The organism is Maribacter sp. R86514 (assembly GCF_044597005.1).
GTDB lineage: Bacteria > Bacteroidota > Bacteroidia > Flavobacteriales > Flavobacteriaceae > Maribacter.
Genome location: NZ_CP138999.1, coordinates 2,833,399 through 2,891,069, shown reverse-complemented (window position 1 = coordinate 2,891,069; position 57,671 = coordinate 2,833,399). Strand labels below are relative to the sequence as shown.

The window sequence follows — 57,671 nt, the reverse complement described above, 5'->3', positions numbered from 1 at the left end:
TGGGCATAAGCAGTGTCAATACTAAAATATGGTTTAAGTGTAACCGCAGTAGTTGCAACAATACATTGTGCCTCGCCATTCCAATCTGTTACCACAATATAGTCTCCTATTTTAGGTAACGGTTCATTTCGGTTTTGCAAACCTAACAAAGAATGTGAGATTGCTTTTTTATGGCCACTTTGTATTAGCCTAACGCTTTCATTAGCATCGTGTTCATTATTGCCAAAAAACATTGTTTTTGGTGTCTCATGAAAGACATCTTCGAGATGATTTTTCAAATAATTACCCCACATATTTCGGGCCGAAGCATTTTCCATAAGCTGATATTTTCGTTAATCTATAGGATGTAATAAACGTAATACTTTGTAATTAATTTTAATATTAAGAAAATTTACCTGCTTTTAGTTGTTCAGCTGCATGATTTGCTGCCCGTGCGGTAAATGCCATATAGGTCAATGATGGGTTTACACAGCTAGAAGATGACATAAAAGCACCATCGGTTACATACACGTTGGGTACTAAATGTACTTGGTTGTTCTTGTTAATTATAGAAGTCTTTGCGCTGTGGCCCATTCTGGCACCACCCATTTCATGAATACCCAAACCAGGTCCGTTGGGCTCTTCGTAAGATGCCACATCTTTAAAGCCTGCAGCTTCAAACATGTTCACAATTTCTTTTTTAATGTCTTCACGCATTTTGTATTCGTTCTCTTTGAATTCTACATCAAAGGCTAGTTGGGGCAGTCCCCATTTATCTTTTTCAGTTGGGCTAAGCGTAACCCTGTTGTCATCATATGGTAAAAACTCTCCAAATCCGGTTACACCAATAGTCCATCTACCTGGTTTTAATACAGATTCCTTTAAATCTTTTCCATATCCTAATTCACCTATTTCTGCAGACCAATCCCCTCTACTTGCTGTACCTTGATAACCAAACCCACGCAAATACCCTTCGCGTTTCGTTTCTTCATTTAAGTTTACAAAACGAGGTATGTAAAAACCGTTTGCACGTCTTCCTTTATAGTATTTATCTAAATATCCATCTACCTTTGCCGTTGCACCTAATTTATAATGGTGGTCCATTATACCTCTTCCTAAAGCATCAGAATCATTTCCTAATCCGTTAGGGAAACGTTCAGATTTAGATTGCAACAAAATACCCACCGATGCCATTGCAGACGCGCACAGAAAAATCACCTTTGCTTTAAATACTATTTTTTCATTGGTCTCTGCATCTATTACTTTTACTCCCGTTGCTTTTTTAGTAGTATCGTCATATATAATTTCATGTACTATAGAATTGGGTCTTAAAGTCATATTACCGGTACGCTCAGCAGCTGGTAATGTAGAAGAGTTGCTACTAAAATATCCGCCAAATGGGCATCCGCGCCAGCAACGGTCTCTATTTTGGCATGTGCCACGACCTTCAAAAGTGGCATTGGGATCTGTAATATGTGCCGTTCTACCTATGGTAACTAAACGACCGTCATCAAACTTGTCTGCCGTAGTTTTCTTAAAATCTTCTTCAACACAGTTTAATTTCATGGCGGGCTGAAATTTTCCATCTGGTAAAACCTTTAATCCTAAGGCTTCACCACTAACTCCAATATATTCCTCAACCTTATCGTACCAAGGTGCAATATCTTTATATCTTACAGGCCAGTCTACACCAATGCCATCTTTTTTATTCGCTTCAAAATCAATATCGCTCCATCGGTAGCTTTGTCTTCCCCAGGTCAATGATCTACCGCCTACTTGATAACCACGAATCCAGTCAAAACGTTTTGTTTCTACATAAGGGTGGTCCAAATCGTTAACGAAAAAGTGTTTAGAATCTTCGGTCGGTGCCCATATCACTCTTTTTTGTACATGATATTTTTCTTGGTCCTCTTTTGATAATTTACCCTTTAACGGATAATCCCAAGGATCATCGTTCATAGTAGGATAATCTTCAATATGCTTCACCATTGGACCGCGTTCCAACACAAGTGTTTTTAAGCCGTTCTCTGTTAATTCCTTAGCAGCCCAACCGCCACTTATTCCTGTTCCAACAACGATTGCGTCGAATATTTCATTCTGATTCATGCTTGAAATTTTATCTTTTTCTGATGGTATTCCCTATATTTATAGCAAATCTCCAATGTATCGAGAAGAACTTGATACAATTCTTAAATATAAGATTTTTTGAGAGATTTTATATCTCAAAATCAACAACAGATTCAAACAACAACAGATAGTATATTTTTATGAAAACAATTAAAGGACCAGCCGTTTTTTTGGCGCAATTTGTAGATAGTAAAGCTCCATTTAATTCTTTAGACGGAATGTGTAAATGGGCAGCTGACCTTGGTTATAAAGGAATTCAAATTCCTACTTGGGAAAGTTTTTTAATCGATTTGGATAAAGCAGCTGAAAGTCAGACGTATTGCGATGAGCTTAAAGCGAAAGTAAACTCTTACGGATTAGAAATTACAGAACTTTCAACTCACTTACAAGGGCAATTGGTTGCTGTTAACCCTGCATATGACTTAATGTTCGATTCTTTTGCACCTAGTAATGTTCATGGCAATCCAAAAGCTAGAACAGAATGGGCAATTGAAACCGTAAAGAAAGCGGCAACGGCAAGTAGAAGATTAGGGTTAAATGCTCATGCTACTTTTTCTGGTTCTTTATTATGGCATACTATGCACCCATGGCCGCAAAGACCAGCGGGTTTAGTGGAAATGGGTTTTGAGGAATTGGCAAAGAGATGGACTCCTATTTTAAATCATTTCGATAAAGAGGGTGTTGATGTTTGTTATGAAATTCACCCAGGTGAAGATTTACACGATGGCGATACTTTTGAGCGTTTTTTAGAAGCTACGGGTAACCATAAAAGAGTAAATATTCTTTATGATCCAAGCCATTTTGTATTGCAACAATTAGATTACATTACCTATATTGACCACTACCATGAGTTTATAAAGTCTTTTCATGTAAAGGATTCTGAATTTAACCCAACAGGTAAAAAAGGTGCTTTTGGCGGTTATAATGACTGGGGAGATAGAGCTGGAAGATACCGTTCATTAGGTGACGGACAAATAGATTTCAAAACCATATTTTCTAAATTAACACAATACGGTTGCGATGTTTGGGCGGTAATGGAATGGGAATGTTGTATTAAAAGTCCTGAGCAAGGTGCTCGTGAAGGTGCCAAATTCATCTCTGATCACATTATTGAAGCTACAGAGAAAACCTTCGATGATTTTGCAGGTGCAGAGATAGATAAGGAAATGCTGAAGAAAATGTTAGGTCTTTAAAATAGATGATGATAAAATACATGGCAAGTGTTGCTTTTTTTATTAGTTTTCATGGCTTGTAAACAAGAGAAAAAGAACACAGCTAAAACGGCAATAGTTAAAGAAGTTGCCGTAGTTGAAAATGATTGGGAAGTTTTATTTGATGGTACGTCTTTAGATAAGTGGAAAGAGTTTAAAACCGACGGAGTTAGTGATGCCTGGAAAATTGAAGGTAATGCTTTGGTATATACCCCACCGGCTGAAGGAGAAGAGAATGAAAACCATGATTTAGTTACTAGAGAAGAGTATACCAATTTTGTATTGACATTAGATTGGAAAATTTCTGAAGCAGGTAATAGCGGTGTATTTTGGGGCGTTAGTGAGGACGAAAAATTTGGAACTGGTTATCAAACCGGACCAGAAATTCAAATATTGGATAACGATAAGCACCCAGATGCTAAAGCAGGTACAACACACCAAGCGGGTGCTTTGTATGACATGGTTTCTCCAGCAAAAGACGTTACTAAGCCAATTGGGGAATGGAATACTATGGTAATTACCGTTAATCATGAAATGCATTTAGGTAGTGTTACCTTAAATGGTACGGAAATGGTAACATTTCCTGTAGCGAATGAAGAATGGGATGCTATGGTAGCAAAATCTAAATTTGCGGATTGGGACGGATTCGGAAAATACACCACCGGAAAAATCGGACTACAAGATCACCAAAATGTGGTGGCATTCAGAAATATAAAAATCAAACGACTTTAACAGCATTTACGTATGAAAAATAAATACTCATTATTATTAGTTGCTTCTTTAGGAGTAATATCTTGTCAAGAAAAAGTAACGGTAGCTACTGATGGAGGGCTAGAGGCTGTTAAGGATAGTGTAATCGTTTATGAAGAATACATGGGTGAAGAACCAACTACACCCGAAGAAACAGAATTTTACGAGCCTAAGGTTGCCGTGGTTAAACCTGCAACTACTAGTGACGCACCAAGTGATGCCATTGTTCTTTTTAATGGTGCCAACTTAGATAATTGGATCAGTACAAATGATAGTACTGCCGCTAAATGGCATTTGAACAAAGATGGTAGTATGACGGTAAATGATAAAACCGGTAATATACAGACCAGGCAGAACTTTGGCGATGTACAATTGCATATAGAGTGGAAATCCCCTTTGCCTGTGCAAAGAGAAGCTCAAAACAGGGCGAATAGTGGTGTATTTTTAAACGGTATATATGAAGTGCAGATACTAGATCAAAATGATAATGCCACCTATGTAAATGGGCAAGTGGGTTCTATTTATAAGCAACATGTACCATTGGCAATGGCTTCCGTGCCAACGGGGGAGTGGAACACCTATGATATCATTTATCACGCACCAGAATTTAATGTTGATGGTGGCAAGATAAAATCTGGAGATATTACCGTAATCCATAACGGAATTTTAGTTCAAGACCATGTAGAGCTTAAAGGAACTACGCCTTATATTGGTTGGCCTAAAAATCCAGCTCATGGTAAAGGACCTTTAATGTTACAAGACCATGGGGACGATAGTCGTGTTAGTTTTAGAAATATTTGGGTTAGAGAACTTTAATATTTTACCAGTTATAATTTAAGGAGCAAACAAGAATATCTTTTGTTTGCTCCTTAACTGTTTAAGTAGGGAGGGAAGATTCATAATAAATTTTTCATTTACCTTACCTTTGTTTTAATCTTAAAATGTATTTATGATTCAATCGATGACCGGCTTTGGAAAGCATGTAGTTCAACTACCTAACAAAAAAATTACTGTTGAAATAAAATCACTTAATAGTAAGAGTATAGATTTAAATGCACGTATGCCCACAAGTTATCGTGAAAAAGAATTGGAGCTAAGAAAGTTGGTTGCTAATTCTTTGTTACGCGGTAAGGTAGATTTTAATCTTTACGTTGAGCTAACTGGTAACGAAACTTCTACTCAGGTCAATGAAATAGCGGTAAAACAATACATGGGTCAGTTGAAAAGTATTGCAGACGGTGATGATCTTAGATTGTTAGAAATGGCATTGCGTTTTCCTGATGCTATGAAGACGGATAAAGTAGATATCGACGAATCAGAATATGAGGCTATAAAAGAAGCGTTAAAAGGGGCTTTGGTAAAAATCAATGAGTTCAGGTCAGAAGAGGGTAGTGTTTTGGAAAAAGATTTTCTGGATAGAATAGCTTCTTTAAAGAAATTGTTGGAAGAGGTTATAAGTATTGATCCAGATAGGCAGGCTACTATTCGTGAGCGTTTAGAAAAAGCAGTTCAAGATATAAAAGCAGATGTAGATGCAAATAGATTTGAACAAGAACTTATTTACTATTTAGAGAAGTATGATATTACCGAAGAAAAAGTTCGTTTGGCAAATCATTTAGACTACTTCAGCAAAACATTACAGTCAGACGATAGTAATGGTAAAAAATTAGGATTCATTTCTCAAGAAATCGGTCGTGAGATCAATACGATCGGTTCTAAAGCAAATTTTGCCCCTATGCAACAATTAGTGGTGCAAATGAAAGATGAACTAGAGAAGATAAAAGAACAAATGTTAAACGTACTATAGATGAAAGGTGGAAAACTAATCATTTTTTCTGCGCCATCAGGTAGTGGAAAAACAACCATTGTACGCCATCTATTGGCACAGCCAGAATTGAATTTGGCTTTTTCGGTATCTGCAACTTCACGCCCTAGAAGGGGTAAAGAAAAGAATAAGGAACATTATTATTTTATGTCGGTTTCCGAATTTAAAAATCACATAAAGAATGATGATTTTTTGGAATGGGAAGAAGTATACCGAGATAATTTTTACGGTACGTTAAAAAGTGAGGTAGAACGACTTTGGGCAGAAGGCAAGAACGTAATATTTGATATTGATGTTGTTGGTGGCTTAAGAATAAAAAAGAAGTTTCCTGATCAGACTTTAGCTGTTTTTGTGAAGCCGCCAAGTGTAGACGAGCTTAAGATCAGACTTAAAAAGAGAAGTACTGAAAGCGAAGACAAAATAAATATGCGTATCGCAAAGGCATCGGTAGAACTGGCAACCGCACCACAATTTGATAAGGTTATAAAGAATTATGATCTTGATGTAGCCTTGAAGGAAGCAGTGGATTTAGTGGCATCTTTCGTTTCGGACGATAAAGAATAAGTGAGTATGAAACAGGTAGGACTATACTTTGGCACCTTTAACCCTATTCATATTGGTCATTTGGTTATAGCGAACCATATGGTCGAGTTTTCAGACTTAGATGAGATTTGGTTCGTAGTAACACCTCAAAGTCCGTTTAAGGTCAAGAAAACGCTTTTGGATAACCATCAAAGGTTTGAAATGGTCTATGAAGCAACGAAGGAGTATGATAAGCTAAAACCTAGTAATATAGAATTTAACCTGCCGCAGCCAAACTACACGATAAATACCCTGGTTCATTTGGAGGAAAAATATCCTGAAGGATATGATTTTTCGTTGATTATGGGTGAAGACAATCTAAAAGGACTTCACAAATGGAAGAACTATGAAGCTATTTTAGATCTCCATCACTTGTATGTCTACCCAAGAATATCTGAAGGGGTAATTGAGCATCAATTTAAAGAGCACGATAAGATTCATAGGGTAAACGCTCCAATTATGGAAATCTCCTCTACATTTATACGTAAAGAGCATAAAAATGGTAAAAACATCAAACCGTTATTACCTCCAGAAGTTTGGAAGTATATAGATGAAATGAATTTTTATCGCTAGTTTATAATGACTTTAATAAGATTAACTCGCAGGTATTAAATTGGAGGGAATAACGTTTTTGGTTTTGGCGAAAGCGAGAGATAATTGACCGTCTTGAATATCGTCTAAAAGCCAGTTACCATTGGTGTATTCCATAATCCAAATTTTCTCCTCATCATCAAATTTATTACTGCCTTTTACAATTTTGTGGTTATCGTTGTTTTTAAGATAGTCCATAATATTTGCAGTTATTAAAAAAGCGATTCTAGAACCCTCAAGATTTTCATGTTCAGAAATTTCAAGGTATAATGGTTTAACCGATTTTATACCATCTACCTTACAAACATTTCTCAGGTTTTCTTTTTTCCATTCATCTAAGTGAACCAATTGTTGATTTTGCCAGTACCAATGACTAATATAGCTTGATGCTTCTTTTAAATCTTGATTATTCCAAGCGGTGTATACTCGAGTAAATATATTACGTACATTCTTATCTAAAGTCAACCAAGAAAAATCTTTGTTTGTTTTTCCTAACTGCAACAACTCTTTTCTACATTTTCTTATGGCAAAGTATTCTCTGAGATATACATAAATGGTAAGTGGAAATAGAACAATGGCTATGATACTCATTAGAACTTTTCCCCACCATGTTTTAAAAATAGCTTTTACCACAGTTCCCCCTGGACCTGCATACATAGGGTCAATGTCAAAGACAATTAGGGCAAATACCAGTACTAATAGTATAAAATGATTCTTTTTCATAACTAGATAGAGTCAAGGTTCATTAAATAACTGGAAAAGAAGTGTTTTTATTATATTAATACTAATCTATACTACTAGCTTTACGAAGATCATCAGTTGCAAGAAACACATCACCTTTGTTATAATACCACTTACGTACTTTTGGTATTTTGATTCCGTTTACGGTAATTAGCTCTGAAAGCATAATGTACTCCCCATCGTTTTTACTTTCATCATGAAAGAATTGATAGACTTCCATAGCAAATGTCTTTGGGTCGAAGTAAAAGTACCAAGTATCGTTACCTACTTCTTCATCATATGTAGCTTTTAAGACTAGGTACTCTTTTCCTTTAAAGGTTTTCTTGATGACCTTGTTATCTATAATGGTGCCTGGATCCTTTAATTTCATTGGCAATCCGTATAGATAAGTGTAGTAGTTTTTCATCATTTTAGCGCGATCACAGCTAATATTCAAACTATCCTTTATTTTAGGAAAAATAGAGGTGCTACCATTTAATTTTAACGTACAGTCGTTATTATTCAGTTCAGATTCAATAACATAATTGTCTTTTGTTACTGTGGTCTTAAAATAATTGTTAGGTAATTTCATTTCTACCACAGTACTGCGCATACTGCTTTTTGGATTCTCCATCTCAATAAGCATTTTACCTTTAAAAGTGGACCAGTTGTTCTCTGGGTCATGAAATGCTATAGCGCGTTCTAATAATTCTTTGCCAGTCATTTCTTGAGCATGGTTTAAAACTCCAGAAAGCATAAAAATGATTAGCAAAAAATATTTCATAAGTGCGGTTTAAGTGTAAAATAGTTTCTTAATCTAAAGTAGCTGGCGTAACATCGGCATCATGCTCCTTGTAATACAGTTCTAAAAGATTCATGGTCGCAGTCATTAAATCTTTTGTCTCAAGCAAAATTGTGAAATACAAAGTTGTGTTTTTAGGACTAGATTCTTCTGATCTAGTACGCTCTACTTGAAGGCTTATTTTTTGAGATACCAAATCATATAATTCTTGCTTGTTGTTCAAAATATTACCAATTTTTTCAAATGATCTTTCTTCAAAAGCATGGTAAGTATTGTCTAAGATCTCCGCTAGTTTTATATCAATTTGTTTAAGCTCTTTTATTTGATTGTATTTTAATTTCTTGTGGTTATTGTTAACATGCTTGTGGCTTACTTTACCAATGTATTCCAATGATTGAGAAATATCGGTTAAATGCCCCATGGCATTAATGTAGAAATTACTTGCACCAATATGAGCTTCTTCTAAATTCTTGATAAAATAGAAGGTATGATTTCTAAGATCTTCAATTTCATTCGCCAGTTTAGCGCCTTGTTTTTTGTTTTTATGTAGCGAGTTGAGGTCTTGTTTTGCTAACCCGTTAATAGAATTAGAGTATATCTTATTCGCTCTTTTTACAACATTTGCAATGTTCTTGGCACTTTCTTCGATAACCCCTTGAATAGAACTGCTCTCTGCACGTTCTAAAATTTCTTCTTCTTTAGTCTCTTTCAATTTCTTGGTATGAGAAAGGTAATTCTTGCCAATTAGTACAGTTGCAAAAATTAATAATGCGCCAATTGCATAAATGCCGCCTAGGTGAATAATGTAGGCAATAGTGGCTGCAGCTACGAATGCTACTATTGCGGTAAAGAACCATCCGCCAATAACATTTAATACACCTGCAACTCTATATACGGCACTTTCAGAACCCCAGGCTCTATCTGCCAAAGATGTACCCATAGCCACCATAAAAGTTACGTATGTAGTGGATAATGGAAGTTTTAATGATGTTGCCAATGAAATTAGTACACTTGCTACCATCAAGTTTACAGAAGCTCTAATCAGGTCAAATGCAGGTTGGTCTTTTGCCTTTGCTTTTTGAGCGTATGAAGTTGGTTTTATGAACTGGGTGTCAATTCTCTTTTGTAATGATACCGGTACAATACTATTTAAATTTTCAGATGCCTTGATTGAAAATTTTACTATTTGTCTGGATAAGTAATTTGGCTCAAAACGTTCTTCACCTTCATCTTGTCTAGATAGGTCTACACTAGTTTTTACAACATTTTTAGCTTTTGAAGAAAACCATAAGGTTACTACCATAATTGCACCAGAACCTAATAATAGGTATGTTGGTGTCTGTACCGCAACCGCCAAACCTTTCATGTTGTAATCGGTAGCTAATTGTCCTGAATTTGACCAGCTCAAAAACGATTCATACGCAGCTAAAGGCACTCCAATAAAGTTTACCAAATCATTACCTGCAAAAGCCATTGCCAAGGCGAACGTACCTAGAATAATGATAATGGTATAAATGTTCCATTTCATGAAAGTCGTTACTAGCCAAGATAATGCAAACCATATAATGAAATTCGCCAATGAAAATAATTCAGGATTATCGGAAATAACCATAGATGCTTCAGGACTAATGATAGAAGTACCTTTAAGACCCTTAATAAGTATAAAGTATATAATTGCCGTAATAGCCATACCACCAAAAATAGCACCTACCCATTTCGGTTTCTCATTAAATTTGAACGATATTAATACTCTAGTAATAAATTGAACAATGGCGCCAATAGTGAAAGCGACGACGACAGATAGTAAAATACCTAATATGATTTCGGTCGCCTTATCTGTATTAATGTAGTTTGAAAGTTGTGTAAAATTACCATCTCCTGAATAAATTTTTACTAAGGATATGGCAACAGCGGCACCTAATAATTCAAAAACGATTGAAACCGTAGTAGATGTAGGCATTCCCAAAGTATTGAAAAAATCTAGCAAGAGAATGTCAGTAATCATAACGGCCATAAAGACAATCATGATTTCTGCGAAGACAAACTCCGACGGATTAAAGATTCCTTTTCTCGCTACTTCCATCATTCCGCTAGATGATACCGCACCAAAGGCTATGCCGACACTGGCAACTAGCATAATAGTTTTAAAGGAAATTGCTTTTGAACCTATTGCTGAATTCAAAAAATTGACGGCGTCATTACTAACACCAACAATTAAATCTGTTATGGCTAAAACAGCCAACGCAATAATCATGAATAAATATATGTTCTCGCCCATCAAAAAATTAAATAAGGAACAAAAATGATACTATAAATTATCATTAAGGTTAAAATAAGGTTATGAAGTTAATTTCGTATACTTCGCAATACTTGTTATACCAGGTCAAAACAAAATTTAGTTGATGAAAATACTAAATTCTTTTGGAAAAAGAATGTTTGTTTTAATATCTATATCACTTGACTAAAACCGAAGAGTGGGGTGGGTTTTATTCTAAGAGGTTGAAAATATTATTTGGTTTTGTTAGCTGCTAATTTTAAGGTACTTACGGTAGATGCTGTTGAAGAACCAACCTTTGCTGTTGTAGGTAGTGTTATGCGTTTTGCATAAAGTGTCTCTAAAATTTCAGCTTGTTCTCCTTCTCTCACCTTAATTTCTAGGTTTATAGGCTCATAGCCCACGAATTGGACCAAGATATTATGTGTGCCGGCAGCTATATCGTTAAATTCAAAATTGCCTCTAAAATTTGTTTGGGTAGAAAGAGTGGCGTTGTCCAAACTTATAGAAGCCATCAATAATGGTTCATTGTAAAACTCGCCATCTAAAATTTTACCTTTAATAGAACTATTTTCTTGTGCATAAGACAAAGAGCAACATACTAAAACGAATAAAATGTAAATTTTTTTCATAGGTAAATTAACTTTTGCAAATAAAACAACCCAAGGTTAAGTTAAGGTTAAGTTAGAATTACCAATATATGTTTTAAAGGTTAAGTTTCTAATTCCTAATGTTTTATTGTAATTGGCACTTGCTGCATCAAAATAAGCAAATGGCGTATCTTGCGAACTTTAAAATAATGTACATGAATTGGGAGCAATTACTTTCTTTAAGAAGGCAAGGAGATAAGAATAAAAGGTTACGAAATGAGCAAGATGAAACTCGCTTAGGATTCGATGTTGATTATGACCGCGTAATATTTTCTTCTGCATTTAGAAGTCTTCAAGATAAGACCCAAGTTATACCGCTTTCAAAAACCGATTTTGTACATACAAGATTAACACATAGCCTTGAAGTTTCTGTGGTTGGTAGAAGTTTAGGTAGGCTGGCAGGGAAAAAAATAATTGAAAAACACCCATATTTAAAAGAGGTTCACGGATATCAATTCAATGATTTTGGCGGTATTGTGGCTGCCGCAGCTTTAGCGCATGATATAGGAAATCCGCCTTTTGGTCATAGTGGTGAAAAAGCTATTGGAGAATATTTTAAAACCGGAAACGGATTAAAATTCAAAGCATTACTTTCTGATGTGGAATACCAAGATATTATCGATTTTGAGGGTAATGCCAACGGATTTCGATTATTGACCCAAGATAGGGCAGGAGTTTCTGGCGGTCTACGTTTAAGCTATGCTACTCTGGGCGCTTTTATGAAATACCCAAAGGAGTCATTGCCTAAAAAACCAACGAATCATATCTGCGATAAAAAATTTGGATTTTTTCAAAGTGAAAAGCACATTTTTGAAAGTGTTGCCGAAGATTTAGGTCTGCAAAGCCGAAGCACTGATGGTACCATTTCTTACAGTAGACACCCTTTGACTTTTTTGGTGGAAGCTGCTGATGATATCTGTTATACCATTATCGATTTTGAAGATGGTATTAATTTAGGTCTAATTTCTGAAGATTATGCCCTAGAATACTTAATAAAACTGGTTAAGGACACTATAAATACCAAGAAGTATAATTCTTTGGAATATATGGAAGATAGGCTAAGCTACTTACGTGCCTTGGCCATAAACACACTCATTCAAGATGCTGTTTCTATATTTATCGAGAACGAGGAAAGTATTTTAAATGGTTCTTTTGAAGTCTCTTTACTGGATAAAAGTAAATTTAAAGCCCAAATTGAAGATATTATAAGTTTAAGTGTTCAAAAAATATATCAATCTCAAGAAGTGGTAGAAAAAGAGATAGCTGGTTATACCATTATTTCCGATATTCTAGATGTATATATCGACGCTCTGATCGGTAAGAAAAATAATAAAGCTTCTAATTACCATAAACTTATTTTAAGAACGCTGCCCGGGTTTTATCAAGATACGAATGTATCATTGTATCAAATTGTTTTGAATACCTGTTGTTATGTTGCAAGTCTATCTGATAGTGCTGCAGTACATATGCACAACAAGATTAAAGGAAAAACTCTTTAGAAGGCGTATAAAACACCCACGCCTAGTACTTGTTTGAACTGAATTTTTGGTACACCAGGATTTACAATAGTGCCATTATCGTTTTTGACAACGTCAAACAGAATATCGTCATCATAAATTATTTGTGTACCTAAACTGGTGCTAATGAATTTATTGACCTTCATGTTAAAGGTAAGTTCCCAATCTACATCAACGTTTCCAAAACTTTTAATATAATCCGAATATAAGTTCAGTCTACTTTTCATTTCAATATTATCTGCAATAGAATAATTAAAGTTGTTGGTAATTAAGATACCAAGTTCCAATAAATGATTTTCACCTGGTGTAATGACATTACCATCTGCATCTAAAACAGCTTTTTGAACACCAAAAGCCCCATTGTCTGCCAAATCTTGATCTAATACAAAGGTTGATTTTTGAGTTAATGGCGAAAGGTAAAGATTAAATTTCTCGTCTTTCGTAATATATGATGTACCCGCACCAAACAGTAGATAGCCGGGCGCCATAAACCTTGATATAGGTGTATCTCTATCAGGGTATTTATAACCGTTAGAGAATTGTGTGTTGAAGTTTAATTGGACCGAATAAAACCACCGACTATCATTGTCTTTTTTGAAACCCAGGTTGGAACTTAAACGAATTACATCTTCGGTTTTTCTAAGTTTTCGTCCTTCTTGAGCATTTAAACCATAACGTAGTTCTAAATTGTTGTCCCATTGAAAGTTGTTGAATTTATACTTTCTCGCAAATTTTAAAAATCCAAGACCACTGATCGCATTGTCACCACCAGCATTCCAGTTTACAAAGGCTACTTCACTTATGTTGATACCAAAGCTATTTTCCGTTTCCCAGAAAGAAGGTACCCTAAAACGTTTAAAACCTTTTTGTAAGGTCTTGGTTTTTTTAAAATCTATATTGGGTATTTGAAGGTTTACGTCTTTTTTAGGAGTATAGATTTTATCGACCGTTCTTCTTATAACAATAGTGTCTATGGCTATACTGTCTACGATAACACTATCTACAAGAATTGGAGCCGGTATGGTGTCTTGACCAAATGAAAACGTGGTTACCAACAGGAATAACGGAATTAAGATTTTAAGCGATTTTGAAGCCATTATATTTTATAGAAACTGTTGTACATATTGTTTTACGGACATCTGATCTATTCCTGCTATTTTATACAGATTTTCGGTCGCACCGTGGGTAATGAAATAATCAGGAATGCCAAATATCTTAATTATTTTGTGGATTCCAATATTATTTGCAAATTCTAATACAGCGCTACCAAATCCACCAACAGCTGAACCATCTTCTAGCGTAACAATATAATCGTATTTCTGTAAGATTTCTTTTAACAAAATAGTGTCCAGTGGTTTAATGAATGGAAAATCATAATGTGCAATTGCTGTATGTTGATTCAATTCTGACAGCAAATTTGATGCCATATTTCCTATTGGGCCTGTACTTAAAATGGCAATTTTGGTTCCTTCTTTTAAAACTTTTGCTTTTCCAATTGTAAGTTTTTCCATTGGTGCTTGCCAATCTATTAAATTACCTCTACCACGAGGATACCTGATGGCAATAGGATGGTCTAAACCTAATTGTGCGGTATACATTATATTGCGTAGCTCAATTTCATTTAGTGGTGAAAATATAATTAGATTTGGTATGCATCTTAAATAAGAAATATCAAAAACACCGTGATGCGTTGGTCCGTCTTCACCCACCAATCCTGCACGATCCAAGCAGAAAATCACTGGTAAATTTTGTATAGCTACATCATGTATAACCTGATCATAGGCACGTTGTAAAAATGTAGAGTAGATATTACAGAATACGACCAAACCGTCAGTAGCCATACCTGCAGCCAACGTTACTGCGTGCTGTTCTGCAATACCAACGTCAAAAGCCCTGTTGGGTATAGCTTCCATCATAAATTTTAGAGAGCTACCTGTGGGCATAGCGGGAGTTATACCTACTATTTTTTCATTCTTTTGGGCAAGTTCAACTAATGTCTTACCAAATACATCTTGAAACTTGGGTGGTTGGGTAACGTTTGTTTTCTTTTGTAGTTCACCCGTTTGCTTATTAAACTTACCGGGCGCATGATAGGTAACCTGATTCTCCTCTGCCTTTTTTAACCCTTTTCCTTTCGTGGTGATTACGTGTAGCAATTTAGGACCTTCAATATGCTTTAAACGTTCTAGTTCTTTTGCCAGACCATGCAAGTCATGACCGTCTATAGGACCCGTATAATTAAAATTAAGGCACTCAAAAATATTCTCTTCTTTTGCAGTGCCAGTTTTTACGTTGGTCAAGTATTTTTTTAATGCACCAACACTTGGGTCTATCCCCATGGCATTGTCATTGAGAACCACTAGAATATTCGCTTTGGTAACTCCGGCATGGTTTAATCCTTCAAAAGCCATACCGCTTGCTATAGAAGCATCTCCAATAACGGCAATATGTTGTCTCTGTAATTTACCTTGTAATTGGGCTGCTAAAGCCATGCCTAACAGAGCGGAAATAGAAGTGGAGCTATGCCCTGTGCCAAAGGCATCATATCCGCTTTCTTCCATTTTTGGAAAGCCACTTATGCCGCCTAATTGTCTATTGGTATTAAAAATATTTTTTCTACCGGTCAGTATTTTATGACCGTAGGCTTGGTGTCCAACATCCCAAATCAGCTTGTCTGTAGGCGTATTAAAAACATAGTGTAATGCTATTGTCAATTCGACAACACCTAAACTAGCACCTAAATGACCTTCTTTAACCGAAACAATGTCGATTATAAATTCACGTAACTCAACAGCCAATTGTTCTAAATCTTTTTCTTTTAAAGATTTAAGGTCGTTGGGTGAATTGATATGTTCTAGTATCGATTTCAAACTGTGGGTATAATGAAGACAAAAATACTTTTTTAAAAATGAAACTGTCGTATTTTTGAACCTATGGTTTTACCTTACGATGATACTTATTTTATGAAAAAGGCGCTACAAGAGGCAGAGTACGCCCTTGAAGCTGGCGAAGTACCTGTAGGTGCTGTAATTGTTGTGCAAGATAGAATCATTGCTAGGGCACATAATCTTACTGAAAAATTAAACGATGTTACGGCTCATGCAGAAATGCAGGCAATTACTTCGGCCGCAAATTTTTTAAGTGGAAAATATTTAAAGGAATGTACGCTTTATGTAACCTTAGAGCCATGCCAAATGTGTGCTGGTGCTTTGTATTGGAGCCAGATCGGTAAAATCGTTTATGGTGCTACAGATGAACAACGTGGGTGCGGAGTTATGGGAACTACATTACATCCTAAAACTAAAATATCTGGTGGTGTTTTAGAAGATGAAGCTGCAAGTTTATTGCTTCAGTTTTTTGCTAAGAAAAGAAAATAGGATTTAGTATAAACGAAAAACCACGCAATAGCGCGGTTATCTAGTTTTTCATGAAAGGAATTTATAGTACTTGTACTTGCCCTGCAACTGTACCTTTTCTTCCTTCTTCCTCTTCGTAGCTCACTTTATCACCTTCTCTAATTTCCGTGCCGTGTAAAGCGGTAGCATGAACAAAAATATCTTTTCCAGTTTCTTCATTGGTTATAAATCCATAACCTTTAGATTCATTGTAAAATTTGACGGTACCAATCATTGTATTGAAATTTTAATATTAACATTCTAATTTAATATTTTTTCCTGTTGATTGGTAGGAAATTGAGGGTTTATTTTATCGGAGTATCTTGATTATCAGTGTTTCTAGGCTTTTTTCCTTGCATTTTCCTCACATTTTCATCTGTTAGCATATAATCGTTGAATTTTTTACCCTTGCTTTCTTTTATCAAGAAAAGTGGCATTGCCAATAAAAACAGTCCTAAAGTGCCTGAACCAATGAATCTATGCGATAATGCTTCTTGACCAGCATCTAGGCTAAATCCATAAATGATTAGTCCTATGGAGATTAAAACTATAATGGTGATAATGTATTTCATGTTGTTTCTTTTTCTAAAAGATTTGAGAAATTTACTTTTTATTTTGTGAAACGTATCAATTCTCTTCTGTAAGCGGTCAATAATTTTGATTTAGATACAAAACCCATGTATTTTCCCTTTTTAACAACGGGTAAATTCCACGCGCCACTATCTTGAAATTTTTGCATTACGATCTGCATACTATCCAACCCGTAATAAATATGATCTGGGGCTTTATGAGTAAAGGTTTCTACTTTTGTCGTGTTATACAGTTTAGTATCGAACATAAATTCTCTAATATCATCTAAAAGAATAATGCCCAAAAAACGTTGATTTTCATCAACTACGGGAAAAATGTTCCTGGTAGATTTTGCAACGGAATCATGTAACATTTCACCCAAAGTCATCTCTGGATGCACAATTTTAAAATTAGTTTCAATTACAGATTCTAAGTCCATTAGAGTAAGAACAGCCTGGTCTTTATCATGGGTCAATAAATCGCCACTTTCAGCTAACTCTCTGGTGTAAATAGTATAATCTACCGTGTTTTTAGTGATAAGGTATGATATAGATGCCGTAATCATCAAAGGGACAAATAGAGCATAACCACCAGTGATTTCCGCAATTAAGAAAATAGCGGTTAATGGGGCATGTTGTACTCCGGCAATAAGACCGGCCATACCAATTAACGTAAAATTACTCTCGGATACTGAAAACCCTAGTCCAGAATTATTGATAATCTTGGCAACTACATTACCTAAGGCACTACCCATTACCATGGTTGGGATAAAAATACCACCGGCACCACCCGCAGCAAGTGTAGTGGTCATGGCAACAGCCTTAAAAATGGTAATACCTATTAATAGAGCAATTACAATCCAGATGTTGTTTGTGTAGGTATCAAAAGGAGTTTTGCCTAAAGCAGTAATGTGATCACCTATTAGCAAGTAGTTTATAAAGGAAAACCCTTCACCATATAAAGGCGGGATCATATATAGCATAATGCCTATAGCTAAACCACCAACTAAAAGGCGGTATTTAGGACTTTTAAATGGTTTAAAGAGGTTTACTATTCTAAAGTACATTTTTGTAAAATAGATAGATGCTACCGCAGTACCAACCCCTAATAGAATATAGAACAAGGTGTCTTTAATTTCAAAAGGTTCTGTATTGGAAAAGTTTAATAAAACCTCATTTCCCATAAAAAAGTAGGAAGTAAGCACACCGCTTATAGATGCTAGTAATAAGGGTAACATGGATATCATGGTAAGATCCATACTAAATACTTCTACGGCGAAAATTATGGCCGCAATGGGCGATTGAAATATGGAGGATATAGCACCTGCCGATGCGCAAGCAATTAACAGGGAACGAGTTTTTGAATTGATATGAAACAGGCGTCCTAGGTTTGAACTTATAGCTGCGCCCGTTGCAACAGCAGGTCCTAACAACCCTACAGATCCACCAAAACCTACGGTTAACGGAGCAATAATAAGTTGGGTGTATACTTGCTTTACATCTATATGTCCTTTGTTTTTAGATAAAGAAAACAGAATAGAAGATACGGCATGATTAAGTTTCTCTTTATGAATGTATTTTACATAAAGATATACCAAAGTAAGACCGATAATAGGGAGGATGAAATACAGTTGATTGCTAGAGAAAATAATTCCTTTTTCAAGGGATGCTTCAATGAAGTAGGTTATGTTTTTAAGGGTAACCGATGCCAAGCCAGCTAAAAGCCCCACAACAACACTTAAAATATATATAAAGGTCTTTTGAGAGATGTTCTTGTATCTCCACTTATAAATACGCTTTAAAAGGTTGTTCGCTTGAATGGGCATGGTTTGGCCATAACATTAGTAAGGGTCAAAGGTATTTAATTACTGGCTATGATTTTTGATTTAAGCTCTTCTAAATCTTCGAGGTAAATTTGGCGTAGGGTTTCTACATAACCTCTGTTATTATAATAGCCGTTGTTGAAATCTACAATGGCATCTTCAATCATGTTTAAAGCTGTCTTTTTATCTCCTTCATTTAATAATAGCTGTGCTTTGTAATATTTAGCATCTGCAGAGCTGGTAAAGTACTGAATAACTTTGTCAAAATTCTCGTTCGCTTTCTTTGTATTGCCAGATTCAAAATAGGCTATCCCTCTGTAAAGAAAAGCTTCTAGCTCTACCCAATCTTCACCCGAATCTTCGGTTTCTTTGGTAATATGTTTGTCCCAATAAGCAATGGAGTTATCATAGTCTTTTACGCCTAAATATGCAATGCCACGCCAAAAATCGACACTATGTCCTTGTGGATAATCTAAATACGGAGTTAGCGTATCTGATGCGTTAAAATCTGCAATGGCTTTTTCGTAATCTCTGTAGAACCACAAGTAGAGATAACCTCGCCATGGAATTCGTTGTTCAGGATTTAATGTTACTGCTTTATTATATTGAGGCAACCATTTATGTGGTAAACCACGTTTTAGGTCGGCTACCGATAGTTCATAAACCCCAGGTTCATATGTTGGGTCTATAGCTACAGCTTCAGCTATACCATTTTGAAAAGCAACTGAGCCTTGCATATAAAATGCAGCATCTTCAAACCTTTCTTCGGCTAGGGTTCTTGGGTCTTTTACGTTGTCACTCTTTCCACAGGAAATAAATAACAAGAATGTAAAGCCACTAAGGAATAATTTCGACCACTTTTCCATTTTCTATTCGATAAGATATATACATGTAATAATTGCCAGGATCTTCCCTAAATTCTAGAGTCTTCCAATTTTCTGGCATTGCGGTAAAAGTTAAAAGGGAATCTACCATTTCTGAATTCAATTCTTTTTCCTCTAAGTCTAAATTCATTTGAACGATTTCAAACCAGCCGGGGTTTCCATCACAATTCACTAAAAAGCGAAAGTTTATGTAACCAGATTCGGTAAACGAATCACCAGAATAGTTTTTTGCTAGGTTTATTCTAAATTGCCTTTTGGTATTTTTGTAAGCGTCTAAGCCAGCACCATTGTAAGTGCGGTAAATTTTACCATTATTGCATAAGTTATATGTATCATTCAATAGCGCCTTTTCTGGGTCTATATAACCTATGTAGTTTTTATATGGTTGGTCAGTAGTGTCGAAATCCTTTTTAAACTTAAGGTAAAAGTACCCGGCCGCACCACCTATGATTAGAACTATGCCCAATAAACTATACAATACAACTTTTACCCATTTTTTCACAAAGTGAATTTAACAAAAAATACCTTACGTAGTGTGGTAGTTGATTTGTAAGGTATCTAATTGAAGAAAAGAGCAAAAAAAAATCCCGCACTAGGCGGGATTTTTTGTTATCACTTTGTCAAGATGGTTTATTCTTGAATATCCAACTTCAAGTTCAATTCTTTCAATTGCTCATTATCAATTGGGGCAGGGGCATCGATCATGACATCTCTACCGCTATTGTTTTTAGGGAAGGCAATGAAATCTCTAATCGTTTCTTGTCCTCCTAAAATAGATACAAGTCTATCCAAACCGAATGCTAGTCCGCCATGTGGTGGTGCACCGTATTGGAATGCATCCATTAAGAAACCGAATTGTGCTTTTGCTTCTTCAGGTGTGAAACCTAAATGCTTAAACATGGTTGCTTGCATATCCTTATCATGTATACGAATAGAACCACCGCCTATTTCGTTTCCGTTCAATACCAAATCATATGCATTTGCACGAACAGCACCTGGGTCAGTATCCAGTAATTCTAACTGACCTGGTTTTGGTGATGTAAATGGGTGGTGCATGGCATGGTAATGACCAGTTTCTTCATCAAGCTCCAACAATGGGAAATCTACTACCCATAATGGCGCAAATTCGTTTGGTTTTCTTAATCCTAGTCTAGTAGCCATTTCCATACGTAAGGCACTTAACTGTGTTCTTGTTTTATTGGCATCACCGGAAAGTACGCATATAAGATCACCTGGTTTGGCGCCTGTTGCTTCTGCCCATTTTGTTAAATCGTCTTGGTCGTAGAATTTATCAACAGTAGATTTAAAGCTTCCGTCTTCATTGCATTTTACGTAAACCATTCCGTTAGCACCAATTTGTGGGCGCTTAACCCAGTTTACCAAGGCATCTAACTCTTTTCTAGTATAAGAAGCAGCACCTGGTACGGCAATACCAACTACTAGTTCAGATGAATTGAAAACTCCAAATTCTTTATGTTGTGCAATAGCGTTTAATTCAGCGAACTCCATACCAAAACGAATATCTGGCTTATCGTTACCGTATTTAGCCATAGCATCATCATACGTCATTCTCGGGAAAGAATCGATCTCAACACCATTCACTTCTTTTAAAAGGTACTTGGTCAAGTTCTCGAAAACGTTAAGTATATCTTCTTGCTCAACAAAGGCCATTTCACAATCTATCTGCGTAAACTCTGGCTGTCTATCGGCACGTAAATCTTCATCTCTAAAACACTTTACAATCTGAAAGTACTTATCCATACCACCTACCATTAGCAACTGCTTAAAGGTTTGTGGCGATTGTGGTAGGGCGTAAAACTGTCCTTCGTTCATACGGCTTGGTACCACGAAATCTCTAGCGCCTTCTGGTGTAGATTTTATTAAATACGGAGTCTCTACTTCTATAAAGCCTTCGCCAGATAAAAATTTACGAACTTCCATGGTAACCTTACTTCTAAAAATAAGGTTGTTTTTTACAGGATTTCTACGGATGTCTAAATACCTGTATTTCATACGTAGGTCTTCACCACCATCAGTTTCGTTCTCTATAGTGAACGGCGGAGTCTTAGATTCGTTTAAAATGGTTAATTCAGATACCAAAACTTCAATATTACCCGTTGGGATGTTTGCGTTTTTGGAAGCTCTTTCAATAACCTCACCTTTAATTTGAATAACAAACTCTCTTCCTAGATTTCTAGCTTGCTCTAAAAGTTCTGCATTAGTACGGTCTTCATCAAGAACTAGTTGTGTAATACCATAACGATCACGTATATCTACCCAAACAACAAAACCTTTGTCTCTTGTTTTGGAAACCCACCCAGATAGGGTAACTGTTTCGCCAATATGTGATTCTCTTAATTCCCCGCAGGAATGGCTTCTATACATAACATGTGCTTTAATGAAAGGGCAAATTTAAGAAGTCTATTTCATTATAGGTCTATATGAAAGGCACGTTTTATTGGATGACCGGTTTATGTTATAATCGACACTATTTAACTTTAAACACCTAATAAACAGGTTAATATGTCTCTAATGTAAAGTTAATGTTATGTAAATGTTACCAAAACATTGATTAATTGCAAAATAATTGTATCTTTATCTCGTTAGAGTATTATAAAATAATAATCCCAAAAAAAATATATCATGAAAAAAATCTTAATTATAGCCGTAATGGCATTGTCTTTAGGAGCATATGCTCAAGTTGATCCTACTTTTGAAAAAGAAGGAGATAAAGTAAAAGCCACTTACTTTCACGCAAATGGAGAAAAGTCTCAAGAAGGATACTTTTTAAATGAGAAGTTAGAAGGTGAATGGAAAATGTTCAATGAAAAAGGAGATAAAATTGCTATGGGTAACTATGAGAACGGTGTTAGAACCGGTAAGTGGTTATTCTGGGAAGGTAATGTACAAAGCGAAGTAAATTTTGATAACAACAGAATTGCAAGTGTATCTAAAGCAAGCACAAAAGATCCTGTTGTTAGTAATAAATAAACTAACTAGCTCAAATAAAAAGCCCGTATCAATTATGATACGGGCTTTTTTATGCAATTAACTTAAAGTGGATTATGCTACACTTTCAAGTTGTTCGTTTTGGTCATTGCTCTTATTTCCAAAACTGCTGATCTTGACTTTTATACGATATACTATATTGAATAGTACAGGCACAATGATTAGAGTTAAGAAGGTAGCAACCAATAAACCGAAGATTACGGTCCATGCCAATGGTCCCCAAAAAATTACATTGTCACCACCAATATAGATATGTGGGTTAAATTCTGAGAACAAGGCAAAGAAATCAATGTTAAGACCAATAGCCAACGGAATCAATCCTAATACTGTTGTTATGGCTGTCAATATTACCGGTCGTAATCTTGCCTTACCACCTACGATCATAGAATCTGTTGCATCATCCATGGTTAACAAATCGCTGTCTTCTATACCCAGACGTACCTTTTTACGATCTATTAGAATTTGGGTATAATCTAGAAGTACCACACCGTTATTAACTACAATACCGGCTAATGATATAATACCCATCATGGTCATCATAATTACGAAAGACCATCCGGTAATCATCAATCCTCCAAATACACCTATAAAGCTTAGGAAAATGGCAATCATAATAATCAATGGTTTAGATATACCACCAAATTGGAAAATTAGAATAAGCATGATCAATCCTAATCCTGAGAAAAAAGCACCTACTAAGAAGGCTTGTTGTTTCGCTTGCTCTTCTAATTGACCTGTATAATCAATTTTAACGGTAGCGGGCGTTCCGTCAAAACTTCTCATTTCATTTTGGATTTCGGCAACAATAGCTCCGGCATCCGTGAAACCAGGTTTTAATCCTGAATATATAGTTACAACTCTTTTACCATCACGGTGTTTAATAGCACTATAACCAGAGGTGTTCTTTTCGGTTGCTACAGCAGAAATAGGAATTTCCTTTATTTGTCCGTTAGAAGGGTCTCTAAAAATAATGTTCTGATTGAATAACGCGCTCTTGTTGTACCTCAAATCTTCATTAAATCTGATGTTGATATCATAATCTTCACCATCCTCTTTGTAAACACCTGCTTTTTCACCAAAAATAGAGCGTCTTAATTGGTTACCAACTTGACCAACGGCAACACCTAATTCTCCCGCTTTTTGGCGATCTACAATCACTTGCATGGCTGGTTTGCCCTTGTTTACATCTATTTTCAATTCTTCAATACCAGCGATATTTTTAGTATTGATGAAGTTTTTAATGTCTTCGGCAGTATTGATCAGTTCGTCATAATCGTTACCCTCAAGTTCAATGTTAATTGGGAAACCTGCTGGCGGTCCATTAGCATCTTTCTCTACCGATATGGCAACACCAGGATAAATACCCTGTAATGCAGCTTGCACACGACCACGAATATCCTCGGTATTTAGACCATTACGATATTTATACTCGCTAAAGTTTACGGTTACCTTACCCTTATGTGGCATTTCGGCAGATGAACCACCATCGGTAAGCGGATTACCGGCACCTTCACCTACTACAGATACAGCAGATGCCATCATAAAGTTTTCGCCCTTTTCATTCTTGTACATATCATCATCCATGATTGCGTACACCTGATTCTCGACCTCTTTGGTAATCTCATTGGTCTTCTCAATAGATGTTCCCTCAGGGTATTCTACATACACATAGATTTCATTTGGTTTGTTATCTGGGAAGAATTCAATTTTAGTTCTACCACTACCAACAGACATACCAAATAACATGAATACACCGATTAGCATTAAGAATGTAATACCAAAATACCAGTATACGTTGCTACCTCTTAAGGCGTGCTTTAAACGACGTTCATACCAATTTTCAAAACGTGCCATTGTATTCTTCTGGAATTTAATAGCAGATCTCTTAATGATATATTTGTATGCCCAAAACATGATTGCAGTAAGGATCAATACGGAGCCTAAGCCGCGCATTGCACCACCAAAAATTAAAATTAATGCTCCTAGACCAACTAAAATAGCACTCATTCTAATTAATTGCTTTAAGGTCAGTTCTTTTTCATCGGTGCTCATGAATTTGGAAACCAACATAGAATTCATGAATATGGCCACAAATAATGAGGATCCCAATACAACGGATAGTGTAATAGGGAAGTAGATCATAAACTGCCCAAATATACCGGGCCAAAGACCTAAAGGAACAAACGCTGCCACAGTTGTAGCTGTCGATATAATAATTGGGTAGGCAATTTCACCAATACCTTTTTTAGCGGCCTCTATTCTAGACATGCCTTCGTCCATTAATCGGTATACATTTTCAACAACTACAATACCATTGTCGACCAACATACCAAGCCCCATAATCATTCCGAAGAGAATCATAGTGTTCAGTGTGTAACCTAGCCATGATAGAATTACAAACGACATGAACATGGACATCGGTATTGCAAAACCAACGAATAATGCATTTCTAAAACCTAAGAAAAACATTAAAACGGTTACTACGAGTATAATACCAAAGATGATATTGTTTACCAAATCATCAACTTGGTTCAATGTACGCGTAGAAGAGTCATTGGCAATAGAGATATTCAAATCTGGCGGAAAGTAATCGGCTTTTTCTTTCTTTACCAATGCTTTTATTTTATCGGCAGCAGAAATGGAGTTTCTACCCGCTCTCTTCTTAACATCGAGCATTACTACGTTTTCACCAAATTCACGAGCATAGGTCGTTTTGTCTTTTGCCTGAAAGTTAATCGTCGCAATATCTTTTAAGTATACGGCACCGTTCTCAGATTTGACCACAAAGTTGTTTAGTTCTTTAGGATCCTCTACCTCACCTAAAATACGAATGGTACGTCTTTGTCCAACAGTTTTCAAATTACCGGCAGACATGGTCATGTTACCATTGCTTATAGCGCTGATAACATCTTGAAAGCTAATTTTTGCCGCCATCATTTTGTAGATGTCAACACCAACTTCCACCTCTAAATCTTGTGCGCCACGAATGTCTGCTTGTTTAATTTCTTGTAGATCTTCTACTTCATCTTGTAGGTATTCTGCAAATTCCTTTAATTTCTCTACAGGATAATCACCTGTAAAGTTGATATTCATAATGGGCACTTCTTCAGAGAAGTTAAGGTCAAATACATTTGGTTCTACTTTGGCACCATTAAAAGTTGGCCAGTCTTCACTCGCTTTTTCACTGTCTACCTCATCTTTTACCTTTTGCTTAGCTTGCTCAACGGTAATGTCCTCGTCAAATTCTATGGTTAAAATCGCATAATCTTCTTGTGATGTTGAGGTAATTTCTACAACATTACTAATGTTCTTTAACCTATCTTCTAAAGGATCCGTAATCAGTTTTTCAATATCTTCAGCGGTATTGCCAGGGTATGGTGTACTAATGTAGATCTTGGTTTCTATGATTTCTGGAAAATCTTCTCTAGGCATGGCCATATAGGCACTAAATCCCAACCAAAGAAAAATGGCTATCATGACATAAATAACCGAAGGGTTATCAATGGCCCAAGACGATATACCGAATTCCTTATCGGCGTTCTTTTGTACTTTGCTCATCGATATTTATTTTTTGATTTTTACTTTTTGACCATCCTTAACGCTTCTGGCTCCTTCTTTTATTATTTCATTACCATCTGCTAAACCAAATAACACTTCAATATTTGCACCTTGGGTTTTACCAGTTGTGATAACACTTCTTTTTACTAGAGCTTCTCCATCAGCATTAGGCTCTTCCGCTACGTATACATACTGCTCGCCGTCTGCATTTTCCGAAATTATACTAGTTGGTATTAATATAGCTTCTTCACTGGTGTAGTCATTTATAGCAACCTTTGCAGTTAAATTAGGTTTTATTCTACCATCTTTGTTAGGTACGGGAATTTCAGCTTCAAAAGAACGGTTTGAAGGATTGATGAAATTACCTGTCTCTCTAATTTTGGTAACAATGCTATCGCCTAATACAGGAAAATATACCAATGCTTCTTTTCCTTTGGTTACATTGCCAATATAAGATTCCGGTACCTCTACTTCAATATACATGTCTGATAGGTTTACAATACGAAAAACCTCAGAACCTGGACCTGGAGCAACCACTGTACCTTGATCTTTTATTACATTATCAATGATACCGGAGAACGGAGCTCTAATAGTAGATTTTCCTAATTGACTCTGTGCCTGAGATACCATATTTTCAGCAGCTTCATAATTGGTTTTAGCCTGTAAGAATTGGATTTCTGAACCGATATTCTGATTCCATAAACGCTCTTGACGTTCAAAAGTAGTTTTAGCCAGTGCGGCCTGAGATTTCAGTTGGCTTAATTGGCTTGACATGCCACCATCATCAATAGTAGCCAGTACCTGACCTCTAGAAACTTTAGCACCTTCTTTAACATAGACCCTTTGTAGTGTACCTGCCATTTCTGGATATATCAATACATTTTGTTTGGTAGAAACATCGCCCTGTAATTCTAAAAAGTGATTAAATACTTCTTTTTTAGCGGTTAAGGTATTTACCAAAGGTAATTTTTCCTCATTACCTAAAATACCGATAGCGGAATCCAATGATTTAAGTTGGGCATCGATAACTTTTTGCTGAGCTGTAATTTCATTTTTCTTTGCTCTTATAGCTTCCAAATCTTGTTGGGCTATAATATCCGCTACCGACTGTTCGCCGTCACCACATGAGTAAATGCCTATGGTTGCAGTTAATAAAATTAGTATTTTCTTCATGATTGTATTTTTAATGATTGATTATTTAGTCTTTTGTATTTATGATGATTTCCAACTCGGTTTTTTTATTTATAACCTCAACCATAGATTGCAAGAATTCTTGTTGGGTGGTGTATAATTGGGTTTGAGCCTGTCTTAACTCAAAACTGGTGGCTAAACCTTCTTTATATTTTATTTGGTTTTTATTTTCAATACGTTCAGATAGCATTAGGTTTTGTTTGGCAGTTTCATAATTATCAATTGCTAATGTGTAGTTATTCTTTGCATTTTCTAATTGTAATCTAATCTGTTGTTCTGCCTCTGTTAACTGCGTTTTTGCTTTTTCTAAAGCAATTTTAGCACGTTGTGTACTGGCACTTCTTTTTAGAGAACTAAAAATTGGAATATTGAGGTCTAAACCTAAAATGGAAGAATCAAACCACTCTTGATCTCCACTAAAAAAATCAAAGCTTTCTGAGTAGGCAGAACTACCGTAGTTGACGTATGCATTTAGCGTTGGTAACGCACGACTTCTCGCCAATTTCCATTCAAAAAAGCGTTGTTCGTTTAAATTCTCCGCTAGTTTGTAATCTACGTTGTCTTCAATATTAAAATCGGTAGTTAGAATACCTAAATCCATTTTTGACATCGTTAAATCTTCTAGTTTTTCTTGCAGTTGAGTTGGTGCGTTAAGATCTAGCCCCATACTTACATTTAGCATTTGTAAAGTAATTTCCTTAAGTCTAAGGGTGTTTTGCAACTGATTTTCTATAGACGATAAGGTAATCTGTAACTGATCAACACTTTCTTCATCTCCTAATCCGTTTTCAAACAATTTTGAGGTTTCAAAAAGTGTCTTTTCAAGCGTTTCTTTATTCTTCTCCAATATTTTTACGCTCTCTTCAGCTAGAAGTACATTGCCGTATGCTTCAACTACCTGCTTTCTGACATCTAAATCGGTTTTCTCTTTGTTGTTGTCGCTATAACTTAAAAAAGCTTTTGTTGCTTGTACACCTACAATGTACGAACCATCAAAAATTTGTTGTGTTAAGGTAGCAGTAGCTGTCATGGATTGTGGTAAGGAAAAGATTATAGGTATAAAAACATCTGGACCTTGAACAATCTCGGCAGGTATAAAAGCTTCGGGAATTAAGATTGATGGGAATAATGATTCTGCTTGTTTTATTTGATTAGAGTACCCTACAGATCCATTTATTTGTGGCAACCCACCTGCTATAGTTTCCCATTTTTGCTTTTGGGCGTCTATAATATCTCTATTGGCGTTTATCGCGGAATAGTTATTTTCCAAAGCAAAATCTATGGCCTCGTCTAAAGTGAAGGAATAGTTTTGCTCTTGTGAAAACCCTAAGCTTATACTTAGTATTGTGATTAAGATTACTAGTTGATTTCGCATTTATTCTTGATTTGAATTGATGATGTTGTTTAAAATTGCTTTTCCTTTTGGGGTGACTATTCCTCTAAGGTGATATTCTAAAAATGAATCCATTAAATGTGCTATTGGAAAACGATTTATAGGAAATACATTCTGATCTTTTATACTGCTCATACCGGTAAAATATATTCTGGCAACGAATTCGGGATCAATATTATCTCTAAATAAACCTTGTTCAAGACCTTGTTGCACATTCAACAATACACAACCGTGCATTTTATTGAACTGCTGGTCTTTAAGGTTTTTGTGTATTTTTGGATAGTACTTCATCAATTGATATTGAGGAGAACTTTTTTCATTATTTAAATGAGACATTACATATTTTTTAATCTCATATAGTTCTTCGATCGCATTTTTGTTCATCGCTATAATAACATCTATGCCATCACTTAAATGGCAAAACTTATTCATAACACAATCTTCAACTAAAGCGGTCTTGTTACTGTATTCACTATAAATTGTTTTTTTAGACATGCCTATTTCATTAGCAATGTCATCCATGGTAATGCTTTTAAAACCATGCTCTAAGAATAGCTTTGATGCCGTATCCCGTATTTTTTCCTTCATAACGGTGGCAAATATAGTGCAGGAAACTTTAGAAACTTGTAAAGTTTCCAAAGTTTTACAATTTATTAATCTTAGACGTAGTTATTTAACAATATGTTACTAATTGATTTCTAGTATTTTATGTGTCTGTTGGGTAGAAATAGAGAAATTAGGATTTAGAAATTATGTCACTTTTAGCTTAAAAATTCGTTTTATGCCATGAAAAAATATAGAAGGGAGAGGAAGAAATTTAGATTAACCTCACTTGTAATTATCCTAAATTACTACTGGGCTCTTTGTATGATCGTTAGTGGATAAAGATATATTAATGTGTCTATTTTAATGGGTCGATTGACCTGTGCTAGTTTATTGATAAGAAGGTTTCTTAAAAATTCACTTCTTCTTAATAAAGAATGCATACACCATAATAAGTAAAACCATGCCAACTATAAAATACAGGGTATAAGATGTTGCCTTTTTAGAATTCGGTTTTTCTTTAATGTCTAATTGTTGATTGATCTCAACATTGGTTAAAATTTGAGTATTTCCACCCGTCCAATTCACAATAACAGAATCTACTTTTGTATTGGTTCCTAACCCAAAGTGTGCAATGACAGAATTTTGTGATAAATGGCTGGATCCACCACCATCTATTTCTCTGATGGTTCTTTTTCCATTAGCCACTACAGTAATGCGAGAGCCAATACCATTAGTTTCTGAAGCAACACCATTCAATGCTACTTTTAACCAATTGCCGTTGGCAATGTCATTTCTAAATAGACGGGTAGTTGATGCTATGGGGTAATTTAAAATTGGTTGCTGGTTTACGACCAACAAGTCCATATCGCCATCATTATCCATGTCGAAAATGACAGAACCTCTACCAATACCGTAATCGTTAATAGCTAGTTCCCTGCCTCTTTCGGTATACGTATTGTCGTTGTTCTCAAAAAAGAAATTACCCATAGGCGTACAATTGGGGTTTAAATCTCCATTGGCAACAAACAAATCTAAATCTTCATCATGGTCAAAATCAGCAAAATTCGCACCCCAACTAATTGCTAAGTTGTAAGTACCTAACTCTTTGGCTTTGTCTACAAACGGTTTACCGGTACCTTGGTTTTCCATTAGCATATTAAACTTGATGTTGGTAATATAATAATCCATCCACCCATCACCGTTATAGTCACCCACCGCAGCGCCCATGGCGTTGATTTTTAAATCCATTTCGGTTTGTTCGCTAACGTCTTCAAAATGGTCATCAGGATATTCATTTTGGTATAGAAAATTTGGTACTGCTTTATAGCCAAAATCTTGATTTACCAATAAATCTTGGTCTTGGTCATTATCATAATCAGTGAATACACCACCAAAACCAAAACCTTTATGACCTAAACCATATTCATCATATACATTTTCAAAACTTTTACCACCTTCGTTTTTTAGTAAATAACTTCTTGCGGTTTGGTTGGCACTTACTATCGTAGCATCTTTTATGATTCCCAATTTACCGGTAAACTCTTGAAAATAATTACCAACAAACAAATCAGGATAACCATCGGCATCAATATCACCAAAGCTTGGGCCTGTGCTGAAGGAATTTAAATCTTCTAATCCGTATTCATTAGTAACATCTTTAAATGTGGAGTCCCCATTATTTAAGAACAATAGGTTTTTAGCTCTTGGTATAACACTTTTACCATCGGTGGTGGTAATGGTGGTGATGAACAAGTCCCTGTATCCATCTTTGTTAATATCTGCGCTGACTACACCCTGGGTAACATAGTCATTGGTAACTTCAAGACCAGAACCTTCAAAAATATCTTTAAATGTTCCGTTTCCATTGTTAAGGTATAACCGATCAGATTTTATACCACTTGTTATATAAAGATCTTCAAAGCCGTCATTGTTAAAATCAAATACGGTAACTCCGCCACCAAAAGTACCTTCGTAGACTTCATATTGGTGGTCAATACCTGATGCTTCCGTAACGTCTGTAAATGTTTGTTGTGCATTACTAAGCCATCCGCAGAAAAAAAGCAGTAAGCTTATGATTTTTGTAAATGATGCTATATTATTTTTCATTTGTTTTCTTCCATTCTAGGGCGTAAACATTTTTTGCTATTTCTACCCCTTTTTCCAATCCTACTTCATTATCTAATTGCGTGTGAATTCCGCCATAAAACCTAGAATCTGCCGTTTCTTGGGCAGCATCCCAAAAGGTGTCGAATGACCTAACTACAAAGTCGGTTTCCTTTAATTCATCGCGTTCTCTTCCCTCGTGGGCTCTGTCTGTAAACGTAAATTCTTTTCCAAAGTTATGTTCTAAAACCGTTGCTGCAGCAGCTGCTTGTATAGCGTGACCAGATGGAAAAGAGGGAAATGGCGGATCGGGCGAAAAAGATTCCCATTCCTCATCAATATATTTAGGTACAAAAGTATTGGGGCGCTCGGTAAAGAATTGATATTTCCATTTCCAGCAGTTAACAAAAGCATCTGAAACGGCCATACCTACTTGCGCATAGACCTGTGCAGTTTCAATAAGCGAAATGTCATGGCCTTCTACGGCTAGGGTAGCAAAATAGTAGGAGTGACCTGGTGGTGTAAAACTTACATCTGGGTCATCTCCCCACCAAATAGCAGCTTCCTTTTCTAATTGGGTCAATTCTAAATCTTTGAGATAAACGTCTTCAAATTGTTTGTAATATGGAGAACCGGGAGTGGTATCATACGGTATCATTTTCGGGTCTTCTAACTCTTTATTTGTAGAAGCAAAAGTTCTGTTTTCACCCCAATGAGGGTGCAAAGGGTGGTGGCTGAAAGATTGTGCGAACAAAGGAGGTTTCCATGCACCTGGTCTATCTGGGTGTACCATTTCTTTGTCAAAATTATTCAAATAACCTCTATGCCCACCATCTGTTTTAGACCACTCGAAAATGGCATGTGCAACAGATTTGCCAAATTCTACGGAACGAGAAACGGTTTCTTCATCTAAACCATCTTGAAATTGAGTGAAAATCACTTGTTCAAGGGAATCGATTTTTTGAATGTTTTCTTCGGATGTTTGAACGTAGATATTCTTTAGAATTTCTGACTGTCCGGCATTTAATGCCAGTACCCAATTATATTCTTTTGTATTGTCTATGTTAGGAAGCTTTTCTAATTCTGGTAACTGACCGTTCATGGTTTTGTATTCTGTGAAGCCTTGTACTACCGATTCGTACATGGTAAGACCGGTATACCCAAAAGCCCTAGATGCGAAAGTGGGAGAGTTTGACGGTGTGTATCTGGTAGTGAACAAGGTCATATTAGCCCATTCTAGAGCCACGTCTTTATCGCTCATTTTTGGTTGTTCTTTGGTAGAACATGCGTTAAATAGCAAGTAGAAAAGTGATAAAATGATTGTGATATGTATGGGTTTTCTAAAAATGGTCATGGTTTAATTAAAAGCTATTTTAAAAGTTTATAGGTTTCGGTTGCTGTACCGTAACTAGTAAGAATAAGTTGGTCATTTATTAATAGTGCATGGGTGTTACTTCCTTTAATGGATAAGCCGGATTTGGTTTGCGGTAAATAGTTGAAGTTTCCATCGCCGACTCCTAGTAATACCGTTCCATAATTGGCATCAAACTTTCCAATTCTTAATTTATAAAAATCATTATTGCCCAATAGTAAAATATCTTCCTTTCCATCTTTATTAAAGTCTGATGTTATAATCTCGGAAACAGGTGCATATTGAGCTTGTATTGGTAACGGAACATTTTTATACTTTTTACTTGTTGTACTCAACAGTATAGTGGTCTCTTGATGGTTTGCGGTTAATTTTTTAGCCTTTTCTAAATCATCTTTACTGAATATGTCATTTATCGTTCCATTGGCATACTTTTCATAACTATTGAACTGTTGCCGCTTACCTGATAGTTGACCTAAAAGTTCATCTCTGGTGACGTACGGGTAGCTAACGCCATCCATATAAAAATTTAAAATTGGGTCTATAGAACCGTTATGGTCAAAATCAGAATAGTACAATTCTGCAGGGGTATCGTTACCTAATTTAAACTGCGTATTTGAGCCAATGTTACCTGCTATAATATCCGGCTTATTGTCATTATTAAGATCAGCTATCTGAAGACTGGTCCATAATCCTGATAATGGTTCGTTTAAAAATTGGTCTGTGGCATTGGTCAATTTTCCATTTTTATTCAGGTAGATACTCATAGGCATCCATTCGCCAACCACAATAAGATCCTCTCGCTGATCACCGTCTATATCTACCCAAACTGCATCTGTAACCATCCCAGGATTTTTTAAGGAGGTTTGCACCCTATCGGTATGATCCACGAAATTACCTTTGCCATCATTCATAAGAATATAGCTTTGTGGAATTTCTGGAAAACGCCCTGGGTTAGTATATCCGCCTACAAAAACATCTAAAAACGAATCGTTATTTATATCTGAATATGTAATTGAACCTGTGCTCATTAGCATTTTTGGTAGAGCTGTATCAGATTTTTTGAAATCTCCTTTACCGTTACCTAGATATAATCTGTCTTGTAATAATGGGTCGTTTGCGGCAAGATTATGATAGCCGCCACTAGCAACGTAAATATCTAAATTACCGTCATTGTTGGCATCAAACAGTGCAATGTCAGTATCAAAATATTGTTGGTCCAGTTCGAAGTCTGTGTTTGATTTTTGATGGAATCCTTTAGATGTTTTTTGAATAAAAACCGATGTAGCTTGACCAATTCCACCACCAATGATTATATCTTCTAGTCCGTCATTATTAATATCGCCCTTAGCCATTGGCGGTCCGTCATGTGATAATTGTTTAAGTAAAAGTGATTGTCTTTTAAAGTCATTTACAGGAGATGATCGATGCAGAAAATCAATAGCACTTTCTTCCTTAGAAAATAGGGTCTCTGATTTATCTTTTTGCAAGGCTGGTTTTTTTGCATTGCTTTCTTCTAAAACTAATATTTGATTGGTGGGTACATCTCTTAAAGTTTCAGTTTTACCAGAATTCCAAAGTACTATCAATGAATCTATGGTTCTGATGTCATCAAGTCCAAAATGTAAAATAGATGAAACCGTAGAGAGATAACCTTGCGTTGGCATTTGCTCCACTACTTGCATTTTTCCATTATTATAAACACTTACTTTTGATCCTATGCCTTGTGTGTTTTTGTTAGCTCCTTTAAGCTGAATATTGATTTGGTTGCTTGTTTCTTTTTCAGTATTATTTCTGTAAACAAATGCTGGTTTATTGATATTGTTGACCACTAAGTCCAAATTACCATCATTATCTAGATCAACATAAATGGATCCATTACTATTGGCTGGTTGGTCAATACCTGCTGGGGTCGTGTTGTCTGTGAAATTTATGCCGTCTTTATTACTGTAGTAGAAGTTGGTAAGGTTTGAGGCGGGCATTTCTTTTATCAATTCTAAAACATCTTGGCGTTGCAACCTTCCTTTAGACTGTACGTAACTATCCATATAGTTTATGAAGTCTAAATTGGTGTAATCCCTGAAATATCCGTTAGAAATAAACAGATCTTTTAATCCGTCATTATCAAAATCCGCAAATAGGGGAGCCCAGCTCCAATCTGTATTTGATATTCCTGATAATTGACCAATTTCACTGAAAGTGTTGTCACCATTATTTAATTGTAGCATGTTACGCATGTACTGATGGTGAAAACCGCTTCTTATATTTAAATCGAACTTTTCATAATTGTCAGGAGATAATAATAGTTTTTGACGTTTGTTATCTTTTGGTAACATGTCTAAGGTGAAGATATCTTGTAGCCCATCATTATTGATATCGGCTACATTGTTGCCCATAGAGAAGTGGCTTGTATGCCCCATTTGGCTACCAAGTTGGTCTGTGAATGTGCCATTTTTATTGTTGATATATAAATAATCTGGGACCGTATAGTCATTGGAAATATAGAAATCTTGCCATCCATCATTATTTATATCACTAATGCCAATACCTAAACCATAGGTGAGTGCAGAACCGCTGATACCTGCTTTTTCAGTTACATCAATAAATTTGTTGTTCTTTTGTTCAAAGAGACGAGTACCTTGCAAAGGGTCGTCTTTCTTTAAAAATTCTTTAGTGCTTACTTCATTTAAAACCGGTAATGATTTTGGATTATGATTTAGTAGAAGCATGTCTAAATCACCATCTTTATCATAATCAAAAAAATACCCTTGATTACTAAATGCAGCACTTGCTAAGCCATATTCTTCGGCTTGTTCTTTAAAAACAGGAATGTTGTTGGTGTCATTACCCTGATTTATGAATAGTTGATTTTTACGCTTTGCATCTGGTAAAGCTCCTGAATAACATAGATATAAATCTAGTTTACCATCGCCGTTTACATCTGCGGAAGTAATACCTGTTTTCCAAGGTCCTGGTCTACCGGCTACTTTAGAAGTTGTTGTTATATCTTTAAAAGTAAAATCACCTTCATTTAAATAGAATTTATTTTCACCCATATTAGAAGTGAAGTATAAATCTTGTAATCCGTCATTATTGAAATCTCCTGTTGCCACTCCGCCACCATTATATAGGTATTCGTAAACCAATACATTGGCATTTAACCCCTCTTTTAAAGTATTTTGAAAAGTTATGTTTGTTTTATCTTCAGATAAAAGTGTAAAAAGAGAAGGCTCCTCAATCGTGTTAATTGTACTGGGTGCTTTGTCCTTTTTTGGTTTCTCGGTACAGCTTTGTTGTAGTAGGAATACAATGAGAATAAAGAAGATTGGATTTTTTATCATTTGTTTAAAAGTAAAAGATCTATTCCAAAAAGGAATAGATCTTTAATTTAACTCAATTTAAACTAAATTAATAACCTGGATTCTGAATCAAAAGGTTATTTCTGTTGATTTCATCTCTACTTAAAGGCATGAAATACATTTTGTCATCCCAAGTTCTGGTTTCATTATCATTATTATCAACAACTGTATAGGTGTAATCATACACTGTTGGATCATATTGGTATGGTGATCTTGGAGTAGCGCCTGCTTTCAATGTTGCTGATACTTTCATAACCTTAATACCTCTTCCTAAGGTTTGGTCAGCGATCATCCAACGTCTTGCATCATGGTATCTGTGCTCTTCATAAGCTAATTCAACTCTTCTTTCATTGATGTAATCTTCTAAAAGTTCTGTGCCAGAAGATTCTAATGCGGGCATACCTGCTCTAAATCGAATTTTGTTCAACCAGTTTCTAGCTTCACCTTCATCACCTAAAGCAATTGAGGCTTCTACATAGTTCAATACGATTTCTGTATACCTAATAAACGGCCATGGTACTACCTGAGCACTAGATTGGTTATCTACCAATGATGGGTCTGGATCGATAAACTTTCGTACATAATATCCAGTTCTACTTCCGTTCCAGTTTTCAATCGGTGAATCTCTCATATCAACACCAGGAATTATACCACCACTACCATCAGCGTACGTTCCTGTTTGTATTTCATCATAAGGATCAATCCCTGCAACATCATCTGGTCTTGGTTTCCATGGAGCACCATCATATAGAATAGTAGCAGCTAACCTTGGATCTCTATTTTCATACGGAGCAGCAGCATGTTCTTCATTGTTCCAATCGAAATCAGAACCATCCATCATTTGATAGTCATCTACCAATTGTTGAATAGGTGTGTTACCTGCCCAGTTATGGTAACCATTAGGTCCGTTATTGATTCCTTGGTGAATACCACCTAAAGGCCAGTTACTTTCTTGTGTAAACAATGGTGAATGTGTTCTTTCGAATAATAATTCAGATCTGGCAGCAGCATCGCCAACGGCACTTCCACCCCCCATAGCAATAGAGATGTAGGTTTGTGTTGCTTCTTCTGCGCTAGCAGGTTCTGTTAAATCTAATTTATAACCAGATGTTGCATCTAATACAGCCTTGGCAGCAGTTTTAGCAGCATTCCATCTTGCTTCTCTGTCCCCAGAGGTATAGGCGACTAATTCTAAATTTGAATATCCACCCAATGTTGCCGATTTTGCGCTTGCTGTAGGTCCGTCGCGCAAGTCACTTGCTGCATATGTTAAAACTCTAGATTTTAATCCCATAGCACTTAGCATAGAAGCTCTACCAGGAGTGACTTCTTTATTGTCTAACAGTGAGATAGCCTTGTCTAGGTCATCTGTGACAAAAGAAACGTTTTCTGCATAAGTACCTCTTGCGGCAGAATAGTCTTCATCTAAACCATAAGGTCTATCGATTAAAGGAGCACCACCGTAATAGCGCATTAATTGATGATAGTAATATGCTCGCAAAAAGTGGGCTTCACCAAGTAATCTGTCTTTTAACGTTTGATCATCGAACCCTGCGTTTGGTAATTCTTGTATGGCTATATTCGCTTTACGAATAGCTGAATATAACTCGTTCCATTGTGGAATGATATTCACATTTCCCGTTCCTGCCGGTGAAAGTGAACCTTCCGTAATTACATTTACTCCTCTACCAGAGTGGGTAAACATTGCTTCGTCGGTTAATGAAGCCAAGCCTTCTTCTTCAAACCCTCCATAGCCGAGAGATCCGTAGACATTAAATACAAAAGCTTGTGCTAACGCCCCATCTGCCCAAGTAGCATCTGCTGAAATGGAATCTAATGGTTGCGTTTCTAAGAAATCTTCATTACACGAAATAGGTACTAGCGCTAGCGCTAGCATACCTAAGAGTACTAATTTTCCTTTTTTCATGATTTTTTTTTTAAAATGTTAAACTAAAGCCTGTGTTAATAATAGACTGTTGTGGATAGAACTGTCCATCATTACTAGTCGATTCAGGATCATATATATCTTGAGCTGCCCATGTTGCCAAGTTTAGACCACTCATATATACTTTAAATTTAGATAAGCCAAATTGCTCAATCATTTCTGAAGGGAAGTTATATGCCAATTGAACATTTTTAAGCCTTAAGTAATCTTTACTAAAAAGATTGTAGGTATTATTTCCATAATCTCCCCCAGTATAATACGTGTCTCCACGACTTGCAAGTCTTGGGTGAACACTACTTGGGTTATCTGGGCTCCATCTATTATCGTAACTGTACTTTAAGAAGTTACCAATATCCCCAGATTCTGTTTGAATAAATAGTTTAGCGCCAGTTGCACCTTGTAATAATACAGAAAGATCAAAGTTTTTGTATGACGCATTAAAGGTAACACCAAAGTTAAAATTAGGATTAATGCTGTTTTTCAACCTAACTTGATCTAAATCGTTAATTATTCCATCACCATTAATATCTTTAAACTTCATGTCACCAGGTTCTAAAGTTGGTTTAACCGCACTATAATCCAATGGGTCAGCATCTATAGAAGCTTGGTCGATAAAAACACCATCAGACTCATATACTAAATATGATCCAATTGGTTTTCCTTCTTGTAATTGGTATTCTGGAGCACCAGGAATTTCATCTAAAAATTCTACGCTGTTTTGCGCATAACCACCATTAACACCCACATCCCATTTGAAGCCATCAACATTTCCACCAAAATAATTTAATGCAAATTCAAAACCTTCATTATTTACTTTACCTGCATTTACAGGTGGTAGTAGCGTAGAAATACCAGAAGAACCTGGTGTAGAACCTGTTTTTCGAATAAGAATTTGATCACGCTTATTTAAGAAATATTCTAAAGTGAAACTTAGTTTACCATCAAGCACAATACCATCTAAACCAATGTTATAGTTCTTAGCACGCTCCCAAGTAAAGCTAGGATTAGCCAATAGGTTTTCGAATAATGTTGTCTGTACCTGTCCGTTAATAGGATATTGACCAAACTCATAAATAGATTGGTATGCATATTCCTGTAATTCATCATCGGTGATTTCGCCATCATTATTCGTGTCAAAAGAAACTTGGTCATTACCCATTTCTCCGTAAGAACCTCTAAGCTTTAAATAGCTAATGGAGTCTACATTAAACCAGTCTTCATTATTAATATTCCAACCTAGCAATAAACCTGGGAAGAAGCCGAAACGGTCGTTACCTGGGAAAATATAAGAACCATCATATCTCCAGATAAATTCTGCTAGGTATTTTTCTTTAAAGTTATATTGAGCACGACCATAATAACCTAAACGTGTTCTGTTATAGCCAAAACCATCGGTTTCTTGTGCGATTTCACCACCAACACCTAATTGGTCTACAGCTGTAGAAAGATAGTTTCTTCTAAAGGCCGAAAAGAATTCTCCTTGAAAATTTTCGCGGGTTACACCTGCTAATAAATTTATTGTATGATCATCACCTATTTTTTTGTCATAATTCAATAAACCGGTAAGGTTCGTATTTAAAACATTGTTAGATGATTGTAATAATCTTGCATCCGTAAAATTAGAACGTATAGATCCGCTAAGTTCTGGAACACCTGTAGCTATGTAATTTGCACGATCTAAAGAATAAAGAGTCCAAGGTGTTTGCCATAATTTTCTGCGTAATTGACTTTGATCTACACCTGCTAATAGAGTCATTTTTAAGCCTTCTATCCATGGGTTGGTAATATCTACAGATCCAGTAAACTGTAAATAATCTGTTGGTTGTTTGTCATAACCTGTGGCATTTGTAGTTACCACAACCGGTTGTTGACCGTTTTCAATATCAGGTCCTGGTAATCCATTTGGCCAAACTGCAGGTTCGTTAGGTCTACCTCTCATCAACATTCTAAAAATAGCGCCGGCACCTTCAGTTGGGAAAGTTCTATCTTCTTTTCTGTAGCCCATACTCAACTTCGTAGAAATATAGTCATTGATTCTGGCATCGGTATTCAATCTAAAATTATACTGCTGATACCTGTTCGCTGAATTTTTGTAAATAGCTCCTTGGTCAGCATAGCCGACAGATGCATAATACTTTAAATCTTCGTTACCACCGCTAATTGATAAGTTATGTCTTTGTTGCTCTGCCCAATCTTGAAAAGTAGCACCAAACCAATCTGTATCTGGGTATAACCATGGATCTGCATTTGTTCTGTGATTATTGATAGTTTCTGGGCTGAAAGCAGCATTTACCGTTTCTGCGGGATTGCTTCCTGGTATCGTGTAGCTGCCCGATGATTGAAAAGCTGAATTTGCCGCTCCCCATTGAGATGAAGGAATATTACTATTGTAGATAGCCAATTCGTTCATTATGGTTTGGTATTCAACTGCACTTGCCATTTCAGGAACCCTAGTTGGTCTGGTAATACCAAAATCTGCTTTGTAATTGATTTGCATTTTACCAGGCTTACCGGTTTTTGTGGTCACTATGATGGCACCGTTTGCAGCTCTAGCTCCATAAATTGCCGCAGAGGCATCTTTAAGTACAGATATATTTGCAATATCATCTGGGTTAATACGACCTATGCCACCATCTCTATCTGGAATACCATCGATTACCACTAGTGGTTGATTATTACCCAGTGTGTTCGTACCACGAATGCTAATATTTGATTCGTCGTTACCAGGCTCCCCACTGGTTTGCACGATCACCACCCCGGGCAGTCTACCTGCAAGCGAGTTGGATACACTTATCGCTGGTGAACTTTCAAGTACAGGACCTTGTACCGCGGTTACCGCACCTGTTACGGTCGCTTTTTTCTGAGTACCGTAACCCACGACAACAACTTCGTCTAAGTTGGCAACGTCTTCTTCTAAAGCGACATTGATGGTACTTTGGTTATTTACAGGTACTACAGCGGTTTTGAAACCTATGTAGCTAAATCGTAAGCTAGTACTGCTATCATCTACGGTAATTGTAAAGTTACCGTCAAAATCTGCCTGTACTCCCGTTGTTGGGTTATTGGCATCTATGACAGATACCCCCGGTAACGGCATGTTGTCCGAAGCAGATGTTACTGTTCCGGAAACAGTTGTTTGTGCATGGAGGCTCATAAAGAGAAATCCACTAAAAAATAAAATCATCGTTAAGCTCGCATGATTTCGAATCATGGAAAACTTATTAAAGTTTTTTTGATAATTCATAAAGTTAGTTGTTACAGTTGTTAGTAATTATTGTTAGCACAAGTACTATAATCTCTTCTTAGAAGCTTTTTGAGATGTTAGAGACTATGATACACTATGCTACTGCAGGCAAATATATAATAAAATGTTAATTTAATAAATTTTGTTGTGATATTTTTTGGAATTACGATTTTGTTCTAAAATTTTTACCAAATACCCATTATTGATTCAATTTTGTAATTATTTGAAAATTGGTTCATTGTTGTTTTGCAGTGTTCAATATCATTAATCTTTTAAGTGCTCTAACCGTTACATGTTTATTATCAATATTTTATGGGAAATTGAAAAGGTATCTATGTATTAGCGACAGATTTCTATCATGAAAGAAACTAATACTATAGCCCTTGTATTAGAAGTATAAATTTTGATGTCTTTTTTAAAATTGTATATTGACAGCTGCAAAATTTATTTTCATATATGCCGGTTATAAGTAATATTTTAAACTTAACCCACAATAATAACCTTACAAAACATGAACAATTAGTTCATGGTGTTATTGAATCTATCGAAAATGGTGAATTAACCTTAGGTGATCAGTTGCCCTCTATAAATATTATGGTTGAAGAGATTGGGTATGCACGAAAAACCATCTTCAAGGCTTACGAAGAGTTGAAGAACAGAGGGTTGATCGAGTCTAGACAATTGAAAGGGTATTTTGTTATCAGTCAGGCCACCAATATCACTAAACGCATGGCTTTGTTATTGTTCGCTTTTCAAAGCTATCAAGAAGAGTTTTATAAAACATTTCGTAAAGAGATGGGAAAAAGATTTCAAATAGATGTTTTTTTTCATCATAATAATCTTACTGTTTTTAAAACCATTCTTACTAATATAAATGGAAAGTATGGTATGTATGTAATTGCACCTATTCAGCATAAAAATGTTGTACAATTATTACAAAACATTGAGCCAAAAAAGCTGTTGATAGTAGATAGATATTTAAATTTAGGAAGGTCGTTTTCTTATGTTTCCCAAGAATTTGAAAATGTCATCTACTCTTCGCTAGTTAAACTATTGCCAGAAATAAGAAAATATGCCAAAATCATTCTTTATTTTAATGAAGAGAGTGATTTTTCGCCCGTAAGTATTAAAGATACCTTTGAAAAATTTTTAAAAGATCATTCTGTTAACGGCGTTGTAAAAAACAACTACACATTGGGTTCTGCAGTCAAAGGCAATATTTATTTTGCTCTAGGGGATACTATTTTGTGGCATATTCTGCGAGATGCAGTCCATAAAAATTTACGTATTGGAGAGGATATTGGTATTCTTTCTCAGAACGATAACGTCTCAAAAGAGATTGTTTTTGGTGGAATCACTACTATTTCGACTGATTTTAATGAAATGGCAAAGTTGGCGGCTGCACATATTAAAAATGAAAGTACAACACAAATTATTATGCCATCGAGATTAATTAAAAGGACTTCTTTATAGTTTTTTCAAGCCTTTTAAATAGTAGGATGATCACTGTAAATAATACTGATGATTAATTGGTAAGAGAATTGTTTTATCTACTGGCAAAAGCAGCTCGTTTCAATCATATTTATTCTATTTTTGAAGAAAATTGCTAGTAATGCACACTATTGAAGAATATAGAGATGAGTTTATTACTTATTTGAACTCAAAGAATATTACGAAAGAACCTAGAAACCTTTATGAGCCCATTACCTATATTCTTGGTTTAGGTGGTAAGCGCTTAAGACCTGTTTTGGTATTGATGACCGCTGAGATTTTTAAAGGGGATTTTAAAAATGCTTTAGATGCTGCCGTAGCAATCGAAGTGTTTCATAATTTTTCTTTGGTTCATGATGATATTATGGATGATGCCCCTGTTCGAAGAGGGCAAACTACCGTTCATGAAAAATGGGATGTAAATACGGGTATTCTGTCTGGTGATGCCATGCTGATTATGGCATATCAACTTTTTGAAAATTATGAGCCCAATGTGTTTCGTGACTTGGCTAAGCTTTTTAGTAAAACAGCACTAGAGGTTTGCGAGGGTCAGCAGTACGATGTGGATTTTGAAACCCGTGATGATGTGATGTTGCCCGAGTATCTTAAAATGATCGAATATAAAACAGCGGTTCTTGTGGCTGCTGCTTTAAAAATGGGGGCTATTGTTGCAGGTGCTTTTGAAACTGCACAAGAACAAATGTATAATTTTGGATTAAACCTTGGTATTGCCTTTCAATTGCAAGATGATTATTTAGATGTTTTTGGTGACCCTGAAACTTTTGGCAAACAGGTTGGTGGTGATATTATTGAGAATAAGAAGACATATCTTTACTTAAAAGCGCTTAACTCTGGTTCTGAAACGATGACAAAAGAGCTAGAGCATTTATATTCTATTCAACCAAAAGAAGCAGATGCTAAAGTAAAAGCCGTACGTTCAATTTTTGAAAAAACCGAGGCAGATAAAGCTACAAAAGTTGCCATTTCTGACTACACTGCAAAAGCTTTTGATGTTTTAGAGCATATTGATATTGATCAGGAAAAGAAGGATTTATTGCGACAATTCGGTGAAAACCTTATGAACAGAACTGTTTAGAAAATCCTTCTAAATAAAGCTTTTATAAAGGGAGCTTTGGGGCAGGAATTGATGTAAACGATATCTTCTTTTAAACTGGTTTTTTCATCTAGAAATTTAAATACCATTTGAGGTTTTAAGGATTTGAAAATGGATTCAAAAATGGTATGTCCGTTTGCATTGTCATTGTGTAGAACATCTAAAAAAAGCATATCATAAAACCAAAATTTTCCTTTTAGTTTTAGCTTTTGAAGTGATTTATCTTGCTTTATGAGCGCTACCAGTTTAGGTATTTTCTTAGCCGTGCTCATTAAAGTATACCCTGTACTAGGTTTTGCCCATCCGCCTGCGGTACCTATGTAACTAACCCGATTGGTGTGCTGTTCCTTAAAGTCATATGCAGTCATGGGTATGCTACCAAATTCTGTTTCTATTATCTCATAGGCATCGCATTTAAATCGCTCTGCTATATATTTCTTTAATGTTTCATCGTACTCATTTTTTGGTAACAAATGCTCTGAAAATAAGGTGTATTCTATCAACGCAGTATTATCAGAATAGGGGAGTACATACATAAAACGCGTATTGCCTTTTTGGGGGATGGAAAAATCCATGTATGTGACTTCATTACTATTAAAAACCGGCTTATCAGTTTTAATGACCCAACCCACAAAATGTTGTTGTAATACGGGGTATTTATTTTGCCCTGTTGCCATTTTATAGTCAAAAAGACTATTAAAGATGTACTTGCCAGAATAGGTGTTGTCGGTCGTCTTTACTTTAACCTCAGTATCTGTTTCTTCTAAATCTATTAAAGCTTCTTGAATAAAGGTAATGTTTGCTGATTCTTTAATCTGACCTAGATAATGATTGTAAAAATCAAGACCTCTGATCATTTTATAAGCGTACGGATTGATATCTGTTCTTTTAATAATATCTTTTCCTTGAAAGTGAATTGATTTCCATTTTTTATGGACGATAGCTTCAAACTGACCATCACCTTCTTCCCAAAAGCACCATGTTCTATCATTGACGTCTTTTGCATCTTTATCAAGTAGCAGAATTTTTTTTTGATCAAAAAACGAATCGTTTAGCATAGCATCTGCTAGAAGTAAACCAGAAGCGCCCGCGCCAATAATGATATAGTCGTATTCGTTCATATTTTTTTAAACATCACCCCGACTGCTGTATTGCCGAGGTGTTCAAAAATACGAAATAGCAATTGTCTTTTGTGTTTAATTCAAGGTATAACGCACTCCAAAAAATGATCGTATGCCTTGGTTTGGTCCATATACATAAGAAGGGTCAAAAGTCAGCGCATTTGGATTATTTGGTGTAGCAATGGCGTTACCGTTATCATCAAATGTAACTTCTTTATCAAATGGGTCGTTTGCACGTGCTATTATAAACGGATTTCCTCTGTTTGGAGTCCAGTCTAATAGGTTTTTAACCCCGCCGTATAACTCGAAATTCTTCAATCCATCGTAGGTGAATTGAATGTTTTGAATACTCCACGCTGGTGAAAAATCGCTTCTTGGGTCGTTCTCCCCTAAGGTAGGTAATCGCATGGGGCCGTATAAATTACCGGTGTAATCAACTGTTAGATCCCAAGCGCGAATATCATAGCTAATGCTCCAGTTTGCAGAATAACTTTCTGTAAGTATCTGTCTTTCTTTTACTCCGTCTTCCGTATTGCTCACATCTTGTAAAGTACCGCCTATCATTAGTTTTAATCCGTTGTAGAAAGCCACATCTAGATTGGCACTTATTCCTTTTGAAATTGAAGTACCATTTAAATTATCATATATAATCTGATTGGGATTGGTGTCATAATCCGGGATAATTACATTTTGGAAATTGGTGTAAAAAACAGAGGCATCCAAGCTAACGAATGTACCGTTATCACCGTATATTTTCTTTAAATAATTTAGGTTAACGTTAAATGAACGCTCTGGTTTCAGTTCTTCCGCAATAATAACATCTCTTGACCCGGTTAAAGCTGCATGATCTTCGGTAAAAAGATTTACTACCCTAAAACCTGTGCCGGCATTTAGGCGAATAATATCATTATCGGTAAACTTAAACCTGTACGCTGCCCTAGGGGTAAATATGTTTCCATGGCGGCTGTCATAATCATATCTACCTCCTAGAAGTAATGAATGTTTTTTGTTGAAAGCTATTTCATCTTGTATGAATAAACTAGGTATGACAACTTCATCTGGTTCGTTTCCTTCAGCGCTTAACGTAGCGGGTGTGCTATCATCATAATAGTTATAGCGTAAAGCAAAACCGGCTAAAAGGCTATGTTTACCAACGGTTTTATCCCAGGTTAGTTGGGTAAAACCTATACGCTGATCAGCTAGGTAGGGAACATCACCATAAACGGAATTTTGTTTGTGGTCGTTATATGAAAAAGAAAGCATCATATTTTCTTCTACCGGTAATTGGTATTTACCTAACACTTCCCATCTACGAGTGTAAATACTTTCCCCATAAACTTCATCTCCTCCTCTAAATTCTGGAGTCCATTGCATTTCTCCACCCCATCTGTCTTCATAGAAAAAACGCCCTGCCAAGGAAAATATTCGGGAGTCTTTTCTGGTGAAATTCCATTTCTGAAAAACAGAAATCCGGTCTTGTAGTGTTAGATCTGTAAAATTATCACCATTATTATCAATAGGGTTATCATACCTAAAATAGTTAGCTCCTAATAGCACATTTGCTTTTTTGCCTACATTGAATTTTGTGCCTACATCAAGATTAAATTCGCCCCAATCGGTCACAAAACTGTCGGCGAAAAATTTAGGAACTGTCAAGTTATTTTTGGTGATAATATTTATAAGACCACCAACGGCTTCACTGCCATAGAGTGTAGAAGCAGGCCCTTTTACTACCTCAATCTGTTCAATAAGGGAATTGGGTATACCAGATAACCCGTACACGGTTCCCAAACCACTTACAATGGGCATGCCGTCTATAAGCACCAATGTATACGGACCTTCTAATCCATTAATATGAATATCTCCCGTATTACACACATTACAGTTAATCTGCGGTCTTACTCCGTTTACGTTTTGTAAGGCTTCAAAAATACTCGCCGTTGGATTTTTTTTGAAAAACGTAGGTTTGTAAACTTCTACCGGCACCGGACTCTCTAACCTACTAACGGGCTTTAAAGTTCCGGTAACGACCATTTCATCTAAAGATTCTGTAGAGGGTGATAAGCTGATGTTCAAATTTTTATTCTCACCTTCAGAAATCGTCAATGTTTTGTAAAATTTCTCAAAGCCGATGTTAGAAGCAATAAGGGTATGTTTTCCTGACGAGACATTCTTTAAAGAGTAATTACCATTTTCATCAGAAGCCGTACCAATTTGGGTGCCTTTTAAATAAATGTTTACATAAGCTTCCGGAACACCATTCGAAGAGATTGTTCCATATATGGTCGAATTTTGCGCACTGATGATACCAAAGGATAAAATAGAGCAGGCAAAAAATAGTATTTTAAGCATCTAAAATTTTTTTTAGACAAAACTAAAAAATTGTTTTTACGTATAAAAATGTATTTTTGTGTTATTATTGTTTAGAAATGACATTATCAGAAGAAGATTACATAAAAACTATTTATCACTTAAGCGATTTCAATAGTAAATCTGTTGCTACGAATGCTATTGCTGAGCAGATGAAAACGAAACCATCCTCTGTTACGGATATGGTTAAGAAGTTGTCTGAAAAATCTTTGGTGAATTATAAAAAGTATCAGGGGGTTTTGCTTTCAGAGAAAGGTAGGCTAGTTGCACTTTCTATTATTAGAAAGCATCGCTTGTGGGAAGTGTTTTTGGTAGACAAACTTAATTTTTCTTGGGATGAGGTTCACGTAGTAGCTGAACAATTAGAGCATATAAAGAGTGATGCTTTAATAGATAAACTAGATGCCCATTTAGGTTACCCTAAGGTGGATCCGCATGGTGATCCAATTCCTAATAAGGATGGCGTGTTTACAAAATCTGTTAAGAAATTAATTAGTGAATTACCTGTTGGTAGTCAAGGGGTATGTGTTGGTGTCAACGACTCATCGGCTGCATTTTTAAAATTTTTAGACAAGAATAAAATCGCATTGGGCGATACTTTCAAAATATTGGAAATTGAGGAATTTGATGGTTCCGTGACTATTTCAACAAGGTCCGGGTCTATTCGTATTTCAAAGCAAATAGCAACGAACTTGTTTTTAGAAATTGTAGATGAAGAATAGGTTTTAAAATAATGAATTAATAAGATTATGGATGAAATTATAGCGTATTTTGAATCAATAGACCCAGTTTTAGCTGCATTTTATGCGACATTGTTTACATGGGGGCTAACAGCTGCCGGGGCTGCTTTGGTGTTTCTTTTTAAAACAATGAACCGTGCCGTTTTAGATGGAATGTTAGGTTTTACTGGTGGAGTAATGGTCGCGGCAAGTTTTTGGAGTTTGCTGGCTCCAGGTATAGAAATGAGTCCTGGTGAAGGCTTTGTAAAGGTGATACCTGCAGCTGTGGGATTTTTTCTTGGTGCCATGTTTATTTTTGGTTTGGACAAAGTATTACCGCACTTACATATCAATTTTAAGGAAAGCGAGGCGGAAGGGGTGAAAACGCCTTGGCGTAGAACTACATTATTGACCTTGGCAATTACATTACACAATATACCGGAAGGTTTGGCGGTAGGTGTTCTTTTTGGTGGAGTAGCTGCTGGTTTTGACGGGGCTTCTATTGGTGGTGCAGTAGCATTGGCACTTGGTATTGGTCTGCAGAATTTTCCTGAAGGTTTTGCCGTAGCCATGCCATTAAGAAGACATGGTTTAAGTAGAACAAAGAGTTTTATGTTTGGTCAGGCATCTGCACTTGTAGAACCTGTAGCCGCTGTTCTAGGGGCTTGGGCAGTGATGACTTTTCAGCCAATTTTACCTTATGCACTTTCTTTTGCCGCAGGCGCTATGATCTTTGTAGTGGTAGAGGAGGTAATACCCGAAACACAGCAAGATAAATACACCGATATTGCCACTATGGGCTTCATTGGTGGTTTCATTATCATGATGACTTTAGACGTTGGTCTAGGTTAAGATTAAAGTGTTTTACTGATGAAATAATTTAATACCGGTTTTAGCGTTTAAGGCAATAGTATTGTTAACTTGATGCTTTAATATTTTATGCATTCTTCTAAGAAAAATTGGATTTGGACATTAACACTGATCATAACTGTTATTTGTTGTGCAGCCGTTTTAATACTTCATGTTAAGAACTGGGTAACTAATGATGCTAATAGTCTTGGTCTACGCTCAGGGTTTTATACTATTGAAATTCCCTTAAATGAATTGGATAGTGTTATGTTTGTTGAGAGAATTCCGCCAATGCAGCGTTTGCATGGTTTTTCTGCCTTGGATAAGGAAAAAGGCGTATTCAGGGAGTTTAAGGATTCTTTAACCGATAAGAAAGTTCATGTATTTGTAGATAACATTAATCAGAACAAGGTTAAATTGGTCTATAATGATTCTACTTATGTATACTTTAACCTAAAAGATTCCGTTGAAACTGTGCAATTGTTTCAAAAGCTAAATTCAAGAACAGGAGCTTTAAGTGAACCTAACTAAAGGCTATAGTTGAGAATTTAAACTAAGGTTAAAGTGTAGATTGGTTTTGGCATAACTATTGAAACTATTTTTGAATCGATAATAGACATCTAATTCATATTTAATTCAATGCCTCGTAGTATTGCCTAGGGGTTATTTAAATTATTATAGTACACATGATTATAAAGAATCTTTTAGCACTATTAACAATAGGTTTATTGTCTACAAGTCTTTTTGCACAACATAATGTGAGTATTAATATTGACGGAGTTACTTCTGAAAAAGGAAATATCTGTTTTGCCGTCTATAATAATGAAGGGTCTTTTTTAAAGTTTGACGAGGTATATAAATCGGGTTCGGAGAAGGCTGTAAAAGGCAAGACGGTTTTTGACATTAAAGACCTGCCAGAAGGGGAATACGCCATCGCTATTTTTCATGACGCAAATGGCAATAAAAATTTAGATACCAATATACTAGGTATTCCTAAAGAGCAAATTGCTTTTTCTAAAGGGAAAATGAAAATGTTTGGTCCGCCAAAATATAAAGAATGTGCATTTACCGTAAATTCTCATATGGAGATGAATATTAGGTTGAATTAATAGATATGTTTAGGGTTTTATCTTCATATCGAAACCTTCGTTATTGTGCCTTTTTTTAGATGTTAGTAGGTTTGTTAAAGGATATAGGGTTCCTAATCTCTGCAATAAGAAAAGATGACAGTATCTTTGAATTAAAAAGATATGGTTTTAGTAGCACAATTAGTAGGAGCTTTATTGGGTTTATTAGCGGTTGTATTTGGGGCTTTTGGAGCGCATTTGCTTAAGAAAACATTTACGGCTGATCAATTGAATAGTTTTGAGACCGGGGTGAAATATCAAATGTATCATGCGCTATTGATACTGATGCTAAGTTTTAACCTAAACTTAGAAACTGGTCTTGAAAAAGCAATCATTTACTGTTTAATTATAGGTGTAATTCTTTTTTCGTTCAGTATATACGGACTCTGTATTTCTGCATCCAAAGGAAATAAAATAAAGATGTTAGGTCCCATAACCCCATTAGGTGGACTGTTTTTAGTAGTTGGCTGGGGATTATTGTTCTTTAATTTTATTAAAAATCTTATTTAATCTATAGACGCGGCCTTAAATTCTTTGATGGCAGTATTGGGCTCTATAATTGCATAGCCTTCCCAAAAGGTTGGGTCGTATTTAGGCATATAGGTTGGAGATACGGTATTGTTTTCGGTAAAACCATCATACGTAGATTGATTGATATTGTTGGAGTCGAACACAATGAGTTCATTTTTTTCTGAACCAATTATCACAAAGTCCATATCGCCAGAGAGCTCGTTCTGCTTATTTTTTCCCTTTACAATTTTATTCTTTTCAATTATTTTGAGCGGTCTTTTAACACCTACTCGCATACCACTTTCAGATTCTAAATAGCGTACGCTATAATGGTTGTCTTTATTTTTATTATATATTATCTTCCCTTTAGATAAATAGTAGTTCGAAGAAATACCTAGTAAATTAAATTTTTTAGTGGGTTTAACATTGCTGTAATCTATTTGAACTACGGCAAAATCCTCTGCATTAACATAAAGTGTTCCCTCATAGTCTGCTGACCCACTTGGTTCAAATGAGATTACGTAAACTGCTTCATCACCTAAATAAGTAAATTCTTGTAATGTATAGTCGTATTTTCTAGTTTTGAGGATGAAATTTAACTTGCTATCTTCTTCTGTAGGGAGGCTAAGAAAAATATCATTAAGCTGATTCTTTTTCCACTTTGCATAATTTTTCTGCTGTTCTTCTTTGTCCTTTTTTCTTTTTTCCAATTCTTCGTTTGCAGCTGCCACCTCAGAAGAATCAACTTCAGTTTCTAAAAGCTCACTTACTTCGTCAGCATCTATTTTAGTTCCAAACAGACCAGATTTTATTTTGAAATAAGAGCCTGGTTTAACATTGTCCCTCAATATTTCATTAAACTTTTCTTCTAACTTTTCGGCATCAAGTTCATTACTTTTATCAAATAATTTGGAAGCTTTAAGAAGGTCTAGTTTCAGTAATTCTTTACTAGGGTCACCATATAGGTCTCCTACTATTTCAGAATAATAGGTGTCGCATTTTGGTACAGTGTTTATAACACTATCAATGAATTGCTGGTTCAATACATCTATAGAAGATTTTTTGACTTTAAAATCACTTTTGGTCCACCTATCGGTATTGGTTGTTCTATGAAAAAGTCGCTTTTTAGACAGGTCATTAGTATAATTCTTCTCAAGATTATTTTCCACGAAATCCATGATTTCGTCAGCTGTGTAATTTTTATTTGAGACGATAACTTCTCTTAATTCTATAGCCTTAGGTACAAGTGAAATTTTTGTGGAGTTAAACTCAGCTATAGGTCTGGTTAATGTTTCATAACCCATTGAAGATACGGTAAGGGAGTCAGCTTCTGATATAGCTTCATCAAATATTAAATTGAAATTGCCTTCCTCGTTCGTTATTGCCCAGTTCTCTTTTAATTGAACCGAGGCAAAAGGTATTGGTTGTTGACTTACGCTATCTATAACGGTTGCACTTAAGCTTTGTGCATTGACGTTAAATAGGTTGAATAATAAAAAAGTATAAAGGGGTAATAAAATTGGTCTTGAGTTCATAGTGTTAGATTATTCCTGCGCAATCTAGACGAACGAAAGTAAGTAGCGTTACAATTTTAGAAATTGTTATGAACGTTTTAGAAAATAATTAACAGAACCAAAATTTAGTGGCAGCCACAATCTCCTTGACCACAAGCTTTTGAATTCGTTTTTTTACCTGCCAATATAGATTTTGGAAGTAAAAATTTATTGACTAAATATAGTGCAGAAATAGCTACTGTAATGTAAACTAATATGTGTTGTAGTATGTCCATATTTATTTTAATAATTGATAAGCTATTAAAGCTACAATATATGCAAAAAGGCTCATAAAAACTAGTTGCCCTGCCGGCCATTTCCACGAATTGGTTTCTCTTTTCACCACCGCTAAAGTACTCATACATTGCATGGCAAATGCATAGAACAATAGTAATGAAATACCCGATGCCAAATTAAATAAAGGCTTTTTGGTTCTTGGGTTTATTTCAGCCGCCATTCTATTTTTAATCGTTTCTTCTTCATCGTTACCTACACTATAAATGGTAGCAAGTGTACCCACAAATACTTCTCGTGCAGCAAATGAAGTAAGTACCGCAATACCTATTTTCCAATCATACCCCAATGGCCTTACAATCGGTTCTATTGCTTTACCCATGTAACCCATATAAGAGTGCTCCAGTTTGTAGCTGGCAATCTCTTGACTTAGTGCACGGTTTTCTAACTCTTTTAATTTTGAATCAGCAGCAGCTTCATCTAACGTATTTCCTTCTTCATCATGTCGGTTTTCAAAATAAACTTCACTGTTGGCGCTAAAACCTTGTTCTTGTACTCTTTGGGTTACGATGTTTTCGGCATTTTTAAATTCATCGGAAAATCCGTTAGAACCTAAAAACCAAAGTACAATAGATATGGCCAATATGATTTTACCGGCACCAAAAACAAAACTCTTCGTTTTTTCAAGTACGGTATAGCCTACATTTTTTAACAATGGTAATTTATAGTTAGGCATTTCAACAACGAAGAAAGACTTGCTCTTGATTTTTAGAATCTTATTTAAGATTACTGCCGATAGAATAGCTGCTCCAAAACCCATTAAATACAGCGACATTAAAGTTAGTGCCTTGTAGCTTAATCCTAGAAAACTGCCTTCAGGTATTACTAAGGCAATTATAATGAGATAGACAGGTAATCTTGCGGAACAAGTGGTAAAAGGGGTAACCAAAATGGTAATTAATCTTTCTTTCCAGTTTTCAATAGTTCTAGTGGCCATTACCGCTGGTATGGCACAAGCAGTACCTGAAATTAAAGGAACCACACTTTTACCGCTTAACCCAAACGGACGCATAATTCTATCCATCAAGAATACTACTCTACTCATATAGCCTGTTTCTTCCAAAAGGGCTATAAACAAGAATAAAAATGCTATTTGCGGTATAAATATGACGATACCACCAATACCGGCTAAAATACCTTCTGCAATTAAATTAGTGAACACACCAGGTGGTAAGGTATCTTTTACCCACTCTGTAGCCGAAGCAAAGAAACCATCGATCAAATCCATAGGGTATTCGCTCCACCCATAAATTGCTTGAAATATAGTGAGCAGTATCAAGAAAAATATGACGTAACCAAATACTTTGTGGGTAAGTACTTTGTCTAAAGTAGCCCTAAAACCCTTTGCGGCATTCGCATCTACTTTATAGGTCTCTTTTAGAATACCATTAATAAACTGATAGCGTAAAATGGTTTCCTTTTGCTGAAGACGTTTAAGCTCTGATTTTGATTTCGTGGTGAAAGAAGAAGTGTCTTTAATCAAGGTCTTCTCCAATGGCATGAAATTGACATCTTGGGTAATAACCAGCCAAAGCTTATAGATATCTTCTTTGGGAAAAGCCTCCTTTAAACTGGTAAAATATTCTGGGGCAATAACAGAAATATCTACATTCTGTGATTTAGATAGATTTTTGTAATCTGCAATTAATTCCCGTAACCGCTCAATACCTGTTTCCTTACGGGTACTAACTAATGCAATTTTAGAGTTTAATTTCTTTTCTAATAATTCTATATCAATGGTAATACCCTTGCGAGACATACGATCTGCCATGTTAATGACTAGTATGGTGGGTATTTTTAAATCTTTTATTTGGGTAAATAGAAGCAGGTTTCTTTTTAGATTTTCTACATCAGAAACAACAATGGCAACATCTGGGTGGTCTTTGTCATTTTTATTCAATAGCAGTTCAACCGCTACACTTTCATCTAATGAAGTGGTGTTTAAGCTGTAAGTTCCTGGCAAATCTAAAATATGGGCTTTTACACCTCTAGGTAGTTTACAGATTCCTTCTTTTTTCTCGACTGTAATACCTGGGTAGTTACCAACTTTTTGATTTAGCCCGGTCAGTTGATTAAAAACCGATGTTTTACCGGTATTGGGATTGCCTATAAGGGCTACATTAATTTGTTTACTCATACTACAGCATTGTCTTCTATAATATCAAGTGCTATATGTAAGGCCATTTCTCTTCTAATGGCTATATGTGATCCGTTGACATTAATGTAAATTGGATCCTTCAGCGGCGCTACTTGTACCAATTCTACCTCATTACCAGGCAGACAACCAAGTTCTAACAACTTAATTGGCAGTAAGTTTTCAGTGAATTCTTTTATAATTCCCTTCTGGCCTCGCTTTAAATCTGCAACAGTAGTTTCCAATTTTTATTTAGATTCATTATAAGTAAGGCAAAAGTAATGGAAATATAGTAATTCCCTATACTTTTTAGAATAATTAACTAGTCGTCTTTAAGTTGTACAGTGATTGAACTATTCTTTATTTCTAGAGGCGTAATTTTGTATGTTTATCTGAACGTCATTTTTTAATGTTTGCCTTCTACTTTTTATGGGATTCTTGAAGTAGTTCAATATCTTTTAGTAATTTCTCAATATCCTCTTTTTTGGTACCGTCGTAAAAGCCTCTAATTCTTTTTTTCTCATCTACTAGAATAAAATTTTCGGTGTGTATCATATCAAATGGTCCGCCATCACCATCTGTTTTTACCGCTAAATAAGATTTTCGTGCCAGTTCGTAAATTTGTTTTTTGTCACCAGTAACCAAATTCCAGTTGCTATCATCGACGCCTTTTTCAATAGCGTATTTTTTTAATTGGGCAACCGAATCAATTTCTGGCGTAACTGAATGTGATAAAAGCATAACATCAGAATCTTTACCGAGCGCTTTTTGTAAATCTACCATGTTCTTTGTCATTATAGGGCAAATAGTGGGGCAGGTGGTAAAGAAGAAATCTGCAACGTAAATTTTGTCCTTGTAGTTATCTTGGGTTATAGTTTCCCCATTTTGGTTGGTCAAAGAAAAATCGGCAATGGTATGGTACTTTCTAACGTGTTGAATTTCTTCAGCCACCAATTCGGCATTTACCATGGCAGGCGAATAGATCGGTAATAACTTTACAGGTTGCAAGGCATTATAAAATAGGTACATGATTACTGCAGAAATGGGCAGCAGTACCAAACCGAATAATTTGAATTTAGCGAAAAAAGACCGCATAAGAATTTTTTACAAAGGTACGCTAGGGTTCATTACTTTTCAAGTGAATTCGTTCTCTCAGCTTATAAATTATTCATAAAATGGCACTACCTCAGTGGGTTTCTTTTTTTTAGCGGTTGTAAAAATGTACTTTTGTGCGATTTTAATTTTCAGGAAAAAAGAATGAGCCCTATTATAATAAAGACAATACAATTTTTTTTAAGCCTTTCTATACTTATCGTTCTACACGAGTTAGGGCATTTTATACCAGCAAAATATTTTAAAACCAGAGTAGAGAAATTCTACTTGTTCTTTGATGTAAAGTTTTCACTTTTTAAAAAGAAGATAGGCGAAACCGAATACGGTATTGGTTGGTTGCCTTTGGGCGGATATGTAAAAATATCTGGAATGATAGATGAGAGCATGGATAAAGAAGCCATGGCAGAAGAACCGAAGGAGTGGGAGTTTAGAAGCAAACCGGCTTGGCAACGTTTAATTATAATGTTGGGCGGTGTAACGGTAAATTTCATTTTAGCCGTTGTTATTTTCATTGGTCTGGCATATGCTTATGGTGAAACGTATATTGCAAACGATAGTTTGAAAGACGGCGTTTGGGTTACCGATACTACATTGGGCGATGCCCTTGGAATAGAAACGGGAGATAAGGTTCTTGCCGTAGACGGTAAAGAGATTGCTAAGTTAAATAGTATAGTGCCAGAAGTTGTTTACGGAGAGAAAATTACTATTGAACGTAATGGTCAAAAAATTGAAAAGGAAATTCCTGTAAATTTTATAGAGACTATATCTGAAAATAAGGAACAAGTACGATTCATTAAACCGAGATTGCCATGGGTAATAAGTCAAGTACCTGAAGATTCGCAAAATGCTAATGTAGGTTTTCAAGCCGGTGATGTTTTGACTAGCATCGCAGGTACTTCGGTTGAATACCAGGATCAAGTTTTTCCTATTTTAGAAGCTAAAAAAGGGGCAACTGTAAATCTTTCTGTAAACCGAAAGGGAAAAGAAATGCCTTTAGAGGCTAAAATTTCTGAAGAAGGGAAATTAGGAGTGATGATAGGTTTGACTTTGGAAGATGCAGAGAAACAAGGTTTTTTCAAACTTAATACAACAGATTACACTTTAATGGAATCAATCCCAGCCGGATGGAACAAAGGTGTTAAGACCCTTACAGATTATATTAAGGGGATGAAGAAAATTTTTAATCCTGATACTGGTGCCTATAAAGAGGTTGGTGGTTTTGCCGCTATTGGTGGTATGTTCCCAGATACTTGGAACTGGCTTCAATTTTGGGGTACAACTGCGTTTATATCCATTATTTTGGCGTTTATGAACATATTGCCAATACCTGCATTAGATGGTGGTCATGTGATGTTTTTGCTATACGAAATGATTACAGGTAGAAAGCCAAGTGATAAGTTTTTAGAGTATGCACAAATCACCGGATTCTTTATTTTAATAGCACTTTTACTGTTCGCAAACGGTAATGATGTATATAAATTGATATTTAAATAAAAAAACTTAATTCTTTGTTTGGCGAGTTTCAAAAAACTACTATATTTGCACCCGATTTAGGAAACTAAAACGGGTTATTTTCCTCCTTAGCTCAGTTGGTTAGAGCATCTGACTGTTAATCAGAGGGTCCTTGGTTCGAGCCCAAGAGGGGGAGCAAAAAGCGAAATCCAATCTATTTATTTAGGTTGGATTTTTTGTTTTTGGTCAATATTGACAGTGGTTTGCGCTGTTTTCGATTTTATGTATTCATTTCTTGCAAATTTTGGTTGCAACTAAATTTAAATACTTCAAGTTTTATTAAGGGTATCTCATTTTTTATCTAGGGTATACTTGTTCTTTAGGTCTAACAAATTTAGTGTTCGGGT

General features: G+C 35.8%; 47 protein-coding genes and 1 tRNA gene (1 of these 48 running past the window's edge). 18 read left to right on the top strand and 30 right to left on the bottom strand.

What is annotated here, in order from left to right; all coding sequences use genetic code 11:
- A protein-coding gene (locus SJY30_RS12590) for an ASCH domain-containing protein (RefSeq protein WP_396632525.1) crosses the window boundary here: on the bottom strand, positions 1 to 317 show its 5' portion. 142 nt of this gene lie to the left of the window's left edge; only the first 317 of its 459 coding nucleotides appear in the window; the start codon lies at positions 315 to 317; its stop codon lies beyond the left edge, outside the window.
- A gap of 64 nt (positions 318 to 381) precedes the next feature.
- Positions 382 to 2,085, bottom strand: coding sequence for a GMC oxidoreductase (locus tag SJY30_RS12585; protein WP_396632524.1), 1,704 nt, complete (start codon positions 2,083 to 2,085; stop codon positions 382 to 384).
- 161 nt (positions 2,086 to 2,246) lie between these two features.
- Between SJY30_RS12585 and SJY30_RS12580 the strand changes: the two genes are divergently transcribed.
- The 6 genes from SJY30_RS12580 (at position 2,247) to nadD (ending at position 7,047) form a co-directional block, all read left to right on the top strand.
- On the top strand, positions 2,247 to 3,299 hold the full coding sequence (locus tag SJY30_RS12580) for a sugar phosphate isomerase/epimerase (protein WP_036151267.1): 1,053 nt from the start codon (positions 2,247 to 2,249) through the stop codon (positions 3,297 to 3,299).
- Between the two features lie 51 nt (positions 3,300 to 3,350).
- Positions 3,351 to 4,049 (top strand): DUF1080 domain-containing protein, encoded by a 699-nt coding sequence (locus SJY30_RS12575; protein WP_396632523.1) that lies wholly within the window; start codon positions 3,351 to 3,353, stop codon positions 4,047 to 4,049.
- 12 nt (positions 4,050 to 4,061) lie between these two features.
- The gene (locus SJY30_RS12570; RefSeq protein ID WP_396632522.1) at positions 4,062 to 4,883 is read left to right on the top strand and encodes a DUF1080 domain-containing protein; all 822 of its coding nucleotides are present in this window, start codon (positions 4,062 to 4,064) and stop codon (positions 4,881 to 4,883) included.
- A gap of 133 nt (positions 4,884 to 5,016) precedes the next feature.
- On the top strand, positions 5,017 to 5,874 hold the full coding sequence (locus SJY30_RS12565; RefSeq protein ID WP_396632521.1) for a YicC/YloC family endoribonuclease: 858 nt from the start codon (positions 5,017 to 5,019) through the stop codon (positions 5,872 to 5,874).
- Positions 5,875 to 6,456, top strand: a complete 582-nt coding sequence (gene gmk, locus SJY30_RS12560; protein ID WP_036151271.1) for a guanylate kinase — start codon at positions 5,875 to 5,877, stop codon at positions 6,454 to 6,456.
- A gap of 6 nt (positions 6,457 to 6,462) precedes the next feature.
- Positions 6,463 to 7,047 carry a nicotinate (nicotinamide) nucleotide adenylyltransferase gene (gene nadD, locus SJY30_RS12555; RefSeq protein WP_396632520.1) on the top strand — a complete coding sequence of 195 codons (585 nt, stop codon included), beginning with the start codon at positions 6,463 to 6,465 and terminating at the stop codon, positions 7,045 to 7,047.
- 21 nt (positions 7,048 to 7,068) lie between these two features.
- On the opposite strand, the gene SJY30_RS12550 is transcribed toward nadD, so the two are convergent.
- From SJY30_RS12550 to SJY30_RS12535, 4 genes are all read right to left on the bottom strand, one after another.
- Positions 7,069 to 7,788 carry a hypothetical protein gene (locus SJY30_RS12550; RefSeq protein WP_396632519.1) on the bottom strand — a complete coding sequence of 240 codons (720 nt, stop codon included), beginning with the start codon at positions 7,786 to 7,788 and terminating at the stop codon, positions 7,069 to 7,071.
- Positions 7,789 to 7,849: 61 nt separating this feature from the next.
- A complete protein-coding gene (locus SJY30_RS12545; protein WP_396632518.1) occupies positions 7,850 to 8,569 on the bottom strand; it encodes a DUF6503 family protein in 720 nt (239 codons plus the stop codon).
- Positions 8,570 to 8,597: 28 nt separating this feature from the next.
- A complete protein-coding gene (locus SJY30_RS12540) occupies positions 8,598 to 10,865 on the bottom strand; it encodes an anion permease (RefSeq protein WP_396632517.1) in 2,268 nt (755 codons plus the stop codon).
- A gap of 230 nt (positions 10,866 to 11,095) precedes the next feature.
- On the bottom strand, positions 11,096 to 11,494 hold the full coding sequence (locus SJY30_RS12535; RefSeq protein WP_396632516.1) for a carboxypeptidase-like regulatory domain-containing protein: 399 nt from the start codon (positions 11,492 to 11,494) through the stop codon (positions 11,096 to 11,098).
- Between the two features lie 173 nt (positions 11,495 to 11,667).
- On the opposite strand from SJY30_RS12535, the gene SJY30_RS12530 reads away from it, so the two are divergent.
- Positions 11,668 to 13,011 (top strand): deoxyguanosinetriphosphate triphosphohydrolase, encoded by a 1,344-nt coding sequence (locus tag SJY30_RS12530; protein WP_396632515.1) that lies wholly within the window; start codon positions 11,668 to 11,670, stop codon positions 13,009 to 13,011.
- On the opposite strand, the gene SJY30_RS12525 is transcribed toward SJY30_RS12530, so the two are convergent.
- Together SJY30_RS12525 and dxs are read right to left on the bottom strand one after the other, a co-directional pair.
- A complete protein-coding gene (locus SJY30_RS12525) occupies positions 13,008 to 14,126 on the bottom strand; it encodes a DUF3078 domain-containing protein (RefSeq protein WP_396632514.1) in 1,119 nt (372 codons plus the stop codon). The two genes, SJY30_RS12530 and SJY30_RS12525, sit on opposite strands and share 4 nt — an antisense overlap.
- A gap of 6 nt (positions 14,127 to 14,132) precedes the next feature.
- Positions 14,133 to 15,899 carry a 1-deoxy-D-xylulose-5-phosphate synthase gene (dxs, locus tag SJY30_RS12520; RefSeq protein WP_396632513.1) on the bottom strand — a complete coding sequence of 589 codons (1,767 nt, stop codon included), beginning with the start codon at positions 15,897 to 15,899 and terminating at the stop codon, positions 14,133 to 14,135.
- Between the two features lie 63 nt (positions 15,900 to 15,962).
- Here dxs and SJY30_RS12515 point away from each other — a divergent pair, with 63 nt between their 5' ends.
- The gene (locus SJY30_RS12515) at positions 15,963 to 16,406 is read left to right on the top strand and encodes a nucleoside deaminase (protein WP_396632512.1); all 444 of its coding nucleotides are present in this window, start codon (positions 15,963 to 15,965) and stop codon (positions 16,404 to 16,406) included.
- A 61-nt stretch (positions 16,407 to 16,467) separates the two neighbouring features.
- Here the strand turns inward: SJY30_RS12515 and SJY30_RS12510 are convergent, their stop codons facing one another.
- From SJY30_RS12510 to aspS, 6 genes are all read right to left on the bottom strand, one after another.
- Positions 16,468 to 16,659 (bottom strand): cold-shock protein, encoded by a 192-nt coding sequence (locus SJY30_RS12510; RefSeq protein ID WP_027065298.1) that lies wholly within the window; start codon positions 16,657 to 16,659, stop codon positions 16,468 to 16,470.
- A gap of 70 nt (positions 16,660 to 16,729) precedes the next feature.
- On the bottom strand, positions 16,730 to 16,996 hold the full coding sequence (locus SJY30_RS12505) for a hypothetical protein (protein ID WP_396632511.1): 267 nt from the start codon (positions 16,994 to 16,996) through the stop codon (positions 16,730 to 16,732).
- Between the two features lie 38 nt (positions 16,997 to 17,034).
- A complete protein-coding gene (locus SJY30_RS12500) occupies positions 17,035 to 18,819 on the bottom strand; it encodes a chloride channel protein (protein WP_396632510.1) in 1,785 nt (594 codons plus the stop codon).
- 35 nt (positions 18,820 to 18,854) lie between these two features.
- The gene (locus SJY30_RS12495) at positions 18,855 to 19,682 is read right to left on the bottom strand and encodes a tetratricopeptide repeat protein (protein ID WP_396632509.1); all 828 of its coding nucleotides are present in this window, start codon (positions 19,680 to 19,682) and stop codon (positions 18,855 to 18,857) included.
- Complete coding sequence (locus SJY30_RS12490) at positions 19,654 to 20,202, bottom strand: hypothetical protein (RefSeq protein WP_396632508.1); 549 nt, start codon at positions 20,200 to 20,202, stop codon at positions 19,654 to 19,656. The genes SJY30_RS12495 and SJY30_RS12490 overlap by 29 nt, the downstream gene beginning before the upstream one ends.
- Before the next feature lie 128 nt (positions 20,203 to 20,330).
- A complete protein-coding gene (gene aspS, locus SJY30_RS12485) occupies positions 20,331 to 22,085 on the bottom strand; it encodes an aspartate--tRNA ligase (RefSeq protein ID WP_396632507.1) in 1,755 nt (584 codons plus the stop codon).
- Positions 22,086 to 22,343: 258 nt separating this feature from the next.
- Here aspS and SJY30_RS12480 point away from each other — a divergent pair, with 258 nt between their 5' ends.
- Positions 22,344 to 22,691, top strand: a complete 348-nt coding sequence (locus SJY30_RS12480) for a toxin-antitoxin system YwqK family antitoxin (RefSeq protein ID WP_396632506.1) — start codon at positions 22,344 to 22,346, stop codon at positions 22,689 to 22,691.
- A gap of 72 nt (positions 22,692 to 22,763) precedes the next feature.
- Here SJY30_RS12480 and SJY30_RS12475 read toward each other — a convergent pair whose 3' ends face one another.
- The 9 genes from SJY30_RS12475 to SJY30_RS12435 form a co-directional block, all read right to left on the bottom strand.
- Complete coding sequence (locus SJY30_RS12475; protein WP_396632505.1) at positions 22,764 to 26,267, bottom strand: efflux RND transporter permease subunit; 3,504 nt, start codon at positions 26,265 to 26,267, stop codon at positions 22,764 to 22,766.
- Positions 26,268 to 26,273: 6 nt separating this feature from the next.
- On the bottom strand, positions 26,274 to 27,440 hold the full coding sequence (locus SJY30_RS12470; protein WP_396632504.1) for an efflux RND transporter periplasmic adaptor subunit: 1,167 nt from the start codon (positions 27,438 to 27,440) through the stop codon (positions 26,274 to 26,276).
- Between the two features lie 25 nt (positions 27,441 to 27,465).
- Positions 27,466 to 28,833, bottom strand: a complete 1,368-nt coding sequence (locus tag SJY30_RS12465; protein ID WP_396632503.1) for a TolC family protein — start codon at positions 28,831 to 28,833, stop codon at positions 27,466 to 27,468.
- Complete coding sequence (locus SJY30_RS12460) at positions 28,834 to 29,490, bottom strand: TetR/AcrR family transcriptional regulator (protein WP_396632502.1); 657 nt, start codon at positions 29,488 to 29,490, stop codon at positions 28,834 to 28,836.
- Positions 29,491 to 29,811: 321 nt separating this feature from the next.
- Positions 29,812 to 31,503 (bottom strand): CRTAC1 family protein, encoded by a 1,692-nt coding sequence (locus SJY30_RS12455; RefSeq protein ID WP_396632501.1) that lies wholly within the window; start codon positions 31,501 to 31,503, stop codon positions 29,812 to 29,814.
- Positions 31,493 to 32,761 (bottom strand): phosphatase PAP2 family protein, encoded by a 1,269-nt coding sequence (locus SJY30_RS12450; protein ID WP_396632500.1) that lies wholly within the window; start codon positions 32,759 to 32,761, stop codon positions 31,493 to 31,495. The genes SJY30_RS12455 and SJY30_RS12450 overlap by 11 nt, the downstream gene beginning before the upstream one ends.
- A 107-nt stretch (positions 32,762 to 32,868) precedes the next feature.
- Positions 32,869 to 36,210, bottom strand: coding sequence for a VCBS repeat-containing protein (locus SJY30_RS12445; RefSeq protein ID WP_396632499.1), 3,342 nt, complete (start codon positions 36,208 to 36,210; stop codon positions 32,869 to 32,871).
- 67 nt (positions 36,211 to 36,277) lie between these two features.
- Positions 36,278 to 38,155, bottom strand: a complete 1,878-nt coding sequence (locus SJY30_RS12440) for a RagB/SusD family nutrient uptake outer membrane protein (protein WP_396632498.1) — start codon at positions 38,153 to 38,155, stop codon at positions 36,278 to 36,280.
- Positions 38,156 to 38,165: 10 nt separating this feature from the next.
- Positions 38,166 to 41,327 (bottom strand): SusC/RagA family TonB-linked outer membrane protein, encoded by a 3,162-nt coding sequence (locus SJY30_RS12435; RefSeq protein WP_396632497.1) that lies wholly within the window; start codon positions 41,325 to 41,327, stop codon positions 38,166 to 38,168.
- A gap of 546 nt (positions 41,328 to 41,873) precedes the next feature.
- Between SJY30_RS12435 and SJY30_RS12430 the strand changes: the two genes are divergently transcribed.
- Both SJY30_RS12430 and SJY30_RS12425 read left to right on the top strand, forming a co-directional pair.
- Complete coding sequence (locus tag SJY30_RS12430; protein WP_396632496.1) at positions 41,874 to 42,890, top strand: GntR family transcriptional regulator; 1,017 nt, start codon at positions 41,874 to 41,876, stop codon at positions 42,888 to 42,890.
- 139 nt (positions 42,891 to 43,029) lie between these two features.
- Positions 43,030 to 44,004, top strand: a complete 975-nt coding sequence (locus SJY30_RS12425; protein WP_396632495.1) for a polyprenyl synthetase family protein — start codon at positions 43,030 to 43,032, stop codon at positions 44,002 to 44,004.
- Here SJY30_RS12425 and SJY30_RS12420 read toward each other — a convergent pair.
- A complete protein-coding gene (locus SJY30_RS12420) occupies positions 44,001 to 45,143 on the bottom strand; it encodes a lycopene cyclase family protein (protein WP_396632494.1) in 1,143 nt (380 codons plus the stop codon). The genes SJY30_RS12425 and SJY30_RS12420 overlap by 4 nt on opposite strands.
- Positions 45,144 to 45,218: 75 nt before the next feature.
- On the bottom strand, positions 45,219 to 47,495 hold the full coding sequence (locus SJY30_RS12415; protein ID WP_396632493.1) for a TonB-dependent receptor domain-containing protein: 2,277 nt from the start codon (positions 47,493 to 47,495) through the stop codon (positions 45,219 to 45,221).
- Positions 47,496 to 47,572: 77 nt separating this feature from the next.
- On the opposite strand from SJY30_RS12415, the gene SJY30_RS12410 reads away from it, so the two are divergent.
- From SJY30_RS12410 to SJY30_RS12390, 5 genes are all read left to right on the top strand, one after another.
- Positions 47,573 to 48,235: a metal-dependent transcriptional regulator gene (locus tag SJY30_RS12410; protein WP_396632492.1), complete on the top strand. Its 663-nt coding sequence runs from the start codon at positions 47,573 to 47,575 to the stop codon at positions 48,233 to 48,235.
- A 27-nt stretch (positions 48,236 to 48,262) separates the two neighbouring features.
- Positions 48,263 to 49,084 carry a ZIP family metal transporter gene (locus SJY30_RS12405; RefSeq protein WP_396632491.1) on the top strand — a complete coding sequence of 274 codons (822 nt, stop codon included), beginning with the start codon at positions 48,263 to 48,265 and terminating at the stop codon, positions 49,082 to 49,084.
- An 87-nt stretch (positions 49,085 to 49,171) separates the two neighbouring features.
- A complete protein-coding gene (locus tag SJY30_RS12400) occupies positions 49,172 to 49,612 on the top strand; it encodes a hypothetical protein (protein ID WP_396632490.1) in 441 nt (146 codons plus the stop codon).
- Positions 49,613 to 49,767: 155 nt separating this feature from the next.
- Positions 49,768 to 50,190, top strand: coding sequence for a DUF2141 domain-containing protein (locus tag SJY30_RS12395; protein WP_396632489.1), 423 nt, complete (start codon positions 49,768 to 49,770; stop codon positions 50,188 to 50,190).
- A 141-nt stretch (positions 50,191 to 50,331) separates the two neighbouring features.
- Positions 50,332 to 50,718: a DUF423 domain-containing protein gene (locus tag SJY30_RS12390; RefSeq protein WP_396632488.1), complete on the top strand. Its 387-nt coding sequence runs from the start codon at positions 50,332 to 50,334 to the stop codon at positions 50,716 to 50,718.
- Here the strand turns inward: SJY30_RS12390 and SJY30_RS12385 are convergent.
- The 5 genes from SJY30_RS12385 to SJY30_RS12365 form a co-directional block, all read right to left on the bottom strand.
- Positions 50,715 to 52,253, bottom strand: coding sequence for a carboxypeptidase-like regulatory domain-containing protein (locus tag SJY30_RS12385; protein WP_396632487.1), 1,539 nt, complete (start codon positions 52,251 to 52,253; stop codon positions 50,715 to 50,717). The two genes, SJY30_RS12390 and SJY30_RS12385, sit on opposite strands and share 4 nt — an antisense overlap.
- A gap of 104 nt (positions 52,254 to 52,357) precedes the next feature.
- Positions 52,358 to 52,507: a hypothetical protein gene (locus SJY30_RS12380; protein WP_396632486.1), complete on the bottom strand. Its 150-nt coding sequence runs from the start codon at positions 52,505 to 52,507 to the stop codon at positions 52,358 to 52,360.
- A 2-nt stretch (positions 52,508 to 52,509) separates the two neighbouring features.
- The gene (gene feoB, locus SJY30_RS12375) at positions 52,510 to 54,702 is read right to left on the bottom strand and encodes a ferrous iron transport protein B (RefSeq protein WP_396632485.1); all 2,193 of its coding nucleotides are present in this window, start codon (positions 54,700 to 54,702) and stop codon (positions 52,510 to 52,512) included.
- Complete coding sequence (locus tag SJY30_RS12370) at positions 54,699 to 54,944, bottom strand: ferrous iron transport protein A (RefSeq protein ID WP_396632484.1); 246 nt, start codon at positions 54,942 to 54,944, stop codon at positions 54,699 to 54,701. The genes feoB and SJY30_RS12370 overlap by 4 nt, the downstream gene beginning before the upstream one ends.
- 175 nt (positions 54,945 to 55,119) lie before the next feature.
- A complete protein-coding gene (locus SJY30_RS12365) occupies positions 55,120 to 55,794 on the bottom strand; it encodes an SCO family protein (protein WP_396632483.1) in 675 nt (224 codons plus the stop codon).
- A 162-nt stretch (positions 55,795 to 55,956) separates the two neighbouring features.
- On the opposite strand from SJY30_RS12365, the gene rseP reads away from it, so the two are divergent.
- A complete protein-coding gene (gene rseP / locus SJY30_RS12360; RefSeq protein ID WP_396632482.1) occupies positions 55,957 to 57,306 on the top strand; it encodes an RIP metalloprotease RseP in 1,350 nt (449 codons plus the stop codon).
- Between the two features lie 80 nt (positions 57,307 to 57,386).
- Positions 57,387 to 57,460, top strand: a tRNA-Asn gene (locus SJY30_RS12355).
- Positions 57,461 to 57,671: the final 211 nt, after the last annotated feature.

Coding starts and splice junctions, on each gene's coding strand:
- SJY30_RS12585 (WP_396632524.1), bottom strand. CDS start 2,085: ATGAATCAGAATGAAATATTCGACGCAATCGTTGTTGGAACAGGAATA.
- SJY30_RS12580 (WP_036151267.1), top strand. CDS start 2,247: ATGAAAACAATTAAAGGACCAGCCGTTTTTTTGGCGCAATTTGTAGAT.
- SJY30_RS12575 (WP_396632523.1), top strand. CDS start 3,351: ATGGCTTGTAAACAAGAGAAAAAGAACACAGCTAAAACGGCAATAGTT.
- SJY30_RS12570 (WP_396632522.1), top strand. CDS start 4,062: ATGAAAAATAAATACTCATTATTATTAGTTGCTTCTTTAGGAGTAATA.
- SJY30_RS12565 (WP_396632521.1), top strand. CDS start 5,017: ATGATTCAATCGATGACCGGCTTTGGAAAGCATGTAGTTCAACTACCT.
- gmk (WP_036151271.1), top strand. CDS start 5,875: ATGAAAGGTGGAAAACTAATCATTTTTTCTGCGCCATCAGGTAGTGGA.
- nadD (WP_396632520.1), top strand. CDS start 6,463: ATGAAACAGGTAGGACTATACTTTGGCACCTTTAACCCTATTCATATT.
- SJY30_RS12550 (WP_396632519.1), bottom strand. CDS start 7,788: ATGAAAAAGAATCATTTTATACTATTAGTACTGGTATTTGCCCTAATT.
- SJY30_RS12545 (WP_396632518.1), bottom strand. CDS start 8,569: ATGAAATATTTTTTGCTAATCATTTTTATGCTTTCTGGAGTTTTAAAC.
- SJY30_RS12540 (WP_396632517.1), bottom strand. CDS start 10,865: ATGGGCGAGAACATATATTTATTCATGATTATTGCGTTGGCTGTTTTA.
- SJY30_RS12535 (WP_396632516.1), bottom strand. CDS start 11,494: ATGAAAAAAATTTACATTTTATTCGTTTTAGTATGTTGCTCTTTGTCT.
- SJY30_RS12530 (WP_396632515.1), top strand. CDS start 11,668: ATGAATTGGGAGCAATTACTTTCTTTAAGAAGGCAAGGAGATAAGAAT.
- SJY30_RS12525 (WP_396632514.1), bottom strand. CDS start 14,126: ATGGCTTCAAAATCGCTTAAAATCTTAATTCCGTTATTCCTGTTGGTA.
- SJY30_RS12515 (WP_396632512.1), top strand. CDS start 15,963: ATGGTTTTACCTTACGATGATACTTATTTTATGAAAAAGGCGCTACAA.
- SJY30_RS12510 (WP_027065298.1), bottom strand. CDS start 16,659: ATGATTGGTACCGTCAAATTTTACAATGAATCTAAAGGTTATGGATTT.
- SJY30_RS12505 (WP_396632511.1), bottom strand. CDS start 16,996: ATGAAATACATTATCACCATTATAGTTTTAATCTCCATAGGACTAATC.
- SJY30_RS12500 (WP_396632510.1), bottom strand. CDS start 18,819: ATGCCCATTCAAGCGAACAACCTTTTAAAGCGTATTTATAAGTGGAGA.
- SJY30_RS12495 (WP_396632509.1), bottom strand. CDS start 19,682: ATGGAAAAGTGGTCGAAATTATTCCTTAGTGGCTTTACATTCTTGTTA.
- aspS (WP_396632507.1), bottom strand. CDS start 22,085: ATGTATAGAAGCCATTCCTGCGGGGAATTAAGAGAATCACATATTGGC.
- SJY30_RS12480 (WP_396632506.1), top strand. CDS start 22,344: ATGAAAAAAATCTTAATTATAGCCGTAATGGCATTGTCTTTAGGAGCA.
- SJY30_RS12475 (WP_396632505.1), bottom strand. CDS start 26,267: ATGAGCAAAGTACAAAAGAACGCCGATAAGGAATTCGGTATATCGTCT.
- SJY30_RS12470 (WP_396632504.1), bottom strand. CDS start 27,440: ATGAAGAAAATACTAATTTTATTAACTGCAACCATAGGCATTTACTCA.
- SJY30_RS12465 (WP_396632503.1), bottom strand. CDS start 28,833: ATGCGAAATCAACTAGTAATCTTAATCACAATACTAAGTATAAGCTTA.
- SJY30_RS12455 (WP_396632501.1), bottom strand. CDS start 31,503: ATGAAAAATAATATAGCATCATTTACAAAAATCATAAGCTTACTGCTT.
- SJY30_RS12450 (WP_396632500.1), bottom strand. CDS start 32,761: ATGAGCGATAAAGACGTGGCTCTAGAATGGGCTAATATGACCTTGTTC.
- SJY30_RS12445 (WP_396632499.1), bottom strand. CDS start 36,210: ATGATAAAAAATCCAATCTTCTTTATTCTCATTGTATTCCTACTACAA.
- SJY30_RS12440 (WP_396632498.1), bottom strand. CDS start 38,155: ATGAAAAAAGGAAAATTAGTACTCTTAGGTATGCTAGCGCTAGCGCTA.
- SJY30_RS12435 (WP_396632497.1), bottom strand. CDS start 41,327: ATGAGCCTCCATGCACAAACAACTGTTTCCGGAACAGTAACATCTGCT.
- SJY30_RS12430 (WP_396632496.1), top strand. CDS start 41,874: ATGCCGGTTATAAGTAATATTTTAAACTTAACCCACAATAATAACCTT.
- SJY30_RS12425 (WP_396632495.1), top strand. CDS start 43,030: ATGCACACTATTGAAGAATATAGAGATGAGTTTATTACTTATTTGAAC.
- SJY30_RS12420 (WP_396632494.1), bottom strand. CDS start 45,143: ATGAACGAATACGACTATATCATTATTGGCGCGGGCGCTTCTGGTTTA.
- SJY30_RS12415 (WP_396632493.1), bottom strand. CDS start 47,495: ATGCTTAAAATACTATTTTTTGCCTGCTCTATTTTATCCTTTGGTATC.
- SJY30_RS12410 (WP_396632492.1), top strand. CDS start 47,573: ATGACATTATCAGAAGAAGATTACATAAAAACTATTTATCACTTAAGC.
- SJY30_RS12405 (WP_396632491.1), top strand. CDS start 48,263: ATGGATGAAATTATAGCGTATTTTGAATCAATAGACCCAGTTTTAGCT.
- SJY30_RS12400 (WP_396632490.1), top strand. CDS start 49,172: ATGCATTCTTCTAAGAAAAATTGGATTTGGACATTAACACTGATCATA.
- SJY30_RS12395 (WP_396632489.1), top strand. CDS start 49,768: ATGATTATAAAGAATCTTTTAGCACTATTAACAATAGGTTTATTGTCT.
- SJY30_RS12390 (WP_396632488.1), top strand. CDS start 50,332: ATGGTTTTAGTAGCACAATTAGTAGGAGCTTTATTGGGTTTATTAGCG.
- SJY30_RS12385 (WP_396632487.1), bottom strand. CDS start 52,253: ATGAACTCAAGACCAATTTTATTACCCCTTTATACTTTTTTATTATTC.
- SJY30_RS12380 (WP_396632486.1), bottom strand. CDS start 52,507: ATGGACATACTACAACACATATTAGTTTACATTACAGTAGCTATTTCT.
- feoB (WP_396632485.1), bottom strand. CDS start 54,702: ATGAGTAAACAAATTAATGTAGCCCTTATAGGCAATCCCAATACCGGT.
- SJY30_RS12365 (WP_396632483.1), bottom strand. CDS start 55,794: ATGCGGTCTTTTTTCGCTAAATTCAAATTATTCGGTTTGGTACTGCTG.
- rseP (WP_396632482.1), top strand. CDS start 55,957: ATGAGCCCTATTATAATAAAGACAATACAATTTTTTTTAAGCCTTTCT.